Genomic DNA, 42,629 nt, shown 5'->3' with positions numbered 1-42,629 from the left:
CCTGGCCTTGCGGCTGCGCAACACCACGGCTTTTTGCCGGGCTCGGATGGCGGAGGACGCCTTCCGCCTGCCTGTGCAAACGGTGGCCGCCGTGCTGCTTGCGTTTGTCTGGATGCGATGGCGCCAGATGCCCGAGATTTCATGGGGCGCATTTTCCGCACTGTTCGTCGTGCGCGCCAGCGTGGAGGGCACGGTGGGCGAAGCGTCGGCCCGCGTGCTGGGCGCCCTGATCGGCGTGGTGCTGGGGGTTTCGATGGTGCTGGCGGCGGACGCGGCGGGCGCCAGCCCGGTGTGGGCCATCGTGGTGGGGGTCGCTTGCGCGGCGTATCTGTCGATGCGCTGGCCCATGCTGAGCTACAGCCTGGTCACCGTCACGATCCTGACCGTCACGCCCGACGGCGACATCCTGGGCGGCGCGCTGGACAAGACGCTGGCCATTGCGGTGGGCTCGGCCTCGGGCATTCTGGCCGCGCTGGCCGTGTTGCCCTTGTCGGCACGGTACAGCGCGCGCTGGAATCTGGCCGCGTCCATTGACGCCTATGGCGACATGCTGGTCGATTGGGCGGCGGCGTTCAATGAAGCGCGGCAACGCCCACGCCTGCATGACCGGCCCATCATGGAACGGGCGCGTTGGCGCGCGCGCGACATGGTGACCCAGGCCGGCGCGTTTCCGCTGGACAAGCTCGGTTCACAACTGTCCGTCTATCAATTGAATGAACGCATTGAAGGCTTGTGGCGCACCGCCCCGATCATGGAGCGGGCGGGAAGCTTCGTGTTGTCCGAACGAACTTGCCACGCCCTGGGGCCGGCGCTGCACGACGTGGCCGCCGCGCTCAAAGAACAGATCGGCTGCCTGACGGAAGCGCTGCGCGAGAAAGCCTACACGCAACCGTGCCACGTCCCCGCGTCGGCCTTGTCGGCGCTGGATGCAGCCATCGAAGAGGCGTTGCATTGGCCAGATTGCGACGCCGACGAGAAGCAGGCGATCGGCGTCATCCGGTGGATCTGGCAGGAAGTGGCCCGGGAAGTGGAGGACCTGGCCGGCTATCTGCAGGAAGGACGTTCTGAGGCAGGAGGCCATGACGCAGGAGGCCATGACGCGGGAGGCCATGACGCGGGTGGCCACAACGCAGGACGCCAAAACGCAGGAGGCCCCGACGGGCCTACTGCGTGACGGTCTTGGCGGGCGGCGCGGCGGGCGCGCCGCTGGCCGCCGTGGTGGTCGTGGGGGACGTGGGCGTGGCGGTGCGCGAGGCCTGCGTCGGCATGCGTTCCACCGTCAGCGCGGCGGGATCGCTGGGCGACGGGCGCACCACCACCGTGTTGGTCGCGGCGGGCGTGCCCAGGTTGGGCAGGTCGGCCGGACGCGCGGTGGCCATGGTGGCAAAGGGGCCACCGCCATTGCCCGGCACCCCGTCCAGCGTCAGCCGGTCCGCCCACACGCCGTCGCGGCGCGACAGCACCTGATAGCGTTGTGGGCCGCCGGCGCTGCGGGCCACGATGTACACGGCGCCGTCGATGACATTGAGCGCGGGCGGCGAGGCGGCGTCGGCGTCCAGGCGCGTGGGCTTGCCGTGTTCCACCAGCCACAGCGGCCCGCCGGAACGTTCCAGCAGCGCCAGGATGACGTTGCCCTTGGCATCGGCATGCAGGGCCGGGCGGCCGATGAAGGGCACGCCCAGGTCGGCGGGCGCGCTCCAGTCCATATCCATGTCGGTGGTGTCGCCGGCTTCGATCAGCTTGGTCAGGTGGTTGTTGCCGCGCTGGCGGAAATACAGCTCGACGCGGTCTTCGTGGTTGCGGATTGCGGCCAGGCCACCGGCCGCCACGGGCGCGGGCACGTGGCGCCATGCCTGCCATTCGGGGCGCTTGCCTTTGTCGGCGGGCAGCTGGCGGGTGTAGAAAAGTTTGCCTTCGGAAGTATTGGCGAAGATCACGTAGCGGCCATCGGCCCCGCGCGCGGCGGCTGGCGCGCCGGTGGCGCCGTCCAGCGCGGGCAGGTCTTGCCAGGGGCTCCAGCTGCCGTCGATGCCCGACGGTGCAATCCAGTGCAGCAGGCCGTCATAGCCCAGGGCCACGGCAGCGGCTTCGCCACGCGGCGCCACGGCGGGAATCTGCGTCACGCGCAGGCCGCCCAGCGCTTGCCAGCCTTGCCACGTGCCGTCGTGGCGTTGCTTGTTGGCCCACACGCCGCCCAGCGGATCGCGCGCCATCAGGCCGGCCGTGCCGTCGGCATGCGTAAACGATACCAACGGGCCGGTGGTGCGGCCGCCCAGGCTTTGCCAGCGGCGCTGGCCCGAATCCCAGCGGTTGACGGCGGCGTTGGTTTCGCCCGCCGCAAAGACCACCAGGCCACCGCGCCCGTCCGGATACAACTGTGGCGCGATGTCCTGGCGCGATACGTAATAGGCGCGCTGCACCCAGGCGGCGGCGGGGCCGGCCGGTTCCTTGCAGCCGCTGGGGCCGGCGCAGTAGTGGTAGTCGTTCCAGGCGTAGTGCTGGAAGATCACCGACTTGCTGGCGATTTCGGATTCGGTCAGGTTGGTGGCGCGTTCCTGGCTGGGGTAGTCGATGTAGCCGGTTTCGGCGTAGTTGCCGGGCACGCGCAACATGGCTTCGCGCGCCAGCCGCGCGCTGGCGATGTGGTCGGGGTGGCCATGGCCGGCGCAGCGCCAGCACAGCTGCGTGTACGGCACGGTGATGGTGTCGTCCAGGTGGCGCACGGTGGTCGGGCCGTATTGGCGGATGAGTTCAGCCAACGTGTCAATCAGCTGTTCGCGCGTGTACGTCTCGGGGTAGGGGCCCAGCGTGTCGACGCTTTGGCCCGGTTCGGATTCCGTGCGGCTAAGCGGGGTCAGGCTGCCCCAGCCCTTGCCCAGCCACGGGTCCTTCAGGCGCATGTGCCACAGCTGCACGCGCGGATTGTCCTGCAAGGTAAAGCGCGCGATCTGGCGGCTTGCCGCGATGCCGGTATCGGCTTTCCAGACGTCCGGTTTGTGCGCCATGTAGGCGTAGGCGGCGCGCACGCCGCGCTCGCGGCCCAGCATGTAGGTATCGCCTTCGCCCGCGTCGCTGGCGGTCAGGTAGACCACGCGCACGCAGCCGCCCGCTTCAACGTTGGAGGCAATGTCCGGGTTCATGAACAGCAGGTCGTCGTCCAGATGCGCGACGAACGCCAGGTCCTTGATGCCGTGACACTCTGCCAGCGTGGGCGGAGCGGCCAATGCGGGAAGGCAAGTGAGGGTGGCGGCCAAAGCGGCGGCCGTGCAGCAAAGCGCCCGGCGTAGCGGGCGCAGCATGTCCATCAAGGCGGGCATAGAAGGGCGCGGCCAAGGGGCCGCGCGGCAAGAAGCTTAGGTTGGAAGAAAGACTGCAAAAACTCGGGCTGCAAAAACAGCTCGGAAAAGTATACCGGCGCGCGTGCAGGCGTCCATGCCTCTGGCCGTACAGAGTGTTGGATAGGGTGTCAGACTGCAATTTACCGCCGGGCTGGGTGGAGAACCGTCACCTAATTACGCTGCCACTGTCCCCATTCAGGATCCAGTCGGGCAGGCGCGCCGTTCACCCACACCTGCTCGTCGTCCAGGCCCGTTGCCGCCTGCGGGGCGACGTCGAACGCGATGCCCAGCGCGCTTGCTATGCAGGGCGCTTCAACGGGCAATTCCCAGGTAAGGAACCACTGCGACAGGTCGGCATCGGCGGGAAAGTCCCGGGCGTCAAAGCGATGGCCGTCGCGCGGCACAACGGCATGTGGTTGGCAGGTGTCGAAGACGATGGCGGTGCCGCGTGTCAGGGGGATGCGCTGGCCGGAATGCGGGAAATGCACGTCCAGCCCCTTGTCTTCGCTTACGAAAAGGTTGCAAAAGGCCGCGCCGGCATATTGCCCGCCGTCATGGTGGTAGCGGGCGCCGCGGCAGGCCATCAGCGCCATGTCGCTGTCGGCCAGCACGTTGTCCAGGCCTGCGTCGCGCGTCCAGGCGTGCATGGCCTGCACGCAGCGCTTGTAGTCGGGCCAGCGGCGTTGCGCGCGGGCCAGCGGCAGGGGTTCGACATCGCCGGGCTCCAGCATCAGGCGTGTGGTGATTTCGCGTTGCCAGTCGGCGACGACGTGTGGGGCGGGGGCGGGAATGTCCAGGGTGGCGCGCAGCACCGTCGGGCTGACGCTGCGGCTGCGGATGGCGTCGCCGCTGAAATAAAAGGCGGTCAGCAGATCGGTCATATCGTTCAGCCCCCGCGATGCTCGTACGCGGCCTGCGTGGCCTCGCCATCCACCGTGGCGGCGCGCGCGCGTTCCATCAGGTGCTGCTTCAGCCGCGCCAGCGCGTCCGGCGTCCAGCCCGGCACGCCCGTCACCGCCAGCCACGCATCCACGTAGTGCTGCGGTGCGTAGACGTGGCCGTAACCGATGGGCGTCTCGGTGCTGACCGACATATCCAGCGCCAGCTGCAACATCGTCACCACCGGCACCCAGCGCAGCTGCGGCGATACGTCGGGGCCGTAGGGGGGCTCCATCCATGCGGGGCGGCGGTACAGGTCGCGAAAGTCGAAAAACGTGATGGCGTCGCTGGCGTACTGCAAGAACACAATGCGCATCGGGCCCCATGGCGCATCGGCGGGCACGGGCGAACCGTGCTGGTTCATGAAGCGCACGAAAGCGCCGCCGCGCAGTTGCGGCAACCACGCGGGAGAGCCCGGGTTGCGCGCGTCGGTAATGGCGCGCCACACCCGGCTTTCAAACGGTGGACCGCTCCAGAGGGCGCCCTGGATCGGGTCGCCGATCATCTCGAACAGTTCGGCCGACCGCGCGGAATTCAGCGCGCCCAGGCTTAAGCCGTGCAGATAGAGCTTGGGCCGCTTGTCTTTCGGCAGCGTGGTCCAGTAGCCGTAGACCTCGGCGAACAGCGCGCGCGCCGCCTCTGATCCGTACTCGGGCTGGGCCAGCAAGGATAGTGGGCTGGACAGGTAGGAATACTGCAATGCCACGCTGGCCACGTCGCCATGCAGCAGGTATTCCAGCGCGTCCATCGCGGCCGGGTCGATCCACCCCGTGCCGGTGGGCGTCACCACCACCAGCGCCGACCGTTCAAACGCGCCCACGCGCTTCATCTCGGCCAGCGCCAGCTTGGCGCGGGCGGCCGGCGTGTCGGCGCCGGGCAAGCCGACGTAGACGCGGATCGGTTCCAGCGCGTCATGCCCGGTTTGCGCGCGGATGTCCTGCGCGCTGGCGCCGGATGCAATGAATTCGCGGCCGGCGCGGCCGAGTTGTTGCCAGGCGATCAGGGAATCGGGGCTGCCCGTTTTGCCGGGGGCGGTGGGACGCGGGCGCTCGGGTTCAAGCAGCGCATCGTATTCGCGGAACGAGGCGTCCAGCACATGCAGCGCCGCCCGAAAGAACACGTTGTTGGCCAGCGACCAGAAGATCAGGATGGCGATTGCGGCGCCCGTCACGTTGGCCACACGGCGGGGCACGACGCGGCGCACCCGCGCGGCCACCCACCGCGTCACCAGCTTGAACAAGCGGCCCAGCGCCAACAGCACGGCGAAGGTGGCCAACGCGGTAAGGCTGACCTTGAAGGGATGCGCGCTGGGCACGGGCGGCATTTCCATCAGCGCGCGGATCGTGTTCTGCCAGTCGGCCGCGCGCCACAGAAAGGCCAGCAGCACCGCCGCGCACACCAGCGTGATCGTGCCGTTGACGATGCGCGCCGCGCGCCCACGGGGCTCGGGCAGTTCCAGGTAAGCCCACAGCCAATGCCACAACACGCCCAGCCCGTAGCCGGCGGCCAGGCAGGTGCCGCCCAGCACGCCCTGGGTCAGGTAGGTGCGCGGCACCAGCGTGGGCGTCAGCGACGCGGCGAAGAACAGCGTGCCCAGCAGCAGACCCACGCCCGACAGCGATTCCAGATGCGACTGGAAAAAAGCCTGTAGGCGGCGGTGCGGGCCTTGCGGCATGGTGGGGTCTCCGTGGGGGCGGCCCCTTAGAGGGGGCGGCCCTTATTATGCAAGCGGAACCGGGGCCGGGGCCACGCCCGGCGCGGTGCGACGAAAATTGTTTTTCATCTGACGGACGGCAGCGCCCACGGCCATGCCGGATCGGTTTAAAACCAATACAGTGTTCCACGGGCCGGCGGCGTCATGGCCGCAAGCGCCTTCGGAATGGACCCAAGACGAATCAATAACACTGGAGACGGGATGGACACGGTAAGCAAACAGGGCGCCGGCGTGCGCGAACAAGTCAGCGCAACGGAATGGCAGGTCCGCACAGACCTCGCGGCCCTGTATCGGCTGGTGGCGCTATTTGGCTGGGACGATCTGATCTTCACGCACATCACCGCCAAGGTGCCTGGCACCGAGCACTTCCTGATCAATCCCTACGGCATGATGTTCGACGAGATCACGGCGTCCAGCCTGGTCAAGATCGACCTGCACGGCAACAAGGTGATGGATTCGGAATACGACATCAACCCGGCCGGCTTCACCATCCACAGCTGTATCCATGCGGCCCGCAAGGACGCGATGTGCGTGCTGCACACGCACTCCATCAACGGCGTGGCCGTGTCGGCGCAAAAAGACGGCCTGCTGCCCTTGTCGCAATTTGCCTTCATCGCGCTGCGCTCGCTGAGCTATCACGACTACGAAGGGCTGGCGCTGAACCCCGAAGAACAACCGCGCCTGGTGCGCGACCTGGGCAGCAACAATTACCTGATCCTGCGCAACCACGGCTTGTTGACGGTGGGCCAGACCATGGCCGAGGCGTTCCAGGCCATGCACCGCCTGGAAGCCGCCTGCATGGCGCAGGTGCGGGCGCAGGCCGGCGGCGGCGAATTGATCTTCATCCCGCCCGAGGTCCTGGCGCGCGCCGCCGTTGAATCGCCCGCGGACCGTGCCTACAAGGCCTCGTTGGCCTGGCCGGGCCTGTTGCGTCGGCTGGATCGACGCAACCCCGGCTACGCGGAATAGGTCTGTCTGGTTTGTCCGCCGTGCCCGGCCCGTCCGCGCACGGCCCATTCACCATAAGGAGCCTTGATGAAGCTGACTTCGATGAAGCGCATCCCGACCCTGATGCTGGGCGCCGCCGTGCTGGCGTTGTCCGCCCAGGTCGTCGCCGAGCCGGTCACCTACGACATCGACCCCTCGCACACCTATCCCAGCTTTGAGGCCGACCACTTCGGCGGCCTGTCCACGTGGCGCGGCAAATTCAACAAGTCCCAAGGCGTGGTGGTGCTGGACCGCCAGGCCCGCACCGGCACCGTCGAGGTCACCGTCGACATCAACTCGGTGGACTTCGGCCACGACGAGATGAACAAGCACGCGCTGGCGCCCGACATCTTCGACGCCGCCCGCTACCCCACCGCCACCTTCAAGGGCAAATTCACCAAGTTCGACGGCGACCGCCCCGAAGAGGCCACCGGCGACCTGACGCTGCGCGGCGTGACCCGCCGCGTCAAGCTGGACATCGACGACTTCAAGTGCATCCAGCACCCCATGGAAAAGCGCGAGGTCTGCGGCGCGGACGCCTCCACCGAATTCAGCCGCAAGGATTTCGGCCTGGACTTCGGCCTGGACATGGGCTTTAAGCCCGAAGTGGAACTGAAGATCCAGGTCGAGGCGGGGCGTCGGGGGTAGGGGCGGATCCTGGCGCGTCCTATCGTAGATATGTAAGTCATAGCCGACATTTTTGCCAAATTTTCAGAAAAAGTCGGCTTTGGCTTACATTTGTGGGCCGGATCGGTGTACGGTATCGCAACTACCCCAGGCGTTAAAGCCAAGGAATGTTGCGTATGCCGTACTTCCCCACCGCCGTCCTTCCCGCAGAGTTTGGCGAGAGTTTCCAGCGTGAACGCAAGCAGCGAAAAATAAGCCAGGCCACCTAGGCGGAACGCGCCGGGCTGTCACGCCACCTCATCATTCAGATTGAAAAAGGCGAAAACGTCGGCCTGCACTTCATCCTGCGCGCCCTTGCGGTTATGAATATGGGCCTGCGCATCGATACCGCCGGCATCAATTACGACGACGTGGGGCGCCTGGACGATGAGTAAAGCCTGCTGGCCCTGACGGGCAGCAACCAGATCGGGCGGTTGCGCTATCGAGAACCCGGAAGTCAGGCGCAGCGCCTTCAGGCCGAGGTCGGGTTGAAGACGCTGCTGTCCAGTGGCGCCAGTGTCGAGCTTTTTGACCACCTGGTCAGCGCCTACCTGACCTCGGGCATTTCAGGCTTTCAACCCAAGGTGTTGATGCCGGACGCGGACGAACTGGATGCCAAGCCGATCATCGACAAGTCCACGACCTTCACGCCGAACCTTATCGTCAAGGCCGCAGGCGAGGACTATCCCTTTCTGGCGCAGAACGAATTCCTCTGCATGACCGTCGCGAAGCAAGCGGGAATTCGCGTGCCCGAGTTCTGGCTGTCGGATGATGGCTCGCTATTCGTGATGCGCCGCTTTGACCTGGACGGGGGCGACCAGCTGGGTTTTGAAGACATGGCCGTGTTGTTGCGCAAGACCGCCAAGGAAAAGTACCTGAGCGCTTACGAGACCATCGCGCAGATGATCGGCCTGCTGTGCGGCGCTAATCGCGTTGAAAGCCTGGCCCGGTACTTCGAATACGTGGCGCTATCGGTGCTGCTGCGCAATGGCGACGCGCATCTGAAAAATTTCGGTCTGCTGTACCGGCATCCGGGCGCGGCGCCAGCCGCCCTGGCGCCGCTGTTCGACGTGGTGACGACCAGCGTGTACGAGATCGATGACCCGCAATCCGGCCGCAAGCTGTCTGACCGGACGCTGGCGCTCAAGCTGAACAAAAGCCGCGAGTATCCCAGCAGGAAAACGCTGCTTCAGTTTGGCCGCACGGTGTGTGGCGTTGCCAGGCCGGAAACGGTTATCGACCGGATTGCCACGGCCATGCACGAGGTGCTGGAAGATGAAAAGCACCGCGTCGACGCCGATTTCCTGGCCAGGATGCGGGCCGAATGGGAGCAGGGCAGCGATTCCGTGCAAGCGCCTGTCTACTTCCAGGGCAAGCCCGGCGCGTGACGTCCCAGCCGGCCTACTCGGCCACTTCCGGCTCGACCAGCCGGGCCAGTTGCAGCAGGGATTCCTGCCAGCCCAGGTAGCACATTTCGGTGGGGATGGCGGCCGGGATGCCGCTTTGCTCGATGGTGATTTCCGTGCCGCACGACACCTTGCGCAGCTGGATGGTCGTCATCATTTCGCCGGGCATGCCGGGGTCGTCGAAGCGGTCGGAATAGCGCAGCCTTTCGCCAGGGACCAGTTCCAGGTATTCGCCGCCGAACGCATGGATCTGGTTCGATCCAAAATTGCGGAACGACATCTTGTAGGTGCCGCCTACCTTTGCGTCCAGTTGGTGGACCTGGCAGGTAAAGCCGTACGGGGGCAGCCATTTGGCGACGGCGTCGGCCTCCAGGAAGGCGCGGTAGATGCGGTCGGGGTTGGCGCGCAGGACGCGATGGAAATTCACGGTGCCGGTAGTCATGGTGGATCGCCTTGAGAAGAGTGGGTCGTACTGATACGACGAACCGGCCGCGCCAACATCGACGGGGATCTTCCTAGGAAAAACCCTGAGAACGCAACCGGTCCACATACGCCGACAAGGCTTGCGCGTGGCGCTCGTCCGCGCGCAGGCCGACGTGGCCGTCCGCCCGCACCACCAGCAGCACGATCTTGTTCACACCCAGCTGGCGGGCGGTGTCGGGCGACAGGTAGGCGTCCACATTGGACACCTCGGCGTTGGCCGTCAGTGCAACAACCACTTCAATGATGGGGCCGTCCGACAGCGCCGCCGTGTCGCGGTGGACCTGCGCCAGCTCGTCTTGCGGTGTGGCGCTGCCCCCGATCAACAGCGCGGTGTGGCCCAGCCGCTTGGTGTAGTCGTGCAGCTTGCCCGCGCCGCCTGACGCGAATTCGACGGGCAGGTGGTCGGGCAGGCGTTGCCCGGGCGACACGCTGGGTTGCGCATCGCCCATGACGATGGGCGAGCCGGCGTAATCGATGTCCAGCTCTGCCTCGGCCACGGCTTCGTGATGGCGCGTGGCGGGGTCGGAGAACGCGGCGCGGATCGCGGCGTCGCGCTCGCGGCGGGCCTCGGGATCCATGACCATTTGGGCGTTTTCGGCGGCGTCGCCCGATGCCATGACCTGGTCCGCCACCGGCCGGCGCTCGGCGTGGTAGCTGTCCAGCAAGGCGTCCGAGCAATGCCCCTGGCAAACCAGCGCCAGCTTCCAGCCCAGGTTGTAGGCGTCCTGCATGCCGCTGTTCATGCCATGGCCCTGCGCGGGGCTGCACGTGTGCGCCGCGTCGCCGGCCAGCAGCGTGCGGCCCAGGCGAAAGCGCTGCGCGACCTTCGTGTGGCAATCAAAGCGGGTCGGGTGCGACACGCCTTCGAAGCGCGCGTCGGGCAGGTAACGGCGCAAGGTCTCCAGAGCGTCGTTCACCAGGTCCGACTGCGGCGAACCGGGCCGCAGATAGACGCGCCACCGACGCTCGGGCAGTGCGGTCAGGATCACGGGCGTCGGATCCAGGTAGGCGTAGTTGGCCTCGAACGAATCGGGCCATCCGGTGATGGCGGCGTCGAATACCGCCCAGGGCTGGTGGATGTCGTGCCCGTCCTGGCCGATACCCATCAGCGTGCGCACGGTGCTGTGGTGGCCATCACAGCCGACGACCCATTGGGTAAACACCTTGGACCGGACGCCGCCTTGCTCAAGGGTTGCCAGCACGCCGTCGGGGCGCTCTTGCAGCCCGACCAGCTGGGTGGCGCGAGTGACGCTGCCGCCCAGGGCTTGCAGATGGTCGGTCAGGATGGCTTCGGTGACTTCTTCCGAAATACCGATATTGAAGGGGTAGCGGCTGCCGCACAGCGCCAGATCGATGTCGCCCAGCACGTTGCCGGCGGCGTGGATGCGCGCGCGGCGCTGCTTGACGCCGGCATCCAGCAACGGCGCGGCGATGCCCAAAGCGTCCAGGATTTCGATGGTGCGAGGGTGGACCACGGTGGCGCGGTCCCAGTCCAGCGGCCGTTCGTGCGCGTCGATCAGCAGGCAATCGACGCCGCGTCGAAAAAGCTCCGAGGCGGTGAGCAGGCCGGCGGGGCCGGCGCCCACGATCAGAACGGTCGTCGCGATCATCAAGCTTTCCCCAGTCGGCCCGCGCCGCCCATGCGTGGGCGTCTGGCGAAATTAGAGCAAGCCGAGGGAAAGCGTCAATGAAAGCGGCCCTTGCCTGATGGGCGAGGGCCGGCTTACCGGTGCGTCGGTATCAGTACGCGCCCATGTAGTCGCGCTTGCCGACTTCGATGCCGTTGTGGCGCAGCAGGGCGTAGGCCGTGGTGACGTGGAAGAAGAACTGCGGCAGGCCGTAGTGCAGCAGGTAGGCGCTGCCCGACAGCTTCTTTTCCTTGGGCGTGCCCGGACGCAGCACGATTTCCAGCGAGGCGGCTTTCTCGAACTGATCCGGCGTGAACGCGCCGACGTGCGCCAGCGTCTTGTTGATCAACGCCTGCAGCTCGGCAAAGCTGGCTTCGCCTTCGGGCCAGGACGGCACCTCGGCGCCAGCCAGGCGCGAGGCGATGCCCTTGGCGAAGTCGCAGGCGATCTGCACTTGGCGCGACAGCGGGAACATGTCGGGGTACAGGCGGGCGCCCAGGTAGGCGGACGCGTCGATGTTCTTGGCCGTGGCGTGCGCTTCGGCTTTCTTCAGCACGTCCGACAGGGCGGACAGCATCTGCTTGATGACGGGAACGGAGGCGTCGTACAGGGGGTGGGTCATGGGGGCTCGCTTGAATAAGGGTAGGCGGGCGCGGGAAATTCCCTGCGCGGCTGCGGCAAGACTACCAGCAATTGATGGCGTTCGTTCCCGCTGGTGTTTTGTACTTTTAATGTATCCAGAATTCACTAAACCTGGGGTTTGTACGGGGTATATCTGCCGTTTTTCCTTGCGCTATAACCCTTTATGTATTTTTTATGTATTTTTTTACGGTTCGGGTGCAAATGAAAATCGCATTGTTGGGTTGTGGGGAAGTGGGCCATTGCTACGCCGAGGCGTGGCGGGCGGGCGGACACCAGATCGTGGGGATCTGTGAGCTAAGGCAAGACGCAGAGATGCAGCAGCGCGCCCAGGCGCATGGCGCCCCGTTGCATGCCACCCCCGGCGCGTGGCTGCAAGAGGCCGACATCGTCGCCTCGGCCGTGTTCGGCCACGCCGCGCTGGCCGTCGCCACGGCGGCTTTGCCGCACTTGCGCCAGGACGCGGCGTATGCCGACTTCACCACCGCCAGCTCGGGCGACATGCGCGCCGCGGCCCAGGTGGCGGCGCAGCACGGCGTGCCGTTCACCGACGTGGCCATCATGGGCGCCATCGCGTTGTTGGGCGCGCGCACGCCGCTGCTGTGCGCCGGCACGGGCGCTGAAAAAGTGGCGGCCTTTACCGCCGATTGCGGCGCGCCCGCACAAGCCATCGATGGCCAGGCAGGCGATGCCGTGCGCTTGAAATTGCTGCGCAGCATCCTGACCAAGGGCATGGAAAGCCTGGCCGTGGAATGCCTGGTCGCCGCCGAAAGCATGGGCCTGCGCGCCTCGTTGTACGACGTGCTGTCGGACATGGACCGCACGCCGCTCACCACGTTCGTCGATTCGTTCGTGCGTTCGCACGTGCTGCACGCGCCGCGCCGCCTGGCCGAAGTGCGCGAGGCCCGCGAACAACTGGTCGAAGCCGGCTTGCAACCGCTGGTGCTGGACGGCGTGGAACGCCTGTTCGCGCGCACGGCCAAGGGGATTGAAGCGGCGCGCGAGGCAGGCTCGTTCAACGTGCCCGATTCGGTCGACGCGCGTCTGGCCTGGCTGACGCCGCTGGCCCGGCAATCCTGATTTCTGACAAAGCGGCCCCGCAGAGGGCCGCTGGCATGAACAAAACCTGGAGAGGAAGACAATGACGTCCCTGAAGACTTTGCTGGCGGCCACGCTGCTTATCTCGTCGGCCGCCGCCGGCGCCGCCGACATGGGCACGGCCCCGATCACGCTGATTTCGCCCTTTCCGCCGGGTGGCGGCACCGACACACTGACCCGCATGATCGGGTCGGCCATCGCCCAGGACACCGGCTGGAACATCGTTGTGGAAAACAAGCCGGGCGCCGGCGGCAACCTGGCGCTGGACGCCACGGCGCGTGCCAAGCCCGACGGCCATACGTTGGTCATGGCGCAGACGGACAACATCGTGCTCAACCCGTGGCTGTACAACAAGCTTAGCTACGACACGTTCAAGGACTTCAAGCCGGTCGGCCTGGTGGCCTCGTCGCCCAGCGTGTTCGTGGTGGTGCCCGAGTCGCCCTACAAAACGCTGGACGATGTGGTGAAAGCCGCCAAGGCGCGGCCCGGCCAAATCTCGCTGGGCATACCCGGCATCGGCGGCAGCGGCGACTTGATCGGCCACCTGTGGCGCAAGGCCGCGGGCATGGAGCTGATGCACGTGCCGTATCGCGGCTGGTCGCAGGCGTTTCCGGATCTGGCCAGCGGCCGCATCGACCTCTACACCGGTTCGGTGGCTTCGTTGTTGCCGCAGATCCGGGGCGGCAAGGTGCGCGCGCTGGCGGTGGTGGCGGACGCGCGTTCGCCCGCCTTGCCCGACGTGCCGACCTTTGCCGAAAGCGGTTTCAAAACCATCAACCAGACCATCTGGTGGGGCTTGATGGCGCCGGGCAAGACGCCGGACGACGTCGTCGCCACGCTGAACCAGGCGCTGAACGCGTCGCAGGCCAAGCCGGAACTGGTGAAGAAGTTGGAAGACTCCGGCTACAGCGTCATGACGGGCACGCCCGCGGACCTGGCCAAGCGCCATCGCGCCGACCACGACGTCTTCGGCAAGGTCGTGCAGGAAGCCGGCATCCCGAAGCAATGAACCCCAACATCGAACGCAACAGGAGCACCCCATGATCGGCTTTGATATCCGCCCGCGCCAACGCGCGGTCAGCAGCGATTTCGTCGAGAAATTCCGCCACATCCCGGTGGCCAACATCAGCGATTGCATGTGGCGCATGACGGCGGGCGGCGCACGCCTGCGCCCCATGCATGACGGCACCTTGCTGGCCGGCCCGGCCGTGACGGTGCGCACGCGCCCCGGCGACAACCTTCTGGTGCACAAGGCATTGGATCTGGCCCAGCCGGGCGACGTGGTGGTGGTGGACGCGGGCGGCGACCTGACCAACGCCATCATCGGCGAAATCATGACGACCTACGCGCAGACGCGCGGGCTGGCCGGCATTGTGATCAACGGCGCCATTCGCGACTGCGGCACCATCCGGCGCGGCTCGTTTCCGGTGTACGCGGCGGGCGTCACGCATCGCGGGCCGTACAAGGACGGGCCGGGTGAAATCAACGTGGTGATCTCGCTGGACGGCATGACGATCGAGCCGGGCGATTTGATCCTGGGCGACGAAGACGGCCTGCTGGCGTTGCCCTACGACCAGGTGCCCGCGCTGTACGAGGCCGCCTCGGCCAAGCACGCGGTGGAAGAAAAGATGCTGGCCCAGATCGCCGCCGGCACGCTGGACACATCGTGGATCGACGCGCGCATGAAGGCGCAGGGCTGGAAGCCGTAGCGGGCAGCCGCCTTAGCCCCGGCCGATACCCAGGCGGCGCAGCAGCCGGTCCTTCAGCCCGCCCGCGTACGCCCAGGACAGCACCGCCAGCACCAGCATGGTCACCGTGAAGTACGCGCGCGCGGCCAGCGGCACGGGGTTGATCTGCGCGATGGTGCGCAGCGGCTCGTAGTTCGTGAAGTCGCTGGCGGCCAGCGTGCTGAACAGCAGCGCCAGCACCGGCCCCGTGAAATGCGGGCGGTCGCCGCGCGTGGGGTCATTGCCGCGCGACATCCACTGCATCAGGCGGAACAACTGCACCACGAGGGTGGCAAGCGGGATGGCGACCGCCAGCAGCAGGACAAAAAGGGCAACCAGGATCTGAGGCGAATTCATAAATATCGGTAATGCCCATCATGCGGCTGTTGCATCGGCCGGCGGCTTGCGCTGGCTGCGAAACAACAGGTGCGTGCTGGTCAGGTGAAAACGCATGGCGATGTCGGCGCAGGCCGCATCGCGCGCGCGCAAGGCGGCGATGATCTGGCGGTGGTGTTCCACGCTGCGCAGCATGTCGTCGTGCGTATAGAAATAGAACGAGCCGATGATGATCGGCATGTCCAGCAGGTTTTCCACCATCGTGCGCACGCGCGCCGATTGCGCAGCGTCCAGCAGCGCATGGTGAAAAAGGTTATTGCAATGCTGCACCCGCGCCACCTTGTCGGCATCGTCGGACAGGATGGCGTCCAGCATGCGCTGGTTGATCTGTTCAAGATGGTCGATCTGCTGCGGCGTGGCCCGTTCGGCGGCGCTGCGCGCGGCATAGGGTTCCAGCAGCAGGCGCAGTTCGAACGCTTCGTTGATGTCGCGATCCACCCAGCCCAGCACCTCGGCGCCGCGCCGGCCTTCGCGCTTGACCAGGCCATCGGCGACCAGCCGTTCGATGGCACTGCGCACCGGCGTGCGGCTGACGGAGAGTTCGGCCGCGATGTGTTCTTCGCGCAGCCGTTCGCCAGGCAGGAACACGCCGGACATCAGGCGTCGGCGCAGTTCTGCATAGACAAGATCGCGGGCGCTGGTCATGGTGAAGAAGGGGCTTTCCTGGGGGGCGCGAAGAGTTCCAGACTATACCCGAAGGCGACTTGAAAACAGCGTCTGCGAGGCGGCCGGCCACGTTGCCGCCCGCCGCCGTTTATGGCTGAATAAAGCCGTCCTGTTTCGATGAAGAGCGCACCGCCATGGGCCAGCACAATTTCCCCGCCCTGCCGCCGCAACCCGCCGAGATCGCCATTGGCTTGGCGGCCGCCGATATCCACCATCACCTTGTCACCGCGCCGGATGGCAAGCGCGTGTATCGCCTGTCGGTCTGGACGCCGCCGCTTGACCCGGCGCCGCCCACCGGCTACCCGCTGCTGCTGATGCTGGATGGCGCGGCGGTGTTCGACAGCTTGACGCGCACGCAGGCGGCATTGCCGCCCGGGCGGTCGCTGCAAGCGGTGGTGGTGGGTGTGGACCATGACGATGCCAAGCCGTTTGATCCCAAGGCCAATCTGGCGGCGCGGTCCTACGACTACACGCCGCCATCGCCCGGTGCGGACGCGCCACGCGGCGCGCCCAACAACCCCGACGCCGTGGGCTGGGCCAAGCGGGGCGGGGGCGCGGATCATTTCCTGGACCTGCTGCTGGAACAGGTGCTGCCGCTGGTGCAGGCGCGTTATCCCGTGGACCCGGGCAACCGCAATCTGTACGGCCATTCGTATGGCGGGCTGTTCGTGCTGCACGCGGCGCTGACGCGGCCGCAGGCGTTTCAGCGCTATGTGGCGGCCAGCCCGTCGATCTGGTGGAACGATCACACCATCCTGCAAGCGCTGGCATCGCCTGCGCCGGTACTGCCGGCCGGCATCGACGTAACGGTCATGGCCGGCGCCGAAGCCAAAGGCCAGGACGACGCGCCGGGCAGCCCCGAAAGCGTCGTGCGTGCCCTGTCGCGGATTACGCATGTGCGCGCAGACTTGCAGGTGTTTCCTGGCCTGGGGCACGGCGCGATGCTGCCCGCCTCGCTGGCGGCAACGCTGCAACGGTATGTCAGATAGCGCCCACGACAGCGGGTGTAGTGCTACACCGGCAGCACTACACCCGCTGGGCGAATGCGATCGTCAAGCTCACGCCGCGTCCCGCCGGCCCCAGCCCGGTTCCCCATTCGATTCGCGCGCCGTGCGCCTTGGCAATCTGCGCCACCAGCGACAAACCGATGCCGCTGCCGTGTTCCGCTGTGCCGGGCGGCCGGTAGAAGCGGTCGAACACGCGTTCGCGTTCGGCCGGTGCGATGCCCGGCCCGTCGTCCGACACGCTAAGGTAGGCGCCGCCCGCAACCAGCGGCCCGCAACGAATCTGAATGCGGCCGCCGGCCGGCGTATAGCGCAACGCGTTGTCCAGCAGGTTGCGCACCAGCACGCCCAGGGCGTCCACATTGCCCGGCACGGACACGGCTTCGGTGTCCAGGGCAATGCGCTGCTGGCGCGATGCGGCCGGCATTTCGCTGTCGCGCGCGATCATTTCCGCCAGCCGATCCAGCGGCACGGGTTCGATTGCGCTTTCGTCCTGCGCCTGCGTGCGCGCCTGTTCCAGTAACTGTTCGGCCAGCCGCGCCGTGCGCGTGGCCACCTGCCGCAATTGCCCGACCGCCTGCGCGCGCGCCGCCTCGCTTTCGCTGCGCAGCGCCAGTTCGGCATACGTGCTTAACGCCGCCAGCGGGGTGCGCAGCTCGTGCGCCGCGTCGGCCACGAAGCGGCGCTCGCGGTCCAAAGAGGCCGACAGACGTTGCAGCAGGTCGTTGATGGCGCCGACAAAGGGGCGCAATTCGCCCGGCATGCCGGCCGTGGGCACCGGCGTCAGATCCACGCCGGTGCGGTGCAGGATGGCGTCGCGCGCGTGGTCCACGGGCCGAAACGCGCGCCGGATCACCAGCCACGTCAGCGCCATCAGCGTCGGGAACAGCACGCTTAGAAACCACAGGCTGCTCCACATGCGGTCGGCGGTTTTCTGCCGCAGCTCTTTAACCGACTTGGCAAACTGCACCTGCACGCGGCCGTCGGCGTCCGACACCGCGTACGCGCGCCACGGTTCACCTTGCAGGATGATGTTGCGATAACCGTCTTGGTAGTCCGGCACCAAGGGCTCGGCGGGCGCCCAGGGCGATTGCAGGACCAGGCGCTTGTCGGCCAGCGACCACGCCTGGAAGTTGGCGGTTTCGCCGTCCATCCGGGCGGGCGCGGACAATTCAAAACGGTCTTCGCGCGACGGCTCCGCTTCCAGCAGGGTGGTGGGAATGGACACCAGCGCCTTTTGCGCGCCGTAGCGCAGGCCCTGGTCGAACATGCCGGTTTCAGCGCGCGTCTGCTGCACGTAGATCAGCGCAAACACGATCAACCCCGTGGCCAGCATGGCAAGCAACAGGGTGATGGCCACCCGTCGGCGCAGCGTCATCATGGCGCGGTGTCCGCCACGATGCGATAGCCCATGCCGTGCTGGGTTTCGATCAGCCCGTCGCCCAGCTTGCGCCGCAGCTGGTGGATGTACACCGCCACCGTGTTGCTTTCGATCGTGCCGCTGCTGCCGTACACCGCCGCTTCAAGCTGATCCCGGCTGACCGTGTGGCCCATGCGCTGCATCAGCGCCAGCAGCGTGTGGTATTCATGCGCGCTCAAGCTGACGTCGCGGCCGCCTTGCCTGACCCGGCGGCCGGCCGGTTCCAGCACCACATCGCGGCAGCGCAGCGCCGACACCACGCTGTTGCTGCTGCGCCGAAGCACCGCGCGCAGCCGGGCCTGCAGCTCGTCCAGCTGAAACGGCTTGACCAGGTAATCGTCGGCGCCCGCATCCAGGCCCTGGATGCGTTCACTGAGGCGGTCGCGCGCCGTGATGATCAGAACGGGGGTGGTGTCGAAACGGCCGCGCAACGTCTTGAGCAGCGCCAGGCCGCTGCCTTCAGGCAGGCCCAGGTCCAGCAGCACGGCGTGGTAGCCGTGGTCCACCAGCGCCAGTTGCGCGTCGGGCAGGGTGCGCACCCAGTGGACGCTGGCGCCGTCATCGGCCAGGCCCGCGTGCAGCGCGTCGCCCAGCATGGGGTCGTCTTCAACAAGCAGGATACGCAAACACACTCCAGACCGGGACCCGCGCCAGGCGGGCGGCGGGTCTTAAAGAAATTTTAAAAGTTGCAGAAGACAATTCGGGCCGATCCCGTGGGCGGCCGCCCGCGGCCAACGACACGAATGAAAAGGAAGCCCTGATGCGGATGGGTATAGTAGCAAGCGGCCTGATGGCGGGCGCGGTGCTTGGCGGGGCCGGCGTGGCCCAGGCGCAGGGCGCCAACGGCATAGGTTTAGGGGTCGGAGCCATACCGGTCTATGAAGGGTCCAGCGAATATCGCGCCTTGCCCGTGCCGCTGATCAACTACCACTCCGGCAACTTTTTCATCACGCCGCGCATGGGCTTGCCCGCGATGGGGCTGAAGACGTCGCTGGCCACCGACCTGGACGCGGGCGTCTTCGTGGGGCTGAGCCTGGGCCGCAAGGCGGACGACGCGGACCGCACCAAAGGGCTGGACGACATCAAGTTCCATGGCGCCTACGGCGCCTACGTGGAGTGGCGGCCGGGCCGGTATTCGCTGGGCGCCGGCTACAAGCAGGCGGCGCGCAGCGGCTATGGCGGCACGCTGGAACTGCGCGCCTCGTACGCAGCCTTGATGACCGAGCGGAACGTGGTGCAGGTCGGCGTCAGGACCGAATGGGCCAACCACGACGCCATGCAGACCTGGTTCGGCGTGACGTCCTCGCAAGCGGCGCGCAGCCGCGAAGGCTTGTCCACCTATTCGCCGTCGTCGGGCTTCAAGTCGGCGGCGCTGTACACCACCTGGACCTATCGCATCGACCCCAGCTGGAGCACCGTGTCCACCCTGGGCGTAAGCACCTTGCTGGGCGATGCGCGCGACAGCCCGCTGACCGAGCGCAAGACGAATATGTTTGGGTCGGTGGGCGTCATGTATCGCTTCTAAGGCGGGACGGCGGGACGGCGGGGCAGCGGGCTTGGGGGCAGCCGGCTTCCCGGCAGCGGGCGGCCGGGCAACGCGCAGCGCGCAACAAACAAGGCGCAACCCGCAGCGTTATTTTGTTCAAGAAAACGCACCGGGTGCCGGATACAATTTCCGCGCGAAATCCCGGATGTTTCCTCGCTTCCTCGTTTCCCCATTCCCTCATTCCCTTGAGCCCCGCCATGCCCGCCACTTCGCCCGACCTTCCGCCCGAACCCCAAGCCGTGCACAGCCCGACGACGCGGCACGCGATCTTTATCGTGGCCACGATCAACCCCGGCGCCGACGCCGCGCAAACGGTGCGGTCGTGGTGCGAAGACGTGGCCACGCGCGTGCGCACCGTCAACACGCGCTCGCCGGAGCAAAACCTGTCCTGTGTGTGCGCGTTCGGCTCCGACGCGTGGGACGCGCTGTTCGGCCAGCCGCGTCCGGCCAGCCTGCATCCGTTCCGGGTGTTCGGCGAAGGCGCGCGCGTGGCGGTGGCCACGCCCGGCGATATCCTGCTGCACATCCGCGCCGATTCCATGGACCTGTGCTTTGAAGTGGCAACGCTGCTGATGCAAGGCCTGGGCGACGCCGTGACGGTGGTGGACGAGGTGCACGGCTTCCGCTATTTCGACCGCCGCGCCATCATCGGCTTTGTGGACGGCACCGAAAACCCCGAAGGCCGCGAAGCCGTGAACTTCACCGTCATCGGCGACGAAGACGCCGAGTTTGCTGGCGGCAGCTACGTGCTGGTGCAAAAGTACCTGCACGACATGGCGGCCTGGAACGCGCTGACGGTTGAAAGCCAGGAAGGCGTCATCGGGCGCCACAAGCTATCCAACGTTGAACTGGACGACGACATCAAGCCGGCGTCCTCGCACAGCGCGCTGACCACGCTGGAAGAGAACGGCCAAGAGATCAAGATCCTGCGCGACAACATGCCGTTCGGCCGCGCGGGCATGGGCGAGTTCGGTACGTACTTCATCGGCTACGCGCGTTCGCCCGCGCCCATCGAGCAGATGCTTGAAAACATGTTCGTGGGCCGCCCGGCGGGCAACTACGACCGCTTGCTGGATTACAGCCAGGCGGTGACGGGCGGGCTGTTCTTCGTGCCGTCGGCGCAATTGCTGGAGCAGTTGGCCGAACGCGCGCCGGTCGTGGCTGTTGTCCAGGACGACGCCGCGCCGGTGGTGGCCAGCGCGCCAAGCGCACCGAGCGCACCGGTCGCACCGACCGTGCCGTAGGGGCGGCGGCCGAGGCCGGCAATATCTTGCACCCTGAGGCTGTGCCGCGCAGGCGCGGCAGGGCGCAAGAACGCCATCCTCTACGACTAAAGACCGATGCGCCGGTCGCGCCCCGCTGCTACTGTCCGCCCGGAGCAGATCGGCATTGCCGGCCACGGCGCCTTCCGATTGCATCGTCACGCGGCACGTGCCGTGCGGTGGCTGCTGCTCAGCCGATGCCGACGCGGTTTTCTTCGTCGGCAAGCAGCAGGAGAATCGCATGAAGACCAACCATCAACCGTCCACGGCCAGCCAGGCGCAAGACGCCCAGGTCCAGGCCCTGACGGCACAAGAAATCCAGCAGGTCAGCGGCGGCTACGGCCAGAACCGCTCGTTCGGCGTCGTCGTGCCGCAGCGTAGCGTCCCCGGCCAGGGTTCGGTAACCCTGACGTCCGGCAAGACCTTTTTCACGCGCTGATGCAGGGGGGCGCGGCGATGCCATCGCCGCGCACTCCTTCTGGCCTGACCTGCCGTGTCGCTCTATCGCAAACAAGCCCTGGCCGCGCAACGCACCGCGCCGCTGGGCGATATCGTCCTGATCCGACCGGTGTCGTTTGCGCTGGTCACGGCGGCGCTTGGCGGCTTTGTGTTGCTGGTCTGCCTGTTCCTGGCCTTCGGCACCTACACCAAGCGTGCCACGGTCAGCGGCCGGCTTGCTCCGGATACGGGCCTGCTGAAGCTGTATGTGCGCGACGCCGGCGTGGTGCTTGAAAGGCGGGTGCGGGAAGGCCAGCATGTGAACGCGGGCGACGTGCTGTACGTGGTGTCCGGCGACCGGCAAAGCGCCATGGGCGACACGCAGCAAGTCATCAGCGGGCAGATCCGTCAGCGGCAGGACAGCCTGCGCGTCGCGCGCCAGAAAACGTTGTTGCTGCAACAGGGCGAACGCGATCTGTTGACGGCCGGCGTGGCGAGCCTGCGCGCGCAGCTGACGGCCATCGACAGCCAGATCGACGGCCAGCGCGCCCGCATCAAGCTGGCCGAAGACAGCGCGCAGCGCTATCGCAACCTGATGGAAAAGGGCTATCTGTCGCCCGAAGAATCCGACGCGAAGCGCGCCGAACTGCTAGAGCAACGCAACCAGTTGCAGGCGTTGCTGCGCGATCGCATCGGCCTGGGACTGGACCTGTCCACACGGCAGGCCGGCTTGGCCGACCTGGGCTTGCGACAGCAAAATCAGCTGGCTCAACTGGACCGCGACCTGGCGGGCGTGGAAGTGGAATTGACGCAAAGCGAAGCGCGGCGCCAGATGCTGGTCACCGCCCCGCAAGCGGGCGTGCTCACGGCCGTGACAGCCGACGTGGGCCAGGCGGTGGACACGGCACGGCCGCTGGCCACCATCGTGCCGGACGGCGCGAAGCTGGTGGCCGAACTGTATGCGCCCAGCCGCGCGGTGGGCTTCGTGGCGCCGGGCGATGCGGTGCTGATGCGCTTTGCCGCCTACCCCTACCAAACCTACGGCCAGCAAGCGGGCGTGGTGCAGAACGTCACGCAAAGCGCCTTGCCGGAATGGCAGTTGCACGACGGGGCAAGCGCCGATGCCAACCCCCCCGACGGCCCTGGCGGCAACAACGCCAACGCGGGCGCCCCGGGAGAGCCGATGTACCGCATCACCGTGTTGCTGCAAAGACCGGTGCGCGGACCCGATGGGCAGTCGCTGACCCTGCGCCCCGGCATGCGCCTGGACGCCGACCTGCTGCAACAGACGCGGCGGCTCTATCAATGGGCCATCGACCCCGCCCACCAACTGGCGGGAAAACTATGACGATGCTTGAACGCCTGACGCTGGGCGTCAAACGCCGCGTGCCGCGCCTGTTGCAGACCGAGGCGGCCGAATGCGGGCTGGCCTGCGTGGGCATGATCGCCGGCTTTCATGGGCATCACCAAAGCCTGGCCAGCCTGCGCGGCCGCTTTCCGGTGTCGCTGTCAGGCTCGACCCTGGCGACGCTGATCCATGTGGCCAGCCAGCTGGGGCTGGCATCGCGCCCCGTCAAAGCGGGGTTGGGCGCGCTGGGCAAGCTGGCGCTGCCGTGCATCCTGCACTGGGAGTTCAACCACTTTGTGGTGCTGACCGCCATCAATGGGCGGTGGGCCACGCTGATCGATCCGGCGCGCGGCACCCGCAAGGTCGCCATCAGCGAGTTGTCGGCGTCGTACACCGGCGTGGCCCTGGAGCTTTGGCCCACGCCGGATTTCGTCACCGCGCACGAGGCGCGGCCCGTGCGGCTGCGTGAACTGACCGGGCGCATCTCGGGCCTGGGCGCGGCGTTTTCACAAGTGCTGCTGTTGGCGCTGGCGCTGGAAGTGCTGACGGTGGTGCAGCCGTTCTTTCTGCAATGGGTGGTGGACCATGTGCTGAACACCGGCGACCGCGACCTGCTGACCACCTTGGCGCTGGCCTTCGGGCTGTTGATGGTGATGCTGCAACTGACCTCGGTCGCGCGCAGCTGGATGCTGCTGTACCTGGGCACGACGCTGAATCTGCAATGGCGCACCAACGTCTTCACGCATCTGCTGCGCTTGCCGGTCGGCTATTTCGAACGGCGTCACCTGGGCGACATCGTGTCGCGCTTCGGCGCCATCGACGCCATCCAGCGCACCGTGACCACGTCGTTCCTGGAAGCCCTGCTGGACGGCATGGTGATGGTGATTACGCTGGTGCTGATGTTCCTGTACAGCCCGCCGCTGGCGTGGATCGCGTTGGGGGCAATGGCGCTGTATGGGCTTGCGCGGTGGGCCGGCTATGCGTCGCTGCGCTACGCCACCGAAGAGCACATCGTGCACGCCGCGAAAGAACAGTCGCACTTTCTGGAAACGGTGCGCGGCGTCAAGGCCATCAAGCTGTTCCAGCATCAGGACGACCGCCGATCACGGTGGCTGGCCTTGCTGGTCAATGAAATCAACGCCGATCTGCGTGTACAGAAATGGACGCTGTTTTTTCGCACGTTCAATGGCTTGCTGTTCGGGCTGTCGTCCATTGCCATTCTGTGGGCGGGCGCGCGGCTGGTGCTGAACGGCCAGTTTACTGTCGGCGCCTTGCTGGCGTTCATTGTTTACAAGACGCTGTTCGACAAGCGCGTGGCGGCGTTGCTGGACAAGCTGGTGGACGTGAAGATGTTGCGGCTGCAAGGCGAGCGGCTGGCCGATATCGTGCGCGAAGCGCCGGAGGCCATCGATGAAACGCCGCGCGACACCGCAGACCCTGGCGCCGGCGCCGGCGTACGCCCGCCCGTGATCGAGGTGCGCAACCTGCGCTTTCGTTACAGCCCGCATGAACCCTATGTGCTGGACGGCGTGAGCCTGCGGATCGAGTCGGGCGAATCCGTGGCCATCACCGGGCCATCGGGCGGCGGCAAGACCACGCTGGTCAATATCCTGCTGGGCATTCTTACGCCCACCGATGGCGAAGTGCTGGTGGACGGCGCACCGGTGCGCGGCCCGGGCGCGGCCTCGCTGCGCAAGATGGCGGGCACGGTGTTGCAGGACGATGTGCTGTTTGCGGGTTCCATCGGCGAGAACATCAGTTTTTTCGATCCGCGTTTCAATGCCGATCGCGCGCAGCGCTGCGCCCGCATCGCCGCCATTCACGACGATATCGTTGCCATGCCCATGGGCTACAACACGCTGGTGGGCGATATGGGCACGGTGCTGTCGGGCGGCCAGAAGCAGCGCGTGCTGCTGGCGCGGGCGCTGTACAAGCAGCCGTCCGTGCTGTTCCTGGACGAGGCCACCAGCCATCTGGACATCGACCGTGAACGCGTGGTCAACACGGCGATTGCGCGGCTGGCCATGACGCGCGTCATCGTTGCGCATCGGCCGGACACCATCGCCGCCGCGGGCCGCGAGATATCGCTGGTGGAGGGAAAGATTGCCGCCGACAGCGGGCGGCGCAGCGCTACGCCGGCCGGCCGAACACGCCGCCGCGCCGAGCCACTAACGTCGCCTGCGTGCGATTAAGCACGCCGAGTGCGGCCAGGATGGCCGACACGTGCGTCTTCACGGTTTTTTCCGTCATGCGCAAGCGCTCGGAAATTTCTTTGTTGCGCAGGCCATCGCACATCAGCCGCAACACTTCCTGCTGACGCGGCGTCAGCGTGCGCAGCAGCGCCGCTTCGTCTTGCGTGGGGTGCGCGTCGCCGCCGGCCGCTGACCGGTGCAGGGGCGGGGAGGCATCGTTGATGGCATCCAGCGCGGCCACCAGTTCCAGGCAACTGGCCGACTTGTTCATGAAGGCCTGCGCGCCGGCTTCCATGGCGCGGCGCCGGTCTTCGGGGTCCTCCGAGGCAGACAGCACCAGCACGCGCAACCGCGAACGACGCTGCCGCATGCGCCGCAGCAATTCCGCGCCGGCGATATCCGGTAAGTAGTAGTCCATGATTACATTGGTGATGTCTTCATGGCGGGCCAGCACCTCCAGTGCGTCCCGGCCATTGGCGGCCGGATGCAGCGTCAACGTGGGTACCGTGTTGGCCAAGGCCAGGGCGAGGGCTTCGCGGAACATGGCGTGGTCGTCGACCAGCAGTACGGCCGTCATTCGGTATCTCCAGAGCACGCGGTGGCGTGCGTCGCTTGCAGCAGCGCGGCCACGCGTTCGCGCAGTGCCCGCACCGCAACGGGCTTGTGCAGCAGGGGGATGCCACGGTCGGCGGCTTCGGCCAGGCGGGCGGGGTCCGTGTCGCCGCTGACCAGCAGGGCAGGCAAGTCCGGGTCGTTGTATTCCTCGCGCAGCCGCTCGATGACGTGGATGCCGGTCTCGTGGTCACGCAGCCGATAGTCGCTGACGATCAGCGATGGGCGTTCGGCCAGCGGCAGCACGCGTTCAAATAGGGCGTTACCGCTGGTGGCGCCAATGACGCGGCAGCCCCAGCTTTCAAACAGCATCGTCAAGCCGGCCAGGTTTTGCGCATCGTCGTCCACCAACAGCACCAGCTGTCCGGGCAAGACGGATTCCCCAGCCATCGCGCGCGCATCGGAGGGCGCGGCGCTGACGTTGGACAGGCCCGCTTGGGCGGGGTCCGCGATGGGCGTCGTCAACATGAACGCGGTGCCACGACCCGCCTGCGAACGCAGCGCCAGCGGATGCCCCAGCAGCGTGGCGGTGCGGCGCACGATGGCCAGCCCTAGCCCCAGGCCCTTGCTGCGGTCTCGTTCGGGATTGCCCAGCTGGTGGAATTCCCAGAACACCCGTTCTTGCTCGGCCGCCGGAATGCCGACGCCGTTATCCCACACTTCAATGCGCAGCTGGCCCGCCACGCGGCGGCAGCCGATCAGCACGCGCCCGCCGGTGGTGTGCGTGATGGCGTTGCTGATCAGGTTGCGCAGGATGCGTTCCAGCAGCACCGGGTCGGACCAGATGCAGGCGGAACACGCGCGCACGCGCAGCGACATGCCTTTTTCGCGCGCTTGCGGGGCGTATTCGGCGCGTAACCGATCCAGCAGCGGGTTCAGCGCAAAGCCCTGCCAACGCGGTTCGATCACGCCGGCATCCAGCCGCGACAGGTTCAGCAAGGCATCGAACAACTGCCCCATTGCCGCCATGGCGCTGCCGATGTTGTCCACCAGATAGTGACCGTGACGTGACAGCGGCTCGTTTGTCAGCAAGCCCAGGAACAGGTTGACCGCGTGCACGGGCTGGCGCAGGTCGTGGCTGGCGGCTGCCAGGAAACGCGATTTTTCCAGGTCGCTGCGTTCGGCGGCAATCTTTTCCTGGCGTACCTGTTCCAGCAGCGCCAGGTTTTCATACCCCAGCCGCAGCGCGTCCAGATGCGTGCGGTTCATGCGGTGGATGAATGCCAGCGTGGCGACCAGATAGGCCAGGCCGCCCGTGACCAGCGCCAGGTGGATGGCCGAGGGCTGCGCGGCCAGGGCGATGAACATGGGCGCGAATGCCGGCACCTCGAACGCGTACATCACCGGCAGCAGCATGTAGTTCGAATAGATGGCGCCGGTGCCCAGCCCGAACAGGATGACGATGAAGAACAGCTGGTATTCCAGCGGAACGAACAGCGTCCAGTAGGCAAAGGGCAGGCCCCACAGCAGGCCGGACGTCAGGTTGCCCACCAGCATGCGCCGCAGCCAGCGTTGGGCCGCGCCGGGGTCGGCGCGATGGTGGTCGTAGGCGATGACGGCGGCCAGGCGCAGCACGCCGACCACTAATGTGGCGCCGATCCACCACAGCACTTCGTGCAGCGGCAAGACGTTGTGCAAGGCGTAAGCCGAGAAGCAGGCCGTGATCAGGGACCCCGCCAGCGCGAAGGGAAAGCTTCGGCGCAAGGCGTCGATCTGCACCTGCTGGATACGGGCGCCGTAGCTGGAGGTGGACGCGGTGGCGGAAGGGGAGTGACCTGGGGTGGGCTGCACCGGCGGATTTTAGACCGATTGCATCGCGCCCGGCTAAAGGTTCCGCCGTGCCTGCCGTAAGCCCAAACGTGGCCGCCTGTTTCGTGGGGGGGGCTGCGTACCCGTGCCGTCCGGTATGGGCTGTGGCAGTAAGAAGGCAAGAATGAAAATCACCTCGTTGCGCAACCGTATTTTATTGATCACCTGCTTTACCGTCGTAGGCGCCCTGGTTTTGTCGGGCATCACCACCTACCAGATCGTGCGCAGCAACATGATGGCAACCATCTCGGGCAACCTGGACGCCATTGCAGCCGGCAACGCCAGCGCCATCGAGCGCTGGTCGGCGGACAAGGCGCAAGCGGTTTCCGCCACTGCCGCCGTGGTGGAAAAGGGCGACCCGCGCGGCCTGACCAAGCTGATGGGTGAGACCAACGGCTTTCCCATTTCAACGATAGGCTGGTCCGACAAGACGTTTTTCTCGACGACGCAAACCGCCGCCGACTACGACCCCACCGCGCGGCCCTGGTACAAGAGCGCGGTCGCTGCGGGCAAGCTGACCGTGACCAAGCCGTACGGCGATTCTGGCACCGGCAAGCTGTACGTGGCGTTCACCGCGCCGATGGTACGCAGCGGGCAGACGGTGGGCGTGCTGAGCGGCGCGGTGCCGCTCGATGGCATCCAGAGCATCATCCGCGCGATCCGTCCCACGCCGTCCAGCCTGGCATTCGTGGTGGCGACCGACGGCCAGGTCATCTCGCACGTGAATGACAAGCTGGCGTTGAAGCCGTCCACCGACGTGGCCCCGGAACTGACGCCGGCCGCGCTCACCGCCATGGCGCAGGAGGGCGCCGACCCCATCACGGTCAGCCTGGACGGCCAGAAAAAGCTGCTGAAGGCGCGCCGCATTCCCGGCACCGACTGGTCGCTGGTGATTGCGCTGGACAGCGCCGAAGCCACGGCGGGCTTGACCCAGGTGCTGAACGCCACGCTGATTTCGCTGGTGGTGCTGACCCTGGTGGCCGTGGGCATTGCCAGTGTGGTGACATCCCGCGCCTTCAAGCGCCTGTCGGCGGTGCGCGACGCCATGGACACCATCGGCTCGGGCGACGGCGACATGACGCATCGGCTGGACGTGGTCGGGAACGACGAGGTGGCGCAGATCTCGGCCTCGTTCAACGCGTTTGTCGACAAAATCAGCCATGTGATGCTGGACGTGCGCACGGGCGTGCATTCGATGTCGGCCGCCACGCGCGAGATCGACATGGGTAACCGCGACCTGTCGCAGCGCACGGAAACGTCGGCCGGCTCGTTGCAGGAGACGTCGTCGGCGTTGACGCAGATGACCTCCAGCGTGCGCCAGACCGAAGAGGCCGCCGAACACGCCAAGCGCCTGGCCACGGAAGCCAGCGTGGCGGCCGAGCGCGGCGGCAAGGTGGTGACGGACGCGGTGACGACGATGAGCGCGATTTCGCAGTCGTCGCAACGCATTACCGAAATCATCAGCGTGATCGACAGCATTGCGTTCCAGACGAACATCCTGGCGTTGAACGCGGCGGTGGAAGCGGCGCGCGCGGGCGAGCAGGGGCGCGGCTTTGCGGTGGTGGCGGGCGAAGTGCGCACGCTGGCGCAACGCAGTGCGGCGTCGGCACAGGAAATCCGCACGCTGATCCAGGCGTCGGTTGAAAACGTCAAGAGCGGCACCGAGCGTGTGCAGGCGGCGGGCTCGACCATGAGCGAAATCGTGGACGGCATTGCCCGCGTGCAGCGCCTGGTCAACGAGATCCACGGCGCGATGACCGAGCAAGCCGTCGGCATCAGCCAGATTGATCGCAGCGTGGCCGACATGGATCAAGCCACCCAGCAGAACGCGGCCCTGGTGGAAGAATCCGCCGCGGCCTCGGCGATGCTGAGCGACCAGGCGCGCGCGCTGGCCGACACGGTGGGACTGTTCAAGCTGCGCGGCGACGCGCACGGTGGCCAGCCCGGCACAATGCTGGCGCTGCCGCGCGCGGCGTAGGACGGGCAGGGTCGGCAAGCCTGCGGCGGCTGGCGCTTGGCAGGCGCCCCGGCAGGCGTCCCGGCAAGCGCCCCGGCAGGGATCCCGGCAGGCAACCCGGCAGGCAACCCGGCAGGCAACCCGGCAGGTTCGGGCCGGGTAAGCCAGGTTCGAATTGCGCCGGGGAGTTGCCCGGCGGCGCGGTTGGCAGCAGAATCCGTCATACCGTGATCGAACAAGGGATGAATGAATGATGGCCGCCGCCACCGCCGTAACGCCGCAGGATGTGATGATTCCCACCGCCCATGGCCGCATCCACGCCAGGGTTTGGTCGGGCGCCGATGCGTCGGGCGCCGGTGCGTCGGGCGCCGATGCGTCGGGCGCCGATGCGTCGGGCGCCGCTGCGTCCGACCGCGCCACGCCAATCGTCCTGTTGCATGATTCCCTGGGCAGCGTCGGCCTGTGGCGCGACTTCCCCGCGAACCTTGCCGCCGCCACCGGCCGCACCGTCATCGCCTACGACCGCCTGGGCTTTGGCGAGTCGGACCCGCACCCCGGCAAGTTGAACGCCGACTTCGTTTTCGACGAAGCGCATGACGCCTTTGCCGCGCTGGCCCGGCACTTTGAACTGTCGCGCTTCATCGCGTTCGGCCATAGCGTGGGCGGGGGCATGGCGGTTGCCATCGCCGCCGCGTATCCGCAGGCCTGCGCGGGCGTCATCACCGAATCCGCCCAGCAATTCGTCGAAGACCGCACGCTGGCCGGCATCCGCGAGGCCGGCGAACAATTTCGCGACCCCGCCCAGCTGGAACGCCTCAAGCGCTACCACGGCGACAAGGCGCAATGGGTGCTGGACGCCTGGGTGCATACGTGGCAATCGGCCGAATTCGCCGATTGGAATCTGGACGACACCCTGCCGCGCGTGCAGGCGCCGTTCTTGGCCATCCACGGCGAAAACGACGAGTACGGGTCGATGCGCCATCCTGAAAAATTCGTAGCCTTGGCCGGCGGACCCTCGCGGATGCTGGCGTTGGCCGGCTGCGGCCACGTGCCGCATCGTGAAAACGAAGCGGTGGTGCTGGAAGCCGTGCAGTCCTTCCTGGCCCGGCACAAGCTCTGACCGGCTGAAGCGGCGCGGATCCCCGCGCGGATAGGGCCAGGCGTTTCGGCCGGATTTGTCGCGGCCCGTTCGCCTGTTTTGCCGGACTTGCGCCGGCCTTGCGCCGCCCCTTCGGCCCCTTCAGCTCCCGGCGAGGTTAATTTCTCTAGGCGCCTGCCGTTAACGCGTTAGCAGTTCCAACAAGAATTCAGACAAAAACCCGGGCAGGCACTGCCCACTGCGGACGCCCCATGACCCTAATCAGCTCGTTGGCAGGCGCGACCGGCGTCGCCCCGCTCAGTACCCCCGTTACGGTGATCCGCGCGGGGCAGACCATTGCCCCGGTCGCGACGTCGGCTGACGCCACGGCGTCCTCCCGATCGTCTGTCGTGATGCTGGGCCAGGGCGTCTCCACCGCCGCCGGCTCGGTCTACGACGAGACCGGCACCGTGCCGGACGCGCTGGCCGTTGCCATGTCCAAGTCCGTGGACGCGCGGACCCGTATCAGCCCGTTCGCCGAGGTGGGCGCGGCGGTGCTGAATCGCTTGCGCACCCACGGCGCCAACCATACCCAGTGGATGCCGTCCACGCGCATCGCGGCGTCGGCCTCGGCCGCTGCCGACGCCGGCCCCTTGTCCGAAGCCGATCTGCGGGCTGACAACGCGGTGTCCCTGCGCATCGACACCGCCAGCGGCGTCAAGGTGCAGGTCACCTTGCAAAGCGGCAAGGAAGGCATGTCGGTGCAGATCGACGTGGCCGAAGGCGAATTGAACGAAGACGAACGCCGCGCCATCGCCGCGCTGTCCGGTGCGTTCCAGGATGCGCTGGACGGCCTGGCCGAGGTGCCGCCGCGCTGGTCGCTGACCAAGCTGGCCAACGGCAGCTCGCCATTGCTGTCCTCGATCGGCCTGCGCGAGACGCGCCTGGTCGACGGCGCCGAGCAGACCGTGGATTTCCAGGCGGACGCCAAGCAAAAGAGTCTGACCGTGTCCAGCGTGATGGGCGTGGTCAAGGTGGATGTGGACCTGACCCAGCCCGTTGCCCTGGGTTCGGCCCAGCAACAGTCGGCCGCCGTCGCCAAGTACTTGCAGCAGTTCGACCGCGCCCAGCGCCGGGGCTCGGGCGACGAGGCGCTGATGAGCACGTTCAAGGATGTGTTCTCGTCCATGCACGGCAGCTATGGCGCCGCGCAGGTTCCGGCGGCCGACACCACCACGCGCCGCTTGCCGGCCGTCGACGCGCATCGCAGCCTGTTGTCGGGCCTGGCGGATTTCTCGGCGTCTATCGAGCAGGTGCGCAACGCCATCAACCCGGCCAAGCCAAAGGAAATCGACGGCTTTTCGTTCCAGGCCTCGCAAAGCAGCCAGGTGTCGGGCAAGGCCGGTTGGGACCTGGCGGTGTCGCAAACGCAGCAGTCCACGTTGACCGCCAGTTATCACCGGTCGTTCTCGCCGGACGTGCAGTTGGCGCTGACCGACGATGAGAAGACGCAGAACTACCTGTACTTCCAGATTCATGACACGACCAGCAGCAAGACGGACGTGGCCTACCAGGAAGGCGTGCTGGCGACCGCAACGCTGAACGAAGCGCGCACGCAAAGCACGCAGGTGTCCAAGTACATCAAGGGCAAGCTGCTGGACCAATCGTTCATGCCGTCGTCGGAATCGAACTCGCGCAACCTGATGTCGCTGGTGCAGGCCGCGAAGCTGGACGAAACCGAGAACGATCCGATGATGCCGCGTGACCAGGCCGAAGAAATTCTGCGCCGCAAGTACCTGGACCTGGCGCATCAGGCGGCCGACTTGCGCCTGGGGTGATCGATTCCGCGTCTGGATCGGCGCGCAAGGTGTCCTTTACTATGGCTGCATGAGCCCACGAAAGACACCCGCCAAACCCCGCGCCGACGCCTGCATCCGCGTTCGCGGCGCGCGTGAACACAATCTGAAGAACGTCGATGTGGATATCCCGAGAGACGCGCTGGTCGTGTTTTCCGGGGTGTCCGGATCGGGCAAATCGTCGCTGGCCTTCGGCACGCTGTACGCCGAAGCGCAGCGGCGTTATCTGGAATCGTTGTCGCCCTATGCGCGGCGCCTGATCGACCAGGTGGGCGTGCCGGACGTGGACGCCATCGAGGGGCTGCCGCCGGCGGTGGCGCTGCAACAGCAGCGCGGCACGCCCAATGTGCGTTCCACGGTGGGCAGCGTGACAACGCTTTCCAGCATGTTGCGCATGCTGTATTCGCGCGCCGGCACCTACCCGGCCAACCAGCCCATGCTGTACGCCGAGGACTTCTCGCCGAACACGCCGCAGGGTGCCTGCCCCAATTGCCATGGCCTGGGCTACGTGTACGACGTGACCGAAGCGTCCATGGTGCCCGACCCGTCGTTGAGCATCCGAGAGCGCGCCATTGCATCCTGGCCCCCGGCCTGGCACGGCCAGAACCTGCGCGACATCCTGGTGACGCTGGGCTACGACGTCGACATCCCGTGGCGCGAGCTGAAAAAGAAAGACCGCGACTGGATCCTGTACACCGATGAGCAGCCCACGGTGCCGGTCTACGCGGGCTTCACGCCGGCCGAGACCCGCGCCGCCTTGCGCGCCAAGCAGGAACCCAGCTACATGGGCACCTACACCGGCGCGCGCCGCTACGTGATGCACACGTTCGCCACCACGCAAAGCGCGATGATGAAAAAGCGCGTGGCCCGCTTCATGACGGGCGCGGCGTGTCCGGCCTGCGATGGCCGCCGCCTGAAGCCCGAGGCGCTGTCCGTCACGTTTGCGGGCATGGATATCGGCAGCTTGTCGCGCCTGCCGCTGGCGCGCATCGCCGAGGTGCTTACGCCCGCCGCACGGGGCCAGTTCGACGCGCCCGCCACCGCCGGCGCGCGCAGCCGCGCCACCACCCGCAAGGACAACGCGCGCCGCGTCGCGGCCGGGGGCCTGGCGCACGCGGGCAGCACCGATGTACGCCGCACGCCAGACCTGTCTCCGGAAAAGCGCATTGCCGCGCAGCGCATTGCGCATGACCTGGTCGAGCGCATCGGCACCTTGCAGGCGCTGGGCCTGGGCTACCTGGCGATGGACCGCGCCACGCCCACGCTGTCGCCGGGCGAGCTGCAACGGCTGCGCCTGGCCACGCAGATCCGCTCCAATCTGTTCGGCGTGGTGTATGTGCTGGACGAACCGTCGGCCGGCCTGCATCCCGCCGACGGCCAGGCGCTGCATCGCGCGCTGGACCAACTCAAAGACGCGGGCAATACCCTATTCGTGGTCGAGCATGACCTGGACACCCTGCGCCGCGCCGACTGGCTGGTGGACGTAGGCCCGGGCGCGGGCCAGCATGGCGGGCAGGTGCTGTACAGCGGCCCGCCGGCAGGCTTGAAGAAGGTGCCTGATTCGTTGACGGCGCGCTACCTGTTCAACGCCGCGCCGGCCGCCAGGGCCGCCGTGCGCGAGCCCGCCGGCTGGCTGTCCTTGCGCGGCATCCATCGCAACAACCTGCACGGCATCGACGCGCGTTTTCCGCTGGGCGCGTTCACGGCGGTGACGGGGGTGTCGGGCTCGGGCAAGTCCAGCCTGGTCAGCCAGGCGCTGGTCGAATTGATCGGCGAGCACCTGGGCCAGGAACCGGTCGCTGAAGAACCCGATGGCGATCTGCCGCGGGCCGATGGCCCGCCGCGCACGACGGGCCGCATCGACGCAGGGGCCGACGCCATCAAGCGGCTGGTCAACGTGGACCAGAAGCCCATCGGCCGCACGCCGCGTTCCAACCTGGCGACCTACACCGGGCTGTTCGACCACGTGCGCAAGCTGTTTGCCGACACCCGCGCCGCCAAGTCGCGGCGTTATGGGGCAGGCCGATTTTCGTTCAACGTGGCGCAAGGCCGCTGCGACACCTGCGAAGGCGAAGGCTTCGTGCACGTTGAACTGCTGTTCATGCCCAGCGTGTACGCGCCATGTCCGGTCTGCCACGGCAGCCGCTACAACGCCAAGACGCTGGAAATCGAATGGAACGGCCGCAACATCGCCCAGGTGTTGGCGATGACGGTGGACGAAGCGCTGGCGTTCTTCAAGGACGAACCCGCGGTCCAACGTCCGCTGTCCCTGCTGCACGAGATCGGCCTGGGCTATCTGCGCCTGGGGCAGCCGGCCACGGAGCTGTCCGGCGGCGAAGCGCAACGCATCAAACTGGCCACCGAACTGCAACGCAGCCAGCGCGGCAACACGCTCTACGTGCTGGACGAACCCACCACCGGCCTGCACGCGGCCGATGTGGACAAGCTGATGGCGCAACTGCACGGCCTGGTGGATGCCGGCAACACGGTCGTGGTGGTCGAACACGACCTGCGCGTGGTCGCCAACAGCGACTGGATGATCGACGTGGGCCCCGGCGCGGGCGACGAAGGCGGCCGCATCGTGGCCGAAGGCGCCCCGGCGCAGGTCAGCCGGGCAGGCAAGGGCGCCACGGCGCCGTTCCTGAAACGGGTGCTGGCGGGCGGTTGACTTGGGGGAACCCGGTGAGCCTGTGCGCTACAACTCGCTTTCCAGCGTCTTCTGCATGCGTTCCATGCTTTCCTGGCTGACCTGGATCACGCCGGTGCCGGGTTGGTCGATGTCGACGATGAAGGTCAGCACCAGTGAGATCAGCGCGGCGAACAGGCCAGTGGATACCAGCCGCCTGCGGTTGTGCAGGCCGGTGCCGTAGGCAATGAAACCGACGGCGCCGATGCTGACGATGAACAGCAGGTAGAACACCGGTTCGGGCACGTGGTTTTCCAGGGCGACGCGGCGCTTTTCGTTCACCTGGGCCATCTCGTTGATGGCCTGGATGAACATGATGGTGGCGATGGCGGGCGGGTTGTCGGCGCTGGCGGCGGTAATGGCGCGAATCTGGCGTTCAATGCCGCGGGTGGTGACGTTGGCGGCGTCAAAGCGCTGCGCGTCGTTCTCGGCATCGTGCAGTTCCAGCGCGGCGCGTATGTATTCCAACAGCAGCGGTGGGATCTTTTCGCGCGCGGCGGGCGCGATCAGCTGAGACCGCCAGTACGCGTTGCCGATGGCGTTGGCCTCTTCCAGCACCAGGTTCTTGCGCGCCTCGAAGCGCGTCACCGACATGGCGAACGTAAAGCCCAGCAGCAGGGCCAGCAAGCCCAGCAGGGCGGTTTGCAGTGCGCTGATGTGCGTCTTGTGCGCCTCGTCCGCCGGCTTGCGTTGCTTGCGACCCAGCCGGAAGCAAAGTTCGATCACGCCCAGGAATACGATGACGCCGATGAAGAAGAGATAGGACTCGTTGAAATTCCGCAGCATGGCGCTCCCCGTCGGACAGTCGCCAGCGTATGCGGATTGCCTGGCCGCGGCAAGATCTGACATGCCCGGGTGCCTGTCAGCGAAACGCCAACATCTTGGGGTAAGGTGTCGACTTTCCCCTATCAAGACCCGCACGGAGCAGAACTTGAAAACCCGCAAACTCGGCCGTACCGACCTGGATGTCAGCCTGATTGGATTGGGCACCATGACCTGGGGCGAACAAAATTCCGAGGCCGACGCCCATCAACAACTGGACTACGCGCTGTCGCGCGGCGTGAACCTGGTGGACGTGGCCGAAATGTACCCGGTGCCGCCCAAGCCCGAAACGCAAGGCCTGACCGAAACCTATATCGGCACCTGGCTGGCGCGCACCAAGCGCCGGCAGGACATCGTGCTGGCCAGCAAGGTGGCGGGCCCGGTGCGTGACCCCAAGCGCCCCGGTCACATCCGCGACGGCAAGACCTTTCTTGACCGCAAGAACTTGACCGAAGCGCTGGACGCCAGCCTGAAGCGCTTGCAGACGGATTACCTGGATCTGTACCAGCTGCATTGGCCCGACCGCACGACGGCCACCTTCGGCCAGCTGAACTACCCGTGGGTTCAGGACGAGCACACCGTGCCGATCGAGGAAACCCTGTCCGTGCTTCAGGACTTCGTGCGCGCCGGCAAGGTGCGCCACGTGGGCGTGTCCAATGAAACGCCCTGGGGCCTGTCGCAGTTCCTGCGTCATGCGGACACGCAGAACCTGCCGCGTGTCGTGTCGATCCAGAACGCGTACAGCCTCTTGAACCGCGTGTTTGAAATCGGCCTGTCGGAATTCACGCACCACGAAGGCGTGGGCCTGCTGGCGTATTCGCCCTTGGCGATGGGCATGCTTTGCGGCAAGTACCTGAATGGCGCCCGGCCCGAAGGCGCGCGCCTGACGCGCTACACGCGTTTCACGCGCTACAGCAATCCGCAGGCCGAAGCGGCCACCGCCGAATACGTGGCGTTGGCGCGCGAGCACGGCGTGTCGCCCACGCACCTGGCCCTGGCCTGGGTGAACCAGCGCCCGTTCGTCACCAGCAACCTGATCGGCGCGACCACGCTTGAACAGCTCAAGGAAAACATCGACAGCGTTGATGTGACGCTGTCGCCGGAACTGTTGAAGGCGATCGACGCCATCCACGTGCGCTACCCGAACCCGGCGCCTTGATTGTGATGGCCGCCGGGGCGCGTTGCCCTGGCGGCGTACCCCCATGACCGGCTGATCTATTTCACGCATCACCTGAAGGGCAAGCGCTACGTGGCGCGGCCGGGCACCCCTGGCGTGGCGCAGGCCGGCGCGGCCACTTCCACTGCACTGGACCAGACCTATCGCGTGACCGTGCAGGATTCGCAAGCCAGCGCCGACGCAATGCGGCTGCTGTCACCCGTTGCGTTCGTGGCGGGCACGGGCTTCGTATTGGCGAACCCGGCCGTGGTGTTGTTTGCGTTGCCGGTGGCAGGGCTGGAGCCATAGGGGGCGACGGCTGATGGGGGACGAACTGCCCCCACGTTGCGCCGACTTACGGGTTCACTGGCTGCCAGCCGGCTCAGGCATCCACCTGACGACATCTGCATCGAACAGGACCCGGTAGTTGCCGCCAGCTTCAGGTTTCAGCGGGCACTTGCCACAGGCGATCGGGCTGGAAGTCGTCCTGCTCGCCTTTCTTGGCGTAGCCCAGCGGGTTGGCCACGACGCGGCAGCCGTCTTTGATGTAGTCGTGCGCGCAGTGCAGGTGGCCGTGCATCCAGCAATCGGCCAGGGGCAGCAGCGCGTCCAGCGCGTTGCAGAACCCGGCGGTGCCGGGCGTGACGCCATAGCGCGGGTCGGCGCTGGCCAGCGTGGGGGCGAAGTGCGTGATGGCCAGGGTGGGGCCGTCGAACGGCGTGCGCAGCGCGTCGGTCAGCCATTGCTGGCAGGCCAGGCCCTGTTCACGCATTTGCTCGGCCATGAAGGGGGCGCCGTTGCGGCGCATTTGCGCCTTTTCCAGATAGAAGTCGGCGGCGCGAAATGCTTTGGCGCGCTTGGCCAGGGCCACGCCCAACGTGTCGGTGTCGGCAGCCAGCGCGTCAAAGTCCGTCCATAGCGTGGTGCCCACCAGGCGCACGCCGTCAATCACGCAGGTTTCGCGTTCCAGCCACTGGATGTCCAGCGCGTGGCAGAGCTCGCGCAGCCGTTCATGGGCCTCGTCGAAATCCAGGTTGTCGTATTCATGGTTGCCGGGCACGAACACCACGGGCGTGGGCCAGCCGTTGCGCGGGGCGTAGCTGCCCAGGCCGAAATCGTTGCTGGCCAGCTTGGACCCCTGGCGGTACGAACCGATGTCGCCGGCCAGAACCAGCAGGTCGGCCCCGGGTATGGGACTTGCCACGAAAGTCGGGTCGGTTTCCAGGTGCAGGTCGGAGAGCAATTGAATTTTCATGAGCAATATCTTAGGCCACCTGGCCGGGGGCTGACATGCGCGCAAGGGCCCATCCATGCGACACTTTCCCATTGACTCGCCACAGACAAACAGGAGAACGCCCATGCGTATCGCGATCGCCACGGCCGCCGCGCTGCTGCTGGCGGCCAGCGCCCACGCGCAGCCGCAGCCGCAACCCATGCCACTCAAATGCGGCAAAGGCTCCACGCAGACCGACATGAACTTGTGTGCCGACCAGGCCTATCGCCAGTCCGACAAAGATCTGAACGCGGCCTACCGCAGCGTCATCGACCGCCTGAAAGACGACAGCACCAAGACGACCCAATTGCAGGCCGCGCAAAAGGCATGGCTGTTTTTTCGCGATGCGGAATGCGCGTTCTCGTCGGGTGGCGCCACCGGTGGCAGCATCTATCCCATGGTCTTGAGCCAGTGCCTGGACAAGCTGACGCAGGCACGCACCAAAGAACTGCGCGCCTACCTCAAGTGCAAGGAAGGCGACACCAGTTGCCCGGTGCCCGGCGCACAATGACGGCTACCGCCGCCCAACGGAGTGCCGCCCAGCGGGATGCCGCCCAGCGGAATGCCGCCCAACGGGATGCCGCCCAGCGTAGCGCCGCCGAGCAAGATGCCGCCGGCCTGATTGTGGACGCCCATGGCGCACCGCGCTGTTTCTGGCAGCCGTCCATGCCTGACTACCACGACCACGAATGGGGCCGCCCCGTGGGCAGCGACCGCCGGCTGTACGAAAAGATCTGCCTGGAAGGCTTTCAAGCGGGCATGGCCTGGATCACGATCTTGCGCAAGCGCGAGGCCTTTCGCGAGGCGTTCGATGATTTCGACTTCGAACGCGTGGCGCGCTACACCGACCAGGACGTTGACCGGCTGATGGCCAACCCGGGCATCGTGCGCAACCGCGCCAAGATCGTTTCCACCATCAACAACGCCCGCCGCGCCGTGGACCTGGCGCTTGAAACCGGGTCGCTGGCGGGCTGGCTGTGGCGGCATGAGCCGGCAGCCACCGAGCGGCCGAAGACGGTGGACCTGGCGTACTGGAACGGCAACCCGACCTCGGCCGCATCGGTCACGCTATCGAAGGCGCTGAAAAAGCGCGGCTGGACGTTCGTGGGGCCGACCACGATGTACGCCTTCATGCAAGCCGTGGGCATGGTCAACGACCACATGAGCGGCTGCGTATGCCACGCCGCCGTCCAGGCCGCGCGCGCACAATTCCAAAGGCCGTAGCCTGCGCCTGGCGTGGGCCTGGCCAGGGGGGCGGTTTTTTCCTTTGCGGACATCATCCCAATCGGTCGTCTTGATGGTTTAATCGGGCCTCAACGGATCCCAACAAGGCGGCGCCATGGTGACCCTTACGTCGACGGCCGCGGATGCCCAGCCGGCGCCGCGCACCATTGCTCCGCTTGCCCCGGGCAGCCGCATCGCCGTCATCGGCGGCGGCGTGGCAGGCCTGAGCGCGGCATGGTTGCTGTCCGAGAAATTCTCGGTGACCTTGTTCGAAGCGCAGGAACGCGTCGGCGGCCACACCAATACTGTCAACGTCCGGGTGGGCGACATCACCCATCCGGTGGACACCGGATTCCTGGTGCACAACGATCTGACATACCCGCACCTGATTCGTTTGTTCAAGCACCTGTCCATTCCGGTGCATGCCAGCGACATGACGTTCAGTGTGTCGCTATCGCAACCCGACCTGGAATGGGCCGGCACCAATTTCAACACCGTCTTCGCACAGCGCCGCAACCTGCTGCGTCCGGCCTTTCTGGGCATGCTGCGAGACATTCTGCGTTTCAACCGCCACGCCGCCGCTTACCTGGCGCGCAGCGGGCCGCATGCGCTCTTGGGCGACCTGCTGGACGCCGAGGGCTATGGCCCGGCGATGCGCGACTGGTATCTGCTGCCCATGGCGGGCGCCATCTGGTCCACGCCGCCCAGCATGGTGCTGGCGCAGCCGGCCCGCACGTTCCTGTCGTTCTGCCTGAACCACCGCTTGTTGCAGGTGGCGGGGCGGCCGCAATGGAAAACGGTTGACGGTGGCGCGCAGCGGTACGTGCAAGCGATGCTGCCACGCATCGAGCAGGTGCGCGTGGCCAGCCCGGTGCACACCGTCAAGCGCGTGGGAGGCGGCGTGCAGGTGCGCACGGCGGGCCACGTTGACGACTTTGATGCCGTGGTGCTGGCGTGCCACGCGCCCACGTCCTTGGCGATGCTGGATGCCACCGAGGCCGAGCGCGATGTGCTGTCGCGCGTGCGCTATCAGCCCAATCTGGCCGTGCTGCACACCGACACCGCGCTGCTGCCGCGCCGCCGGGCGGTGTGGTCGGCCTGGAATTATCTGGCCGGCCCGTCGCCGGATGCGCCCATGTCGGTCAGCTATCTGCTTAACCATTTGCAGCCGCTGCCGTTCAAGCAACCCGTCATCGTCACGCTGAACCCGCAGCAGGAACCGGCGCCCGACACGGTGCTGGGTCGCTACGATTACGAACATCCCATTCTGGACGCCGACGCGGTGCTGGCGCAGGCGCGCCTGCCCGAGATCCAGGGCCGTGCGCGCGTGTGGTTCTGCGGCGCCTGGACGGGCTACGGCTTTCACGAAGACGGGCTGGCGTCCGCCATCCGCGTGGCGGCGGACTTTGGCGTGACGCCGCCGTGGGGCGCCGCGCCATGAACGCGGACGGCCTGATCGAACTGATGCGCGCGCGCGTGTTGCACGCACGCACGCGGCCGGTGGCGCACCGCTTCACGTACCCGGTGTTCTGCCTGCGCCTGCGCATCGATCAGGCGCCGCGTGTTGACGGCCGCGCGTCGTGGTTGTTCGGCGTGAACCGTCGGCGCCCGGTGGCATTTCACTTTGCCGACCATGGCGCGCGCGACGGCGGCGACCCGATGGCATGGTTGCAATCGCGGCTGACCATTGCAGGCGCGGACATTGACGTAGGCGCGGTGTGGTTGCAGTGTTTTCCGCGCCTGTTCGGTCACGTCTTCAACCCCGTCAGCTTCTGGCACGTGCACGACACACGGGGGGATTTGCGGGTGCTGGTGGCCGAGGTCAACAACACCTTTGGCGAGCGCCACCAGTACGTGCTGCGCGCGCCCGACGGCGGCGTCATCCAGGACGGCCAGGTGCTGCAAAGCGACAAGGCGTTTCACGTGTCGCCGTTCTGCGAAGTCATCGGCATCTACCGGTTTCGGGTTGAACGTCGCGATGGCGTGCACGCTGCCATCATTGACTACCACGACGACCCCGCCCAGCCGCAGCCGCTGCTGCACACCGCCATTCGGGGCCAGAGCGTGCCATTGACCACGGCGGCGTTGCTGCAAGCGGTGGCGGCGATGCCGTTCATGACGCTGGGCGTGGTGTGGCGCATCCATTGGCAGGCGTTGCGGCTGTTCCTGTTGAAGGTGCCGTTTCATCGCAAGCCGCCCGCGCCGGCCGGCGAGGTGACGGCGCCGCCGCCGCGCAAGCACCCCTGAAATTCCCCATTGATTTGGTTGCGATCCGCAATTATATTGGTTGCGATCCGCAACTTTTAAGTGGGCACGCCATGGATCTGATCGACTTTCCCCCTCAATCCCGCGAGCAGACCATCCGCGACCTGCGCGAGTTTTCCCGCAAGCTGGTGCGCGAACTCGGCTTCATGCGCACGTCGCTGGCGGGCAGCGAGCTGGCCCCGTCCGCCGTGCACGCCATCATCGAAATCGGCTTGCAGCCGGGTATTCAGGCGCGCGATCTTGCGGTCATCCTGCGGCTGGACAAGTCCAACACCAGCCGGCAACTGGCCAAGCTGGAATCCGCCGGGCTGGTGGCCCGCGAGGTCGATAGCGCCGATGCGCGTTCATCGAAGCTGACACTGACGGATGCCGGGCTGGCGCTGCGCGCGCGCATTGACCAATTCGCCACCGATCAGGTGTCGCACGCGCTGCGCCGAATGACGCCTGACGACCAGCAGTCCCTGATTCGTTTCATGTCGCTGTATGCGGATGCGTTGTCGCGCGAAAACCCGAACGAGGCGCCGGCCGCCTTTGCCATCGACGAGCAGATCGTCGACGGCTACGGCCCGGGTTGCATCGGCGACATCGCCAGCCTGCACGCGCGCTACTACGCACAGGCCTCGGGCTTTGGCGTCTACTTTGAACGCAAGGTGGCGACGGAGCTGGCGGCGTTTGCCGAAACCTTGCCCGATCGCGGCAAGGGCATGTGGCGGTACGCGGAAGCCGAGCCGGGCGGGCGCACGCTGGCGTCCATCGTCATCGACGGCGACATGGCGGCGGGGCAGGCGCATCTGCGTTGGTTCATCGTGGACGATGCGCTGCGCGGCATGGGCGTGGGGCGGGCGCTGTTGGCGCGCGCGCTGGCGTTTGCCGACGCGCACTACCGCGAGACGTATTTGTGGACCTTCAAGGGGCTGGACGCCGCGCGCCACCTGTACGAAGCGGCGGGCTTTGTGCTGACGCACGAGCAGGAAGGCCGGCAGTGGGGCAGCGT

At 66.7% G+C, this 42,629-nt stretch carries 39 protein-coding genes; 24 read left to right on the top strand and 15 right to left on the bottom strand.

Annotation, left to right across the window (positions count from 1 at the left end; genetic code table 11):
- A partial coding sequence (locus YH64_RS25935) for an FUSC family protein (protein ID WP_255444751.1) occupies positions 1–1,174 on the top strand: 1,174 nt, incomplete at its 5' end.
- Here the strand turns inward: YH64_RS25935 and YH64_RS25930 are convergent.
- The 3 genes from YH64_RS25930 to YH64_RS25920 form a co-directional block, all read right to left on the bottom strand.
- Complete coding sequence (locus YH64_RS25930) at positions 1,164–3,317, bottom strand: PIG-L family deacetylase (protein WP_120156853.1); 2,154 nt, start codon at positions 3,315–3,317, stop codon at positions 1,164–1,166. The two genes, YH64_RS25935 and YH64_RS25930, sit on opposite strands and share 11 nt — an antisense overlap.
- A gap of 191 nt (positions 3,318–3,508) precedes the next feature.
- On the bottom strand, positions 3,509–4,219 hold the full coding sequence (locus YH64_RS25925) for a hypothetical protein (protein WP_046807083.1): 711 nt from the start codon (positions 4,217–4,219) through the stop codon (positions 3,509–3,511).
- Positions 4,220–4,224: 5 nt separating this feature from the next.
- Positions 4,225–5,952: an alpha/beta-hydrolase family protein gene (locus YH64_RS25920; protein WP_046807084.1), complete on the bottom strand. Its 1,728-nt coding sequence runs from the start codon at positions 5,950–5,952 to the stop codon at positions 4,225–4,227.
- A gap of 240 nt (positions 5,953–6,192) precedes the next feature.
- On the opposite strand from YH64_RS25920, the gene YH64_RS25915 reads away from it, so the two are divergent.
- The gene (locus YH64_RS25915) at positions 6,193–6,960 is read left to right on the top strand and encodes a class II aldolase/adducin family protein (protein ID WP_046807085.1); all 768 of its coding nucleotides are present in this window, start codon (positions 6,193–6,195) and stop codon (positions 6,958–6,960) included.
- An 81-nt stretch (positions 6,961–7,041) separates the two neighbouring features.
- On the top strand, positions 7,042–7,626 hold the full coding sequence (locus YH64_RS25910) for a YceI family protein (protein WP_046807111.1): 585 nt from the start codon (positions 7,042–7,044) through the stop codon (positions 7,624–7,626).
- Between the two features lie 266 nt (positions 7,627–7,892).
- Here the strand turns inward: YH64_RS25910 and YH64_RS25905 are convergent, their stop codons facing one another.
- Positions 7,893–8,180: a hypothetical protein gene (locus YH64_RS25905; protein ID WP_052946107.1), complete on the bottom strand. Its 288-nt coding sequence runs from the start codon at positions 8,178–8,180 to the stop codon at positions 7,893–7,895.
- Here YH64_RS25905 and YH64_RS25900 point away from each other — a divergent pair.
- Positions 8,133–9,032: a type II toxin-antitoxin system HipA family toxin gene (locus YH64_RS25900; RefSeq protein ID WP_052946108.1), complete on the top strand. Its 900-nt coding sequence runs from the start codon at positions 8,133–8,135 to the stop codon at positions 9,030–9,032. The two genes, YH64_RS25905 and YH64_RS25900, sit on opposite strands and share 48 nt — an antisense overlap.
- A 13-nt stretch (positions 9,033–9,045) precedes the next feature.
- Here the strand turns inward: YH64_RS25900 and YH64_RS25895 are convergent, their stop codons facing one another.
- The 3 genes from YH64_RS25895 to YH64_RS25885 form a co-directional block, all read right to left on the bottom strand.
- Complete coding sequence (locus YH64_RS25895) at positions 9,046–9,492, bottom strand: SRPBCC family protein (RefSeq protein ID WP_046807086.1); 447 nt, start codon at positions 9,490–9,492, stop codon at positions 9,046–9,048.
- Positions 9,493–9,565: 73 nt separating this feature from the next.
- Positions 9,566–11,143 carry an FAD-dependent monooxygenase gene (locus YH64_RS25890; RefSeq protein ID WP_255444750.1) on the bottom strand — a complete coding sequence of 526 codons (1,578 nt, stop codon included), beginning with the start codon at positions 11,141–11,143 and terminating at the stop codon, positions 9,566–9,568.
- A 130-nt stretch (positions 11,144–11,273) separates the two neighbouring features.
- Positions 11,274–11,783, bottom strand: coding sequence for a DUF1993 family protein (locus YH64_RS25885; protein WP_143215545.1), 510 nt, complete (start codon positions 11,781–11,783; stop codon positions 11,274–11,276).
- Between the two features lie 221 nt (positions 11,784–12,004).
- On the opposite strand from YH64_RS25885, the gene YH64_RS25880 reads away from it, so the two are divergent.
- The 3 genes from YH64_RS25880 to YH64_RS25870 all read left to right on the top strand — a co-directional run bounded on the left by YH64_RS25880 (position 12,005) and on the right by YH64_RS25870 (position 14,607).
- Positions 12,005–12,880, top strand: coding sequence for an NAD(P)-dependent oxidoreductase (locus tag YH64_RS25880; RefSeq protein WP_046807113.1), 876 nt, complete (start codon positions 12,005–12,007; stop codon positions 12,878–12,880).
- Positions 12,881–12,941: 61 nt separating this feature from the next.
- A complete protein-coding gene (locus YH64_RS25875; RefSeq protein WP_046807089.1) occupies positions 12,942–13,907 on the top strand; it encodes a tripartite tricarboxylate transporter substrate binding protein in 966 nt (321 codons plus the stop codon).
- 31 nt (positions 13,908–13,938) lie between these two features.
- Entirely contained in the window at positions 13,939–14,607 is a 669-nt protein-coding gene (locus YH64_RS25870; RefSeq protein WP_046807090.1) for an RraA family protein, read from the top strand.
- 12 nt (positions 14,608–14,619) lie between these two features.
- Here the strand turns inward: YH64_RS25870 and YH64_RS25865 are convergent, their stop codons facing one another.
- Positions 14,620–14,982 carry a hypothetical protein gene (locus YH64_RS25865; protein ID WP_046807091.1) on the bottom strand — a complete coding sequence of 121 codons (363 nt, stop codon included), beginning with the start codon at positions 14,980–14,982 and terminating at the stop codon, positions 14,620–14,622.
- Positions 14,983–15,000: 18 nt separating this feature from the next.
- The gene (locus tag YH64_RS25860; protein ID WP_046807092.1) at positions 15,001–15,666 is read right to left on the bottom strand and encodes a GntR family transcriptional regulator; all 666 of its coding nucleotides are present in this window, start codon (positions 15,664–15,666) and stop codon (positions 15,001–15,003) included.
- 155 nt (positions 15,667–15,821) lie between these two features.
- Between YH64_RS25860 and YH64_RS25855 the strand changes: the two genes are divergently transcribed.
- Positions 15,822–16,676 carry an alpha/beta hydrolase gene (locus tag YH64_RS25855; protein WP_052946109.1) on the top strand — a complete coding sequence of 285 codons (855 nt, stop codon included), beginning with the start codon at positions 15,822–15,824 and terminating at the stop codon, positions 16,674–16,676.
- 37 nt (positions 16,677–16,713) lie between these two features.
- Here YH64_RS25855 and YH64_RS25850 read toward each other — a convergent pair whose 3' ends face one another.
- Together YH64_RS25850 and YH64_RS25845 are read right to left on the bottom strand one after the other, a co-directional pair.
- Entirely contained in the window at positions 16,714–18,072 is a 1,359-nt protein-coding gene (locus tag YH64_RS25850; protein ID WP_046807093.1) for an ATP-binding protein, read from the bottom strand.
- Positions 18,069–18,737 carry a response regulator transcription factor gene (locus YH64_RS25845; protein WP_082134636.1) on the bottom strand — a complete coding sequence of 223 codons (669 nt, stop codon included), beginning with the start codon at positions 18,735–18,737 and terminating at the stop codon, positions 18,069–18,071. Before YH64_RS25845 ends, YH64_RS25850 begins: the two co-directional genes overlap by 4 nt.
- A 140-nt stretch (positions 18,738–18,877) precedes the next feature.
- Here YH64_RS25845 and YH64_RS25840 point away from each other — a divergent pair, with 140 nt between their 5' ends.
- The 5 genes from YH64_RS25840 to YH64_RS25820 all read left to right on the top strand — a co-directional run bounded on the left by YH64_RS25840 (position 18,878) and on the right by YH64_RS25820 (position 24,897).
- Positions 18,878–19,636 (top strand): MipA/OmpV family protein, encoded by a 759-nt coding sequence (locus tag YH64_RS25840; protein ID WP_370512780.1) that lies wholly within the window; start codon positions 18,878–18,880, stop codon positions 19,634–19,636.
- A gap of 218 nt (positions 19,637–19,854) precedes the next feature.
- Positions 19,855–20,901, top strand: a complete 1,047-nt coding sequence (locus YH64_RS25835) for a Dyp-type peroxidase (RefSeq protein ID WP_046807095.1) — start codon at positions 19,855–19,857, stop codon at positions 20,899–20,901.
- Between the two features lie 259 nt (positions 20,902–21,160).
- Positions 21,161–21,358, top strand: a complete 198-nt coding sequence (locus tag YH64_RS25830; RefSeq protein WP_143215544.1) for a hypothetical protein — start codon at positions 21,161–21,163, stop codon at positions 21,356–21,358.
- A 54-nt stretch (positions 21,359–21,412) separates the two neighbouring features.
- The gene (locus YH64_RS25825) at positions 21,413–22,705 is read left to right on the top strand and encodes an HlyD family secretion protein (protein ID WP_046807097.1); all 1,293 of its coding nucleotides are present in this window, start codon (positions 21,413–21,415) and stop codon (positions 22,703–22,705) included.
- On the top strand, positions 22,702–24,897 hold the full coding sequence (locus YH64_RS25820) for a peptidase domain-containing ABC transporter (RefSeq protein WP_046807098.1): 2,196 nt from the start codon (positions 22,702–22,704) through the stop codon (positions 24,895–24,897). The genes YH64_RS25825 and YH64_RS25820 overlap by 4 nt, the downstream gene beginning before the upstream one ends.
- Here YH64_RS25820 and YH64_RS25815 read toward each other — a convergent pair.
- Both YH64_RS25815 and YH64_RS25810 read right to left on the bottom strand, forming a co-directional pair.
- Positions 24,836–25,474 carry a response regulator transcription factor gene (locus YH64_RS25815; RefSeq protein ID WP_046807099.1) on the bottom strand — a complete coding sequence of 213 codons (639 nt, stop codon included), beginning with the start codon at positions 25,472–25,474 and terminating at the stop codon, positions 24,836–24,838. The genes YH64_RS25820 and YH64_RS25815 overlap by 62 nt on opposite strands.
- Positions 25,471–27,300 (bottom strand): hybrid sensor histidine kinase/response regulator, encoded by a 1,830-nt coding sequence (locus YH64_RS25810; RefSeq protein ID WP_046807100.1) that lies wholly within the window; start codon positions 27,298–27,300, stop codon positions 25,471–25,473. The genes YH64_RS25815 and YH64_RS25810 overlap by 4 nt, the downstream gene beginning before the upstream one ends.
- Before the next feature lie 142 nt (positions 27,301–27,442).
- Between YH64_RS25810 and YH64_RS25805 the strand changes: the two genes are divergently transcribed.
- From YH64_RS25805 to YH64_RS25790, 4 genes are all read left to right on the top strand, one after another.
- Positions 27,443–29,296, top strand: coding sequence for a methyl-accepting chemotaxis protein (locus YH64_RS25805; protein ID WP_046807101.1), 1,854 nt, complete (start codon positions 27,443–27,445; stop codon positions 29,294–29,296).
- Positions 29,297–29,525: 229 nt separating this feature from the next.
- On the top strand, positions 29,526–30,395 hold the full coding sequence (locus YH64_RS25800; RefSeq protein ID WP_046807102.1) for an alpha/beta fold hydrolase: 870 nt from the start codon (positions 29,526–29,528) through the stop codon (positions 30,393–30,395).
- Positions 30,396–30,625: 230 nt separating this feature from the next.
- Complete coding sequence (locus YH64_RS25795) at positions 30,626–32,191, top strand: hypothetical protein (protein WP_143215543.1); 1,566 nt, start codon at positions 30,626–30,628, stop codon at positions 32,189–32,191.
- A gap of 49 nt (positions 32,192–32,240) precedes the next feature.
- Complete coding sequence (locus tag YH64_RS25790) at positions 32,241–34,877, top strand: excinuclease ABC subunit UvrA (protein WP_046807103.1); 2,637 nt, start codon at positions 32,241–32,243, stop codon at positions 34,875–34,877.
- 27 nt (positions 34,878–34,904) lie between these two features.
- Here the strand turns inward: YH64_RS25790 and YH64_RS25785 are convergent, their stop codons facing one another.
- The gene (locus tag YH64_RS25785) at positions 34,905–35,681 is read right to left on the bottom strand and encodes a hypothetical protein (RefSeq protein WP_046807104.1); all 777 of its coding nucleotides are present in this window, start codon (positions 35,679–35,681) and stop codon (positions 34,905–34,907) included.
- Positions 35,682–35,826: 145 nt separating this feature from the next.
- Here YH64_RS25785 and YH64_RS25780 point away from each other — a divergent pair, with 145 nt between their 5' ends.
- Complete coding sequence (locus YH64_RS25780; RefSeq protein WP_046807105.1) at positions 35,827–36,876, top strand: NADP(H)-dependent aldo-keto reductase; 1,050 nt, start codon at positions 35,827–35,829, stop codon at positions 36,874–36,876.
- Positions 36,877–36,966: 90 nt separating this feature from the next.
- Positions 36,967–37,182: a hypothetical protein gene (locus tag YH64_RS25775; protein WP_255444748.1), complete on the top strand. Its 216-nt coding sequence runs from the start codon at positions 36,967–36,969 to the stop codon at positions 37,180–37,182.
- 130 nt (positions 37,183–37,312) lie between these two features.
- On the opposite strand, the gene YH64_RS25770 is transcribed toward YH64_RS25775, so the two are convergent.
- Positions 37,313–38,128: a metallophosphoesterase gene (locus YH64_RS25770; RefSeq protein ID WP_046807106.1), complete on the bottom strand. Its 816-nt coding sequence runs from the start codon at positions 38,126–38,128 to the stop codon at positions 37,313–37,315.
- A 103-nt stretch (positions 38,129–38,231) separates the two neighbouring features.
- On the opposite strand from YH64_RS25770, the gene YH64_RS25765 reads away from it, so the two are divergent.
- From YH64_RS25765 to YH64_RS25745, 5 genes are all read left to right on the top strand, one after another.
- Positions 38,232–38,657, top strand: coding sequence for a lysozyme inhibitor LprI family protein (locus tag YH64_RS25765; protein WP_046807107.1), 426 nt, complete (start codon positions 38,232–38,234; stop codon positions 38,655–38,657).
- A gap of 155 nt (positions 38,658–38,812) precedes the next feature.
- Positions 38,813–39,370 (top strand): DNA-3-methyladenine glycosylase I, encoded by a 558-nt coding sequence (locus YH64_RS25760; protein ID WP_120157612.1) that lies wholly within the window; start codon positions 38,813–38,815, stop codon positions 39,368–39,370.
- Positions 39,371–39,485: 115 nt separating this feature from the next.
- The gene (locus tag YH64_RS25755; RefSeq protein WP_082134637.1) at positions 39,486–40,811 is read left to right on the top strand and encodes an NAD(P)/FAD-dependent oxidoreductase; all 1,326 of its coding nucleotides are present in this window, start codon (positions 39,486–39,488) and stop codon (positions 40,809–40,811) included.
- Positions 40,808–41,617, top strand: a complete 810-nt coding sequence (locus YH64_RS25750) for a DUF1365 domain-containing protein (protein WP_046807120.1) — start codon at positions 40,808–40,810, stop codon at positions 41,615–41,617. Before YH64_RS25755 ends, YH64_RS25750 begins: the two co-directional genes overlap by 4 nt.
- Positions 41,618–41,688: 71 nt before the next feature.
- Positions 41,689–42,629 (top strand): MarR family winged helix-turn-helix transcriptional regulator (locus YH64_RS25745; protein ID WP_143215542.1); only part of this gene is annotated, 941 nt, incomplete at its 3' end.

This window comes from Achromobacter sp. LC458 (assembly GCF_001005835.2).
Taxonomy (GTDB): domain Bacteria; phylum Pseudomonadota; class Gammaproteobacteria; order Burkholderiales; family Burkholderiaceae_B; genus Achromobacter; species Achromobacter spanius_B.
This window is presented reverse-complemented; position numbering and strand designations above follow the sequence as displayed.

Bases quoted from the DNA above. Each gene is read 5' to 3' on its own strand.
- YH64_RS25850 (WP_046807093.1), bottom strand. From the start codon at position 18,072: ATGATGACGCTGCGCCGACGGGTGGCCATCACCCTGTTGCTTGCCATG.
- YH64_RS25860 (WP_046807092.1), bottom strand. From the start codon at position 15,666: ATGACCAGCGCCCGCGATCTTGTCTATGCAGAACTGCGCCGACGCCTG.
- YH64_RS25835 (WP_046807095.1), top strand. From the start codon at position 19,855: ATGCCCGCCACTTCGCCCGACCTTCCGCCCGAACCCCAAGCCGTGCAC.
- YH64_RS25880 (WP_046807113.1), top strand. From the start codon at position 12,005: ATGAAAATCGCATTGTTGGGTTGTGGGGAAGTGGGCCATTGCTACGCC.
- YH64_RS25770 (WP_046807106.1), bottom strand. From the start codon at position 38,128: ATGAAAATTCAATTGCTCTCCGACCTGCACCTGGAAACCGACCCGACT.
- YH64_RS25800 (WP_046807102.1), top strand. From the start codon at position 29,526: ATGATGGCCGCCGCCACCGCCGTAACGCCGCAGGATGTGATGATTCCC.
- YH64_RS25805 (WP_046807101.1), top strand. From the start codon at position 27,443: ATGAAAATCACCTCGTTGCGCAACCGTATTTTATTGATCACCTGCTTT.
- YH64_RS25785 (WP_046807104.1), bottom strand. From the start codon at position 35,681: ATGCTGCGGAATTTCAACGAGTCCTATCTCTTCTTCATCGGCGTCATC.
- YH64_RS25830 (WP_143215544.1), top strand. From the start codon at position 21,161: ATGAAGACCAACCATCAACCGTCCACGGCCAGCCAGGCGCAAGACGCC.
- YH64_RS25865 (WP_046807091.1), bottom strand. From the start codon at position 14,982: ATGAATTCGCCTCAGATCCTGGTTGCCCTTTTTGTCCTGCTGCTGGCG.
- YH64_RS25885 (WP_143215545.1), bottom strand. From the start codon at position 11,783: ATGACCCACCCCCTGTACGACGCCTCCGTTCCCGTCATCAAGCAGATG.
- YH64_RS25750 (WP_046807120.1), top strand. From the start codon at position 40,808: ATGAACGCGGACGGCCTGATCGAACTGATGCGCGCGCGCGTGTTGCAC.
- YH64_RS25895 (WP_046807086.1), bottom strand. From the start codon at position 9,492: ATGACTACCGGCACCGTGAATTTCCATCGCGTCCTGCGCGCCAACCCC.
- YH64_RS25870 (WP_046807090.1), top strand. From the start codon at position 13,939: ATGATCGGCTTTGATATCCGCCCGCGCCAACGCGCGGTCAGCAGCGAT.
- YH64_RS25920 (WP_046807084.1), bottom strand. From the start codon at position 5,952: ATGCCGCAAGGCCCGCACCGCCGCCTACAGGCTTTTTTCCAGTCGCAT.
- YH64_RS25815 (WP_046807099.1), bottom strand. From the start codon at position 25,474: ATGACGGCCGTACTGCTGGTCGACGACCACGCCATGTTCCGCGAAGCC.
- YH64_RS25910 (WP_046807111.1), top strand. From the start codon at position 7,042: ATGAAGCGCATCCCGACCCTGATGCTGGGCGCCGCCGTGCTGGCGTTG.
- YH64_RS25925 (WP_046807083.1), bottom strand. From the start codon at position 4,219: ATGACCGATCTGCTGACCGCCTTTTATTTCAGCGGCGACGCCATCCGC.
- YH64_RS25820 (WP_046807098.1), top strand. From the start codon at position 22,702: ATGACGATGCTTGAACGCCTGACGCTGGGCGTCAAACGCCGCGTGCCG.
- YH64_RS25790 (WP_046807103.1), top strand. From the start codon at position 32,241: ATGAGCCCACGAAAGACACCCGCCAAACCCCGCGCCGACGCCTGCATC.
- YH64_RS25755 (WP_082134637.1), top strand. From the start codon at position 39,486: ATGGTGACCCTTACGTCGACGGCCGCGGATGCCCAGCCGGCGCCGCGC.
- YH64_RS25795 (WP_143215543.1), top strand. From the start codon at position 30,626: ATGACCCTAATCAGCTCGTTGGCAGGCGCGACCGGCGTCGCCCCGCTC.
- YH64_RS25875 (WP_046807089.1), top strand. From the start codon at position 12,942: ATGACGTCCCTGAAGACTTTGCTGGCGGCCACGCTGCTTATCTCGTCG.
- YH64_RS25855 (WP_052946109.1), top strand. From the start codon at position 15,822: ATGGGCCAGCACAATTTCCCCGCCCTGCCGCCGCAACCCGCCGAGATC.
- YH64_RS25765 (WP_046807107.1), top strand. From the start codon at position 38,232: ATGCGTATCGCGATCGCCACGGCCGCCGCGCTGCTGCTGGCGGCCAGC.
- YH64_RS25760 (WP_120157612.1), top strand. From the start codon at position 38,813: ATGCCTGACTACCACGACCACGAATGGGGCCGCCCCGTGGGCAGCGAC.
- YH64_RS25930 (WP_120156853.1), bottom strand. From the start codon at position 3,317: ATGCCCGCCTTGATGGACATGCTGCGCCCGCTACGCCGGGCGCTTTGC.
- YH64_RS25890 (WP_255444750.1), bottom strand. From the start codon at position 11,143: ATGATCGCGACGACCGTTCTGATCGTGGGCGCCGGCCCCGCCGGCCTG.
- YH64_RS25840 (WP_370512780.1), top strand. From the start codon at position 18,878: ATGGGTATAGTAGCAAGCGGCCTGATGGCGGGCGCGGTGCTTGGCGGG.
- YH64_RS25915 (WP_046807085.1), top strand. From the start codon at position 6,193: ATGGACACGGTAAGCAAACAGGGCGCCGGCGTGCGCGAACAAGTCAGC.